Origin of the sequence: Micromonospora sp. MH99 (genome assembly GCF_021442385.1) — a bacterium.
In the GTDB taxonomy this organism is placed as follows: domain Bacteria; phylum Actinomycetota; class Actinomycetes; order Mycobacteriales; family Micromonosporaceae; genus Micromonospora.
The window spans coordinates 1-54,741 of record NZ_MUZA01000027.1 but is presented as its reverse complement, the minus strand read 5'-3'; the positions used below and the strand labels follow the sequence as shown (position 1 = coordinate 54,741).

Annotated in this window: 51 protein-coding genes, 2 tRNA genes and 2 pseudogenes (1 of these 55 only partly in view); 17 read left to right on the top strand and 38 right to left on the bottom strand. The window is 72.3% G+C overall.

The genetic code is table 11. From position 1 onward, the window contains the following. Positions 1–334, bottom strand: partial view of a type II toxin-antitoxin system VapC family toxin gene (locus B0E54_RS16490; protein ID WP_234584425.1) — the 5' portion only. 77 nt of this gene lie to the left of the window's left edge; only the first 334 of its 411 coding nucleotides appear in the window; the start codon lies at positions 332–334; its stop codon lies beyond the left edge, outside the window. Beyond that, on the bottom strand, positions 331–612 hold the full coding sequence (locus B0E54_RS16485) for a hypothetical protein (RefSeq protein WP_234584424.1): 282 nt from the start codon (positions 610–612) through the stop codon (positions 331–333). Before B0E54_RS16485 ends, B0E54_RS16490 begins: the two co-directional genes overlap by 4 nt. An 89-nt stretch (positions 613–701) precedes the next feature. On the opposite strand from B0E54_RS16485, the gene B0E54_RS16480 reads away from it, so the two are divergent. Then, positions 702–1,847: a site-2 protease family protein gene (locus B0E54_RS16480; protein WP_234584423.1), complete on the top strand. Its 1,146-nt coding sequence runs from the start codon at positions 702–704 to the stop codon at positions 1,845–1,847. Here B0E54_RS16480 and B0E54_RS16475 read toward each other — a convergent pair. Continuing rightward, positions 1,832–3,109: an FAD-binding protein gene (locus B0E54_RS16475; protein ID WP_234584422.1), complete on the bottom strand. Its 1,278-nt coding sequence runs from the start codon at positions 3,107–3,109 to the stop codon at positions 1,832–1,834. The genes B0E54_RS16480 and B0E54_RS16475 overlap by 16 nt on opposite strands. Further along, positions 3,106–3,876, bottom strand: coding sequence for a hypothetical protein (locus tag B0E54_RS16470; protein ID WP_234584421.1), 771 nt, complete (start codon positions 3,874–3,876; stop codon positions 3,106–3,108). Before B0E54_RS16470 ends, B0E54_RS16475 begins: the two co-directional genes overlap by 4 nt. Before the next feature lie 101 nt (positions 3,877–3,977). Here B0E54_RS16470 and B0E54_RS16465 point away from each other — a divergent pair, with 101 nt between their 5' ends. Further along, positions 3,978–4,400, top strand: a complete 423-nt coding sequence (locus tag B0E54_RS16465; protein WP_234584420.1) for a hypothetical protein — start codon at positions 3,978–3,980, stop codon at positions 4,398–4,400. 33 nt (positions 4,401–4,433) lie between these two features. On the opposite strand, the gene B0E54_RS16460 is transcribed toward B0E54_RS16465, so the two are convergent. After that, entirely contained in the window at positions 4,434–5,363 is a 930-nt protein-coding gene (locus tag B0E54_RS16460; protein WP_234584419.1) for an LLM class F420-dependent oxidoreductase, read from the bottom strand. Positions 5,364–5,461: 98 nt separating this feature from the next. Between B0E54_RS16460 and B0E54_RS16455 the strand changes: the two genes are divergently transcribed. After that, the gene (locus B0E54_RS16455; RefSeq protein ID WP_234584418.1) at positions 5,462–5,773 is read left to right on the top strand and encodes a helix-turn-helix transcriptional regulator; all 312 of its coding nucleotides are present in this window, start codon (positions 5,462–5,464) and stop codon (positions 5,771–5,773) included. Then, positions 5,774–6,304 carry an SRPBCC family protein gene (locus tag B0E54_RS16450; protein WP_234584417.1) on the top strand — a complete coding sequence of 177 codons (531 nt, stop codon included), beginning with the start codon at positions 5,774–5,776 and terminating at the stop codon, positions 6,302–6,304. 23 nt (positions 6,305–6,327) lie between these two features. Here the strand turns inward: B0E54_RS16450 and B0E54_RS16445 are convergent, their stop codons facing one another. Continuing rightward, positions 6,328–7,113, bottom strand: coding sequence for a helix-turn-helix domain-containing protein (locus tag B0E54_RS16445; RefSeq protein WP_234584416.1), 786 nt, complete (start codon positions 7,111–7,113; stop codon positions 6,328–6,330). A gap of 63 nt (positions 7,114–7,176) precedes the next feature. Here B0E54_RS16445 and B0E54_RS16440 point away from each other — a divergent pair, with 63 nt between their 5' ends. Then, positions 7,177–8,001 (top strand): SDR family oxidoreductase, encoded by an 825-nt coding sequence (locus tag B0E54_RS16440; RefSeq protein WP_234584415.1) that lies wholly within the window; start codon positions 7,177–7,179, stop codon positions 7,999–8,001. A gap of 82 nt (positions 8,002–8,083) precedes the next feature. On the opposite strand, the gene B0E54_RS16435 is transcribed toward B0E54_RS16440, so the two are convergent. The 3 genes from B0E54_RS16435 to B0E54_RS16425 all read right to left on the bottom strand — a co-directional run bounded on the left by B0E54_RS16435 (position 8,084) and on the right by B0E54_RS16425 (position 10,686). Then, positions 8,084–9,121 (bottom strand): hypothetical protein, encoded by a 1,038-nt coding sequence (locus B0E54_RS16435; RefSeq protein ID WP_234584414.1) that lies wholly within the window; start codon positions 9,119–9,121, stop codon positions 8,084–8,086. Continuing rightward, positions 9,121–9,390, bottom strand: coding sequence for a hypothetical protein (locus B0E54_RS16430; protein ID WP_234584413.1), 270 nt, complete (start codon positions 9,388–9,390; stop codon positions 9,121–9,123). The genes B0E54_RS16435 and B0E54_RS16430 overlap by 1 nt, the downstream gene beginning before the upstream one ends. A gap of 504 nt (positions 9,391–9,894) precedes the next feature. After that, on the bottom strand, positions 9,895–10,686 hold the full coding sequence (locus tag B0E54_RS16425; RefSeq protein ID WP_234584412.1) for a class I SAM-dependent methyltransferase: 792 nt from the start codon (positions 10,684–10,686) through the stop codon (positions 9,895–9,897). 74 nt (positions 10,687–10,760) lie between these two features. On the opposite strand from B0E54_RS16425, the gene B0E54_RS16420 reads away from it, so the two are divergent. The 3 genes from B0E54_RS16420 (at position 10,761) to B0E54_RS16410 (ending at position 13,721) form a co-directional block, all read left to right on the top strand. Continuing rightward, positions 10,761–11,429, top strand: a complete 669-nt coding sequence (locus tag B0E54_RS16420) for a hypothetical protein (protein ID WP_234584411.1) — start codon at positions 10,761–10,763, stop codon at positions 11,427–11,429. A gap of 77 nt (positions 11,430–11,506) precedes the next feature. Further along, positions 11,507–12,451 carry an RNA polymerase sigma-70 factor gene (locus tag B0E54_RS16415; protein ID WP_234584410.1) on the top strand — a complete coding sequence of 315 codons (945 nt, stop codon included), beginning with the start codon at positions 11,507–11,509 and terminating at the stop codon, positions 12,449–12,451. 82 nt (positions 12,452–12,533) lie between these two features. Then, a complete protein-coding gene (locus tag B0E54_RS16410) occupies positions 12,534–13,721 on the top strand; it encodes an NAD(P)/FAD-dependent oxidoreductase (protein WP_234584409.1) in 1,188 nt (395 codons plus the stop codon). Between the two features lie 110 nt (positions 13,722–13,831). Here B0E54_RS16410 and B0E54_RS16405 read toward each other — a convergent pair whose 3' ends face one another. The 4 genes from B0E54_RS16405 to B0E54_RS16390 form a co-directional block, all read right to left on the bottom strand. Continuing rightward, positions 13,832–15,022 (bottom strand): serine hydrolase, encoded by a 1,191-nt coding sequence (locus tag B0E54_RS16405; RefSeq protein ID WP_234584408.1) that lies wholly within the window; start codon positions 15,020–15,022, stop codon positions 13,832–13,834. Between the two features lie 127 nt (positions 15,023–15,149). Next, on the bottom strand, positions 15,150–15,674 hold the full coding sequence (pyrE, locus tag B0E54_RS16400; RefSeq protein WP_234584407.1) for an orotate phosphoribosyltransferase: 525 nt from the start codon (positions 15,672–15,674) through the stop codon (positions 15,150–15,152). A 51-nt stretch (positions 15,675–15,725) separates the two neighbouring features. Next, the gene (locus B0E54_RS16395; RefSeq protein ID WP_234584406.1) at positions 15,726–16,454 is read right to left on the bottom strand and encodes a PH domain-containing protein; all 729 of its coding nucleotides are present in this window, start codon (positions 16,452–16,454) and stop codon (positions 15,726–15,728) included. Positions 16,455–16,514: 60 nt separating this feature from the next. Then, positions 16,515–17,591 (bottom strand): aldo/keto reductase, encoded by a 1,077-nt coding sequence (locus B0E54_RS16390; protein ID WP_234584405.1) that lies wholly within the window; start codon positions 17,589–17,591, stop codon positions 16,515–16,517. Positions 17,592–17,681: 90 nt separating this feature from the next. On the opposite strand from B0E54_RS16390, the gene B0E54_RS16385 reads away from it, so the two are divergent. After that, positions 17,682–18,563 carry an AraC family transcriptional regulator gene (locus B0E54_RS16385; protein WP_234584404.1) on the top strand — a complete coding sequence of 294 codons (882 nt, stop codon included), beginning with the start codon at positions 17,682–17,684 and terminating at the stop codon, positions 18,561–18,563. An 82-nt stretch (positions 18,564–18,645) separates the two neighbouring features. After that, positions 18,646–19,467 carry an NAD(P)H-binding protein gene (locus tag B0E54_RS16380; RefSeq protein WP_234584403.1) on the top strand — a complete coding sequence of 274 codons (822 nt, stop codon included), beginning with the start codon at positions 18,646–18,648 and terminating at the stop codon, positions 19,465–19,467. Positions 19,468–19,549: 82 nt separating this feature from the next. Here the strand turns inward: B0E54_RS16380 and B0E54_RS16375 are convergent, their stop codons facing one another. The 4 genes from B0E54_RS16375 to B0E54_RS16360 form a co-directional block, all read right to left on the bottom strand. Next, a complete protein-coding gene (locus B0E54_RS16375) occupies positions 19,550–20,458 on the bottom strand; it encodes a hypothetical protein (RefSeq protein WP_234584402.1) in 909 nt (302 codons plus the stop codon). Next, the gene (locus B0E54_RS16370) at positions 20,446–21,168 is read right to left on the bottom strand and encodes a hypothetical protein (RefSeq protein WP_234584401.1); all 723 of its coding nucleotides are present in this window, start codon (positions 21,166–21,168) and stop codon (positions 20,446–20,448) included. Before B0E54_RS16370 ends, B0E54_RS16375 begins: the two co-directional genes overlap by 13 nt. A 92-nt stretch (positions 21,169–21,260) precedes the next feature. Further along, the gene (locus tag B0E54_RS16365; protein WP_234584445.1) at positions 21,261–24,053 is read right to left on the bottom strand and encodes a BTAD domain-containing putative transcriptional regulator; all 2,793 of its coding nucleotides are present in this window, start codon (positions 24,051–24,053) and stop codon (positions 21,261–21,263) included. Between the two features lie 83 nt (positions 24,054–24,136). After that, positions 24,137–24,931 carry a hypothetical protein gene (locus tag B0E54_RS16360; RefSeq protein WP_234584400.1) on the bottom strand — a complete coding sequence of 265 codons (795 nt, stop codon included), beginning with the start codon at positions 24,929–24,931 and terminating at the stop codon, positions 24,137–24,139. 218 nt (positions 24,932–25,149) lie between these two features. Between B0E54_RS16360 and B0E54_RS16355 the strand changes: the two genes are divergently transcribed. Further along, positions 25,150–28,251, top strand: a complete 3,102-nt coding sequence (locus tag B0E54_RS16355; RefSeq protein WP_234584399.1) for a BTAD domain-containing putative transcriptional regulator — start codon at positions 25,150–25,152, stop codon at positions 28,249–28,251. Between the two features lie 83 nt (positions 28,252–28,334). On the opposite strand, the gene B0E54_RS16350 is transcribed toward B0E54_RS16355, so the two are convergent. Then, positions 28,335–28,727, bottom strand: a complete 393-nt coding sequence (locus tag B0E54_RS16350; protein ID WP_234584398.1) for a YciI family protein — start codon at positions 28,725–28,727, stop codon at positions 28,335–28,337. Between the two features lie 247 nt (positions 28,728–28,974). Here B0E54_RS16350 and B0E54_RS16345 point away from each other — a divergent pair, with 247 nt between their 5' ends. The 5 genes from B0E54_RS16345 to B0E54_RS16325 all read left to right on the top strand — a co-directional run bounded on the left by B0E54_RS16345 (position 28,975) and on the right by B0E54_RS16325 (position 31,643). Beyond that, on the top strand, positions 28,975–29,262 hold the full coding sequence (locus B0E54_RS16345; RefSeq protein WP_234584397.1) for a helix-turn-helix domain-containing protein: 288 nt from the start codon (positions 28,975–28,977) through the stop codon (positions 29,260–29,262). 78 nt (positions 29,263–29,340) lie between these two features. Next, positions 29,341–29,904 carry a carboxymuconolactone decarboxylase family protein gene (locus B0E54_RS16340; RefSeq protein WP_234584396.1) on the top strand — a complete coding sequence of 188 codons (564 nt, stop codon included), beginning with the start codon at positions 29,341–29,343 and terminating at the stop codon, positions 29,902–29,904. After that, on the top strand, positions 29,904–30,776 hold the full coding sequence (locus B0E54_RS16335) for a PhzF family phenazine biosynthesis protein (protein WP_234584395.1): 873 nt from the start codon (positions 29,904–29,906) through the stop codon (positions 30,774–30,776). Before B0E54_RS16340 ends, B0E54_RS16335 begins: the two co-directional genes overlap by 1 nt. A gap of 232 nt (positions 30,777–31,008) precedes the next feature. After that, positions 31,009–31,461 (top strand): SUKH-3 domain-containing protein, encoded by a 453-nt coding sequence (locus B0E54_RS16330; RefSeq protein ID WP_255787109.1) that lies wholly within the window; start codon positions 31,009–31,011, stop codon positions 31,459–31,461. After that, complete coding sequence (locus tag B0E54_RS16325; RefSeq protein ID WP_234584393.1) at positions 31,458–31,643, top strand: hypothetical protein; 186 nt, start codon at positions 31,458–31,460, stop codon at positions 31,641–31,643. Before B0E54_RS16330 ends, B0E54_RS16325 begins: the two co-directional genes overlap by 4 nt. Here the strand turns inward: B0E54_RS16325 and B0E54_RS16320 are convergent. The 9 genes and pseudogenes from B0E54_RS16320 to B0E54_RS16285 form a co-directional block, all read right to left on the bottom strand. Further along, positions 31,627–32,181: a hypothetical protein gene (locus B0E54_RS16320; protein ID WP_234584392.1), complete on the bottom strand. Its 555-nt coding sequence runs from the start codon at positions 32,179–32,181 to the stop codon at positions 31,627–31,629. The genes B0E54_RS16325 and B0E54_RS16320 overlap by 17 nt on opposite strands. Positions 32,182–32,360: 179 nt before the next feature. Next, on the bottom strand, positions 32,361–33,098 hold the full coding sequence (locus B0E54_RS32475) for a low temperature requirement protein A (RefSeq protein ID WP_308195368.1): 738 nt from the start codon (positions 33,096–33,098) through the stop codon (positions 32,361–32,363). Continuing rightward, positions 33,025–33,576: a low temperature requirement protein A gene (locus B0E54_RS32470; RefSeq protein ID WP_308195367.1), complete on the bottom strand. Its 552-nt coding sequence runs from the start codon at positions 33,574–33,576 to the stop codon at positions 33,025–33,027. Before B0E54_RS32470 ends, B0E54_RS32475 begins: the two co-directional genes overlap by 74 nt. A gap of 155 nt (positions 33,577–33,731) precedes the next feature. Next, a tRNA-Ile gene (locus tag B0E54_RS16310) sits at positions 33,732–33,808 on the bottom strand. A 61-nt stretch (positions 33,809–33,869) separates the two neighbouring features. Beyond that, positions 33,870–35,558, bottom strand: coding sequence for an insulinase family protein (locus B0E54_RS16305; RefSeq protein ID WP_234584391.1), 1,689 nt, complete (start codon positions 35,556–35,558; stop codon positions 33,870–33,872). After that, the gene (locus B0E54_RS16300; protein WP_234584390.1) at positions 35,555–36,502 is read right to left on the bottom strand and encodes a hypothetical protein; all 948 of its coding nucleotides are present in this window, start codon (positions 36,500–36,502) and stop codon (positions 35,555–35,557) included. Before B0E54_RS16300 ends, B0E54_RS16305 begins: the two co-directional genes overlap by 4 nt. Positions 36,503–36,556: 54 nt before the next feature. Continuing rightward, complete coding sequence (locus B0E54_RS16295) at positions 36,557–37,744, bottom strand: NAD(P)/FAD-dependent oxidoreductase (RefSeq protein WP_234584389.1); 1,188 nt, start codon at positions 37,742–37,744, stop codon at positions 36,557–36,559. After that, positions 37,731–39,680: pseudogene (locus tag B0E54_RS16290) on the bottom strand (MMPL family transporter); the annotation flags it as partial. The gene B0E54_RS16295 and the pseudogene B0E54_RS16290, both read right to left, overlap by 14 nt. A gap of 404 nt (positions 39,681–40,084) precedes the next feature. Then, a tRNA-Asn gene (locus tag B0E54_RS16285) sits at positions 40,085–40,157 on the bottom strand. Between the two features lie 293 nt (positions 40,158–40,450). On the opposite strand from B0E54_RS16285, the gene B0E54_RS16280 reads away from it, so the two are divergent. Continuing rightward, the gene (locus B0E54_RS16280; RefSeq protein WP_234584388.1) at positions 40,451–40,855 is read left to right on the top strand and encodes a hypothetical protein; all 405 of its coding nucleotides are present in this window, start codon (positions 40,451–40,453) and stop codon (positions 40,853–40,855) included. A gap of 79 nt (positions 40,856–40,934) precedes the next feature. Here B0E54_RS16280 and B0E54_RS16275 read toward each other — a convergent pair whose 3' ends face one another. From B0E54_RS16275 to B0E54_RS16225, 11 genes and pseudogenes are all read right to left on the bottom strand, one after another. Beyond that, positions 40,935–41,942, bottom strand: coding sequence for a sugar phosphate isomerase/epimerase (locus B0E54_RS16275; protein WP_234584387.1), 1,008 nt, complete (start codon positions 41,940–41,942; stop codon positions 40,935–40,937). Positions 41,943–42,154: 212 nt separating this feature from the next. Further along, positions 42,155–42,658 carry a sensor histidine kinase gene (locus B0E54_RS16270; RefSeq protein WP_234584386.1) on the bottom strand — a complete coding sequence of 168 codons (504 nt, stop codon included), beginning with the start codon at positions 42,656–42,658 and terminating at the stop codon, positions 42,155–42,157. Between the two features lie 258 nt (positions 42,659–42,916). Then, on the bottom strand, positions 42,917–45,031 hold the full coding sequence (locus tag B0E54_RS16265) for a lectin (protein ID WP_234584385.1): 2,115 nt from the start codon (positions 45,029–45,031) through the stop codon (positions 42,917–42,919). A 60-nt stretch (positions 45,032–45,091) separates the two neighbouring features. Beyond that, positions 45,092–47,947 carry a PQQ-dependent sugar dehydrogenase gene (locus tag B0E54_RS16260; RefSeq protein ID WP_234584384.1) on the bottom strand — a complete coding sequence of 952 codons (2,856 nt, stop codon included), beginning with the start codon at positions 47,945–47,947 and terminating at the stop codon, positions 45,092–45,094. A gap of 289 nt (positions 47,948–48,236) precedes the next feature. Further along, positions 48,237–49,304: a polyprenyl synthetase family protein gene (locus B0E54_RS16255; RefSeq protein ID WP_234584383.1), complete on the bottom strand. Its 1,068-nt coding sequence runs from the start codon at positions 49,302–49,304 to the stop codon at positions 48,237–48,239. Further along, positions 49,301–50,716: an alkaline phosphatase family protein gene (locus tag B0E54_RS16250; RefSeq protein WP_234584382.1), complete on the bottom strand. Its 1,416-nt coding sequence runs from the start codon at positions 50,714–50,716 to the stop codon at positions 49,301–49,303. Before B0E54_RS16250 ends, B0E54_RS16255 begins: the two co-directional genes overlap by 4 nt. Then, complete coding sequence (gene eboE, locus B0E54_RS16245; RefSeq protein ID WP_234584381.1) at positions 50,713–51,912, bottom strand: metabolite traffic protein EboE; 1,200 nt, start codon at positions 51,910–51,912, stop codon at positions 50,713–50,715. Before eboE ends, B0E54_RS16250 begins: the two co-directional genes overlap by 4 nt. Beyond that, a complete protein-coding gene (locus B0E54_RS16240) occupies positions 51,912–52,766 on the bottom strand; it encodes a TatD family hydrolase (protein WP_234584380.1) in 855 nt (284 codons plus the stop codon). Before B0E54_RS16240 ends, eboE begins: the two co-directional genes overlap by 1 nt. Beyond that, a complete protein-coding gene (locus B0E54_RS16235) occupies positions 52,767–53,375 on the bottom strand; it encodes an EboA domain-containing protein (RefSeq protein ID WP_234584379.1) in 609 nt (202 codons plus the stop codon). It lies immediately after the preceding gene. 74 nt (positions 53,376–53,449) lie between these two features. After that, positions 53,450–54,499 carry a sugar phosphate isomerase/epimerase gene (locus tag B0E54_RS16230; protein ID WP_234584378.1) on the bottom strand — a complete coding sequence of 350 codons (1,050 nt, stop codon included), beginning with the start codon at positions 54,497–54,499 and terminating at the stop codon, positions 53,450–53,452. After that, positions 54,496–54,741, bottom strand: a pseudogene (locus B0E54_RS16225) (4-hydroxybenzoate polyprenyltransferase); the annotation flags it as partial. The pseudogene B0E54_RS16225 and the gene B0E54_RS16230, both read right to left, overlap by 4 nt.

The following is a 54,741-nucleotide window of genomic DNA, read 5'->3' as shown; positions in this document are numbered from 1 at the left end:
TCACCAGGTAACAGCGGTACAGCACGGCGGTCGCAACGGCGTGCGCGACGTCCAGCGGCACGTCGAACCGCGCTGCGATCCGGGCCACCCGGCGACTGGTCGGTGCGTCGTACACCGCGACTTTGATCTCCCGTTCCTCGCTCAGGAGCAGGTCGAGGAGGTGGACGGCGGGTGTGCCAGCCACCTCCAGCTGCGCCTGCCCCAGGCAGAGAGCCGGGATCCACACCTCCTGCGCCGGGTCCTCCTCGGCGAGAGTCAGGATCGCCCCCGGTTCGACGCTGTCGCCGGAGGCGTAGGCGAGCAGGGCGGACGTGTCCAGGACCAGACCGTTCACGCGGCGGCCGGCCCGTCCTGGTCGAACTGGCGGAGCCACTCGGCGTTGCGCGCGTGCTGCTCGTCGGTGATCGGTGCCAGGGCGGCAAGGTGGGACCGGGTCCGTTCGACGTCCTCGTCGGTAACCACGTAGCCGAGCTGCTCCCACCGGGCCCGCAGGTTGTCGGCGCGCATTTTCCGGCGCAGGATCCCGGCGATGAAACCCGACGTGTTGCCCTGCGTGCGCTCCACGTACGCGGCCACGTCGTCGGGCAGGCTGATGGTGATCCGGCGAGTCATACTCTGACCCTACCCGCTGCATACCCCGGACCAACGCTCCTTAGCGCGGCATGTCGCATGGCTCGCCCAACCGGGGGTAACGGACAGGGATGAGGGCAAGTTTCCGGCTCGGACGGATCGCGGGGGTGCCGGTCGGGGTCAACTGGAGCGTTCTGGTCATCTTCGCGCTGATCGCGTGGGGGCTGGCCGCGAACCAGTTTCCCCGCTCGTACCCGGACCGCTCGCCGGTGGCGTACACCCTCGCCGGTCTGGCCGCGGCGGTGGTCTTCTTCGTCGGCCTGCTCGCCCACGAGGTGTCGCACGCAGTGGTCGCCAAACGCAACGGGCTGACCGTCGACGGCATCACGCTCTGGCTGTTCGGCGGGGTGGCGGAGCTGAAGGGCGAGCCGCGCGACCCCGGCGCGGAGCTGCGGATCGCGGGCGTCGGCCCGCTGGTCAGCCTGCTGCTCGGGGCGTTCTTCGGTGTCATCGCGCTGCTGTTCGCGCTGGCCGGGCAGGGTGGACTGCTCTTCGGCGCGATCGCGTGGCTGGCCGGCATCAACGTGCTCCTGGCGATCTTCAACGTGCTGCCGGCCGCACCGCTGGACGGTGGCCGGCTGCTGCGCGCGGCGGTGTGGAAGGCCACCGGCGATCGGAGCCGAGCGTCCGTGGTGGCCGCCCGGGCCGGCTGGGTGCTGGGTGTGCTGCTGATCGGCCTCGGGCTGTGGCAGTTCCTGTCCGGTATCGGCTTCGGTGGGCTCTGGCTGGCGCTGATCGGCTGGTTCCTGATCGGCGCAGCCGGGGTGGAGGAGCGGCAGGCCCGCGCCGGAAGCGCACTCCGCGGCATCCGGGTCGCCGACGTGATGACGCCGCAGCCGCAGACCGCCTCGGCGGACATGACGGTCGCCGACTTCGTGGACCACTACCTCTTCGCGTACCGGCACTCGGCGCTGCCGCTGACCGAGGACGGCCGACCGACCGGCCTCGTCACCCTGGACCGGGTGCGGGGCGTACCCGCCGACCGGCGGATGTCGACCACGCTGGCCGAGGTGGCCTGCCGGGCCGACCAGCTGGTCCTCGCGCAGCCGGGGGAAGAGCTCAACGACCTGCTCCCCCGGCTCAGCGAGTGCGCCGACGGCCGCGCCCTGGTGGTGAGCGACGACGGCCTGCTCACCGGCATCGTCTCCCCCAGCGACATCAGCCGCGCCGTTCAGCGCGGCAGCCTGCGCACCCCGGTCGGTCAGCGGGGGAAGTAGCGGTCCAGCAGGTCGGTGCGGAACGTGCCGGTCGGGTCCAGGCGGGTCAGCAGGGCGGCGAAGTCGGCGTGGCGGGGGTAGCGGGCGGCCAGCTCGGTGGGGGCGGTGACGAAGACCTTGCCCCAGTGCGGGCGGGGCGCGAACGGCGCCAGCCGGTCCTCCACCTCGGCCAGCACCGGCAGCACCGCGTCGGCGTCGTCGACCCAGGTGAAGTGGACCACGAAGCTGTCCCGCCGGTGGTTCGGGCTGAGCCACAGCTCGTCGGCCGCCACCGTCCGCAGCTCGCACACCTGCAACACGGGGGCGATCAGGTGCGCCACCTCGGCCAGCGCGGCGAGCGCCCCGGCCGCCGCCGTACGCGGCAGGTGGTACTCGGACTGGAGTTCGTCACCGCTGCTCGGGGTGAAGCCGAGCTTGAAGTGCGGCAACCGCTCGTGCCACGGGCCCGGCACGCCGAGCTGTGGGGTGCAGTTCTCGGCCGGCATGCCGAGCACCGGGTGTCGCGGCTGGTCGGCGGCCGTGGTGCCGAGCCAGTCCGTCTCCGGCGGCGGCTGGTCCGCGAGCTGCTTGCGCCACACCTCCCGCAGACGCGGGGTACGCCAGTCGGTGAACACGCTCACGCTGTACGCCGAGTCGAACGCCTCGTCCAGCGCCTCGACGGGTAGGTCGAGGCGCACGTACTGGCGCAGCTCGAACGTCGGCACCAGATCCAGGGTTACCCGGGTGACCAGGCCGAACGCGCCGAGCCCGACCACCATGCCGGCGAACGTGTCGCCGTCGGTGTCGCGGTCCACGTGCGTCAGGTCCCCGTCGGCGTTGACCAGCTCCAGGGCGGCTACCGAGGTGGCCAGGTTGCCGTGGGCGGGGCCGGAGCCGTGGGTGGCGGTGGCCACCGCGCCGGCGACCGAGATGTGCGGCAGTGAGGCGAGGTTGGCCAGCGCGTACCCCTGGCCGTGCAGGTGCCGGGCGACGTCGCCGTAGCGCAGCGCGCCGGCGACGGTGACCTGCCCGCGCTCGCGGTCGATCTCGATCGTCGGGGGCAGGCCGGCGAGCGAGACCAGGTCCCCGGTGGTGTCGCCGAGGCGGTTGAAGGAGTGCCCGGTGCCCACCGCGCGGATCCGGGAGCTGCCGGCGACCAGCCGGCGCACCTCGTCGACGGTGGTGGGGCGGTGGAACTCCCGCGCGGCGTAGCGCACGTTGCCGGCCCAGTTGCGGCGTGGCACGTCGGTGCTGGCCGTCTGATGCTGTCCCTGCGCGGTCATGGGGCGGTCTCCCGATCGGTGGACTGGTGGTCGGCCAACGCGGCGACGAGGGCTTCCAGAACCGCATCCGCCTGGTACGTGGGGTAGCCGCGTTGGGCGATCGGCAGACCGGCGGCGGTGGCGCGTTCGATCTCGCCCCGGGCCGCCTGCCGGGTCGCCGCATCCCCGGAGATCAGGGCGTCCTGGCCGCGTCGGATCAACCTGTCGACCCGATCCATCTGGTAGCCACGCAGGCCGACCGGGAGGTCCGGGGCGGCGAAGGCGGCGCGGCGCAGAGCGAGCAGGTCGACGAACCGGTCCCCGGCGCAGCGCGCGAGCGCCTCGGCCACCTGCTCGGGTTGCTCCCGGACCTGGTCGAAGACCAGCAGCTCGACGGCCGGCCGGCCGTCGATCGGGTGGCGGGCGGTGACCGGTTCGAATGCCGCAGCCGGTGCGGGCACCAGCAGCAGGCGCGGCGGCGTCGAGTAGCCGTCGCGGCGGGGCGGCTCGTCGAGGACCAGCGCGTCGACCTCGGCCCACCGGATCTCCCGGCGCAGGCCGGGCCGCCGGATGCTGAGCCCTTCCGGGGTGATCCCGAAGCGGAACGGCCGCAGCGCGCTGACCAGCACCACCGCGCCGAGCGCGATCGCACCCACGGCGACGATCGTCCGTAGCAGGGCGCCGTCGCTGGGGTAGACCAACAAGAGCACCCCACCGAGTACGCACACCAGGGCGAGCACCCGGGCCCCCCGGCTCCGGCGCAGCTCCACGCTCGGACCCCCGTTCATGACCGTGGCGTCGGTCCTCGCATCCTCCGACAGACCGGGCGCCACGGACACCGGACGATCGGGCACGGTTGTTCTCGCCATCGTCGGGGAACCCTACGCCCATGAGCAGCTACCGTGATCCGGCCCCGCGGGGCGATGTCTTCCCCTCGGAGGAGGAGCTGGACCCGACCGGCAGCGCGGTCGAGCCGGCCAGCGCCCCGCCGGGCGCCCGGTTGTCGAGCCACCCGGCGCCCACGCCCGGCCCCCGTCCGACACCCGCCCCCGCGCCCGCGCCGACGCCCGTACCGTCGCCCGGTCCGCCGCCGCGCGAGCCTGGCGGCGAGTCACGGTCGATCGTGACGCGCCACCTGGACGGGTCGGTCGAGGTGGTCACCGACCTCGACGGCGACGGCCTCGCCGACGTCGTCCAGATCGACGTGGACGGTGACGGCGTACCGGACATCACCTATGTGGACAGCGACCGCGACGGCCGGCTGGACACCGTGCTGCGCGACCCGGGCCGCCCGGCCCACCACCGCGCCTGACGCGACGGCCGGCCGGCGGTCGGGTTGCCGGGCTCAGAGGTTCGCCATCACCTCGGTGGCGACCAGGTCGAGGTGGTCCAGGTCGGTCAGGTCGAGCACCTGGAGATAGAGCCGCTGGCTGCCGATCTTCGCGTACCGGCCGATGGTGTCCAGGACCTCGTCGGGCGTGCCGGCGAGACCGTTGGCCCGCAGCTCGTCCGGCTCGCGGCCGATGGCGGCGGCCCGGCGGGCCACCTCGGCGTCGTCGCGCCCGCAGCACAGCACCAGGGCGTTGGACCAGACCAGGTCGCCCGGGTCCCGACCGATCTCGGCGCACGCCGCGCGCACCCGCTCGAACTGCGCCGCCGAGTCCGCCGTCGAGGCGAACGGCAGGTTGAACTCGTCGGCGTAGCGGGCGGCCAGCCGGGGTGTGCGCTTCGGACCCATCCCGCCGAGCAGGATCGGCGGGCGGGGCTGCTGCACCGGCTTGGGCAGGGCCGGGGAGTCGCTGACCGGGTAGTACCGGCCGTCGTGGCTGAACCGCTGCCCGTCCGGGGTGGACCACAAACCGGTGATGACCGCGAGCTGCTCCTCGAGCCGGTCGAACCGCTCGCTCAGGGCCGGGAACGGAATGCCGTACGCGGTGTGTTCGTCGGCGTACCAGCCGGTGCCGATGCCCAGCTCCACCCGGCCGCCGCTCATCTGGTCGACCTGCGCCACGGTGATCGCCAGCGGGCCGGGGAGCCGGAAGGTCGCTGCGGTCATCAGCGTGCCGAGCCGGATGCGGCTGGTGTCCCGGGCCAGGCCGGCGAGGGTGGTCCACGCGTCGGTGGGGCCGGGATCGCCGCTCACCCCGCCCATCTTGAGGTAGTGGTCGGACCGGAAGAACGCGCCGAAACCGGCGTCCTCGGCGCGGCGGGCCACCGCGAGCAACTGGTCGTAGGTGGCACCCTGCTGGGGCTCGGTGAAGATCCGCAGTTCCATGCGTCCGAGCATAGGGAGCCGATCGGCGGACCGCGTCCGGACGGGCGGCCCGGTCATATTCCTTGACCGTCATATAACGCTTGAGGCATATTGGTCTGGTGGCCACCGACGCCTTCACCGTCCTCGCCGAGCCCACCCGACGCCGGATCCTGGACGCGCTCCGCGACACCGACCGCAGTGTCGGCGAGCTGGTCGACGGGCTCGGGGTCAGCCAGCCGGCCGTTTCCAAGCACCTGCGGGTGCTGCGCGAGGCCGGCTTCGTCTCCTGCCGCACGGCCGCCCGGCAACGGATCTACCGCCTCGAGCCGGGCCCGCTGCGGGCGGTGGACGGCTGGCTCGACCCGTACCGCCGGCTCTGGACGCGGCACCTGGACGCCCTCGAACGACACCTCGACAGTCAGGAGCAGTAAATGAACCGCGACGCGTTCCGTCCGAGCCCACCCGCCGAGGTGCGCGCCGAGCCCACCGACGGCGGCGCCGTCCTGGTCTTCGTCCGTGACCTGCGGCACCCGCCGGCCACCGTGTGGGCGGCGCTGACCGATCCGACACAGCTCGCCCAGTGGGCCCCGTTCCTCGCCGACCGGGACCTCGGTGACCCCGGTGCCGCCGTGCTCACCCTCGTCGACGGCGAGACCACCGCGGAGCAACCGGCGACGGTACGCCGGGCCGAGCCGCCCCACCTGCTCGAATACACCTGGGGTGACGACCTGCTGCGCTGGGAGCTGACCCCCGTGGGCGCCGGCACCCGGCTCACCCTGCGGCACACCGTCGCCGACCGGGGCATGCTGCCGATGGTCGCGGCCGGCTGGCACCTCTGCCTCGACGTGGCCGAGAAGCTGCTCGACGGCGACCCGGTAGGCCCGATCCGGGGCGCCGAGGCCAAGGACTTCGGCTGGGCCGAGCTGCGCGACACGTACGCCGAGCGGTTCGGCCAGGGCTGAGGCGCGGCCCGACGCCCCGGACCTCAGAGCAGCCTGGCCAGGGCGTACGCCGAGGGTGTCTCCGGCGCCGCCTGGTAGGCGATGATCACCTGACCGTCGGCGCCGGCGACCGCAAGCGTCTCCCGCCGGAGGGTGAGCGGCCCGACGACGGGGTGGTGGAATCGCTTGACCTCGTCGCGTGTCGGCCGGACGTCGTGCGCGGTCCAGACGTCGCGGAAACGGCCGTCAGCCAGCAGCTCGGCGATGAGGTCGGTCGTCGCGGGGTCGCGCGGGTCGGCTTCGGCCCGGAGCGCGGCGACGCTCTGCGCGGCGATCTGGGCCCAGTCGGGGAACAGCGTGCGCACCGTGGGGTCGCGGAACATGCCGCGGACCAGGTTCTGACCTGGTGTGTAGAGCGGGGACAGCGCCATGGCGAGCTTGTTGGCCGCCAACACGTCGAAGCGGCGGTCGCGGACGTACGCGGGCGTCTGGCCGAACGAGTCGATGAGCTGCTGCACGGCGTCGGACGCCGCGGCGTGCTCGCGCGCCGGCGGCGCGGGGGTGGCCAGCGCGGTGAGATGTGCCCGCTCGTCCTCGTTCAACCGCAACGCGCTCGCCAGGGCGTTCAGCACCTGCGGCGACGGGTTGCGGTCCGTGCCCTGTTCCAGGCGGGTCAGATAATGCTGGCTGACGCCCGCGAGACGAGCCAGTTCGTCACGGCGTAGTCCTGGTACGCGTCGGCGCCCGAACGAGGTCACCCCCGCCTCGCCCGGCCGGACCCGCCCGCGACGCGCCTTCAGGAAGTCACCCAGCGCGTTCTCGCCGTTCATTCCCGCCAGCCTAGCCCCGTCAGGGTGCTGGCAGGCCGGCGTCCGCCGGCGCAGGGTCGAGTCATGAAGACATGGTTCATCACCGGCGCGTCCCGCGGTTTCGGCCGCATCTGGGCCGAGGCCGCACTCGAACGCGGCGATCAGGTCGCCGCCACGGCACGGGACCGCCGGACGCTTGAGGATCTGACCGGGGCGTACGGGGACCGGGTCCTGCCGCTGACCCTCGACGTGACCGACCGCCCGGCCGTGTTCGACGCGGTGTCCCGTGCCGCGGCGGCGTTCGGCCGGCTCGACGTCGTCGTCAACAACGCGGGTTACGGGCTGTTCGGCATGGTCGAGGAGACGACCGAGGAACAGGCCCGCGCGCAACTGGAGACGAACTTCTTCGGCGCGCTCTGGGTGACCCAGGCCGCCCTGCCGGTGCTGCGGGCGCAGGGCACCGGCCACCTCCTCCAGGTTTCCAGCATCGGGGGCATCGGCGCCTTCCCCACCCTGGGGCTCTACAACGCGTCGAAGTGGGCACTGGAAGGGCTCAGCGAGGCCCTGTCGGCCGAACTCGCCCCGCTCGGAGTGACGGTGACGATCGTGGAGCCGGGCCCGTACGGCACCGACTGGTCCGGGGACTCGGCCGCGCACACCGAGCCGATCGAGGCGTACGAGCCGGTACGACAGGCACGCCGCGCCGGGGCGTCCACGCGTACGCCCGACGATCCGGCGCTGACCGCCGGCGTCATCCTGCAACTCGTCGACTCCGCCGAGCCGCCGTTGCGCCTGTTCCTCGGGCCGTACCCGTACCGTCTCGCCGAGACGTTGTACGCGAACCGGCTCGCCACCTGGCACGACTGGCGCTGGCTGGCGGAGCAGGCCGGCCCGCCGCAGGGGGCGTGAGCGCTGGCCGGCGGACGGCGTGCCGGGCCCACTGTGAACGGTGGACGGCCGGGTCGACCGTACCGCCGGCTCCGGGCCCGCGTCAGACGTACGGCCGGGTGGCGTACGCGGTGCGCAGCGCGGCCAACCCGGCCGACTTCGGCGACAGCGTTCCCCACCCGGAGTTGAAGTAGTTGGTCCGCGCGATACGGGGTCCACGCTCGGCGTTGAGCTGGGCGATCGCCGCGGGAACTGTAGCGATCCAGGCCGCCTGGTCCGGGATCTCGGCCGATCGCACCCCGTACTCCGCGATGATCACCGGTCGGGACAGCGCCACCGGGCCGAGATCCGCGACCGCCCAGTCCTTCGTCCGGCGGAAGCGGGCCAGCGCGGTCTGGCCGACAGCTGTCGCGTAGGCGTTCCACTGCAGGTAGTCCAGCCGCGACATCAGCGACTCCGGGTGGGTGCGCTGGAAACACGCCCGGTCGAAGCCGCCCAACCCGACCGAGAAGGTCGTCCCGGCGGGCAACGTGCGGGCCTTGAACCAGGTGACGATGTAGGTCATGGCCTGCACCGCCCGCGCGTCGGACTCGGCCCAGGTGTACGCCTTGCCCGCCTCGGTCGTGCCGAACTCGTGGTCCGTGTCCAACTCGGACGCGAGCTGGATGTTCACCCCGAAGCCGAACGTCCGGTACTGGGACAGGGCGCGGGCGAACAGACCGTCGCACTGGCCGTTGAGCACCTGGGTGTACCCGTACGCCTTCGGCCAGGTGGTGCCGGGTCGCTGCTGGATCGTCATCGACGGCGCCGGCACGGTGTAGCTGACGCCGTCCACCGTGAAGGTCTGCGGCCCGGCGTCGCCAGCGCCGTAGTGCTTCAACTCCAGGACCATGTTGATCTGCACCCCGGCCTTGCCCAGGTTGATGAGCCACGGCCGGTTGTAGCCGGGAAAGACGTACCCGTCGGCGAAGCTGCGGTACTGGGTCAGCGAGCGGAAGTTGCCGCCGGCCATGTCGGCCGTCGGGTCGGCGCCGCCGGACAGGTAGTAGCCGCCGAGGACCGGTTGGCGCAGGCTGTAGTCGACGCCTGCCGTCGCGGTGTTGCCGGCCGCGTCGCGGACCTGGACGGTGACCCGGGGCATCACGCCACCGCCCGGTACACGGCGACCGAGCCGTTGTCGGAGACCCGGGACCAGGTACGCCCGGAGTTGTCGCTGACGGTCACGGTCAGCGGGTCGATGACCGCGGTGACCTTGACCGGCGCGCTGCTGTTGCCCTGCGCGTCGGTGACCACGATGGTGACGGTCAGTGGTTTGGTGTCGGCGTCGGAGTACGTGACGGTCAGCAGCATCTGGTCGCCCGGTGCGAAGACGGACGCGTTCAGGGCTGCGGTCGCGGTAGGAGCCGCCATGTCACTGCCTCTCTGATGAGGTCGCCGGGGCGGACGCGCGGGTGAGCGACGCCGGACCAGGCGAGATCCACGATGCGGGAAGGCTGGTGGAGCACGGGAGCGGCGGCGCGGCCGGTGGACGGCGGCGCCGGCGGTGGGCGATGGCCACCGCCGCGGGCATCCGCGGCGGTGTGGGCGACCGCGCCTTACGTGTGGTCGGGCCGGCGGCTGTGCCGTGCCCGCCGTGGCGGGGTCGGGCTGGGCGAGGGCGGCACCGACGTGGACGATGCTGTCCGCGATGGGCCGGAGGACTGGGATGTGGCCCGACATCCGTCCGCCTCCTCGCCTGCCCTAAGCGTGCTCTACCAGGGGCTTTACCGTCTTGTCCGGTTAGCGACAATCGCCCTGGTGTCGGGCCATGCGTCCGGCGCGCGGTGCTGGGCTACCGGCGTGCCGCAAGCGGACGACAGGTGGTGTCCGTCGCCTGTCGCGCCGGCCTCCGGCAACCGGCCCGAGCCGTCCCTGCTACGGCGCCGTGCCCGCCACGGCCCAGGCCCGCGCGGTGAGCCGGATCGAGCCGTCCGGCTCGATCGGCAGCCGGCCCGCCAACAGGTCCCGCAACGCCGCCCGTTGCGGCTCACCCAGCGAGGTGACGTACGACGGGGCGCTGCCCTGCCCGCCGAGGAACGGCCGCCAGTAGTCGTCGAAGTCGGCGAACACCGTCGGCACGTCCACCGGCCGGACCGACACGTCCCGCAGGCCGGCGTCCACCCACAGGTCCCGCAACGGTTCCGGCCGGCACATGCTGAACCGGCTCGCCTCGTCCCGCCCCGCCGCACCCGGGTCGAGGTGGGCGACGGCGGCCCAGAAGTGCCGCATCATCGCCATGCCCTCCGTGTAGTCCCACACGTACGCGGACACCGCCCCCGCCGGCCGGACGACCCGGGCGAACTCGGCGACCGCCCGCGCCGGCTCGGGCACGAAGTTGAGCGTCAGCCCGCTGACCACCACGTCGACGGTGCGGTCGGGCACCGGCAGCGCGCGGGCGTCCCCGACGTGGAAGCTCGCCCGCGCGTCCTGGACGCGGGCACGCGCCTGGGCGACGAAACCCGCCGAGGGGTCGATGCCGGTGATCCGGGCGGGATCGGCCTCGGCGAGGACCGTCGCGGTCAACGCGCCGGTGCCGCAGCCCACGTCGAGCCAGTGCCGCCCGGGTGCCACGGCCAGTCCGCGTACGAAGTCGGCCGCGACCAGGCGGCTCCACCGACCCACGTACGCCTCGTACGCGTCGGCGTCCGCCCACACCGGGTGTGTCATGTCCGCACGATACGACAGCGTCCGTGGGCGCAAGGGCGAAGCGCCTCGTTGCCCCGGGCTGGCACACTGCCGCCGTGACGATGACCCAGACGTCGGCGGTGCACCGGGTGCACGCGTGGCAGCGCCTCCTGGTGGTGGCCGCGCTGGTGGCTTCCGTGGTCCTGCTCGGCTGGGCGTACCAGACCGGGGGCGACACCCTGCGTTTCCGGTTCGGGTGGGTCGCGGTCGTGCTGACCGCGGTCCCGTTGTTCGTCATGCGGGGGCGGCAGTTCACGTACGCCTGCCTGGCTGTGGGTGTCTCGTTGCTCGTCCTGGCCTGCGGGCCGGCGCCGGCCGGGCTCCTACCGGCGATGCTGGTCCTGCTGGCCACCACCGCGGACCCGCGGCGGTCGCCGTGGCGGGCCCGGCTGTCGGTGCTCGTCGGCGCGGCGCTGGTGGTCGTCCCGGTCGTGGCGTCAGCGGGAGCGGTGCGCGACTCGCTGACGTCCCCGCCGGTCGGCTTCGTCGTCCACACCGACGCGGATACCGAGGTGACCGACCTCGTCGGGCCGGGAGACGTGAGCGTGGTCGGCGTGCACACCCGGTACGACGACGGCGACGGGGGGCCGATCAGCTTCGTCGAGTTCACCCCCGGTCTGTCGGCCGACGGGCAGGATCAACTGCGCCGCCAGCTGGCGCAGAAGCCAGGCGTGTCGAAGATCTGCTCGTGGTACCGGAACAATCACCTGCGGTCCGCCTGCTGAGCGGCCGGTTCCGACCGCCCGCCGCGCCTCGCCCACTGCTCGGCAGGCCGCGCGACGGACGCGGCTACTGTCGAGCCATGCCGCTGCGTCCGGATGAGGTCGAGGTGTTCGAGCGCTCCAGGGGCCGCCTGGAGGCGATCGCCTACCGGCTGCTGGGCTCGGCCAGCGACGCCGAGGACGCGGTCCAGGACACGTTCCTGCGCTGGCAGTCCGCCGACCGGGAGCACGTCGAGACGCCCGAGGCGTGGCTGACGAGGGTGCTCACCAACCTGTGCCTCAACCAGCTCACCTCGGCGCGCGCCCGGCGGGAGACCTATGTGGGGACGTGGCTTCCCGAGCCGGTGCTCGCCGGGGACCGGATGCTCGGCCCGGTCGACACCGTCGAGCAGCGCGAATCGGTCTCCATGGCGGTGCTCACCCTGCTGGAGCGGCTGTCGCCCAACGAGCGCGCGGTGTACGTGCTGCGCGAGGCGTTCGGCTACCCGCACGGTGAGATCGCCGAGATCCTCGGCGTCAGCGAGTCGAACTGCCAGCAGATCTACCGGCGTGCCCGGCAGCACGTCACCGCCGACCGGGCCCGCGCGGAGGTCGACAGCGCCGCCGCCCGCAAGATCGTCACCGAGTTCCTCATGGCGGCCAACAACGGCGAGGTCCAGCGGCTGGTGGCGCTGCTCACCGACGACGCGACAAGCGTCGGCGACGGCGGCGGCAAGATCCCGGCCCGGACCACGCCGATCAGCGGCGCGCTGGCGGTGGCGAAGTTCCTGCGGGGCCTGTTCCGGCCCAGCGACGCCAAGCGGAACCTGGTCAGCGGCAGCCCGGCCCTCTACGCCGAGGTCGTCAACGGCGGCCCGGCGGTGGTCGTGGTGACCGGCGACCAGGTCGTCGGCGTCATGTCCCTGGAGGTGACACCCGACGGTGTCGCGGCCATCCGCATCCAGGTGAACCCCGACAAGCTCGAACGCGTCACGCGCCAGTGGTCCACCACCGAGCACTCGGAACCGCTCCTGCACGTCTGGTGACCCAGGTCATAGCCACCTCCTGTCAGCAATCGCGTCGCCGTCCGGTTCAGGAAGCGACCATCACCGAGACAGGAGTGCCGCCATGAAGCACCGCATCGTCGTCCTCGGAGCCGGATACGCCGGAGCGATCGCCGCCGGGCGTCTCGCCCGGCGACTGCACCCCGACGACATCGAGATCACCGTCGTCAACGCCGAGGCCGACTTCGTCGAGCGGGTCCGCATGCACCAGCTCGCCACCGGCCAGGACCTCAAGCGCCGCGAGCTGAGCCAGGTGTACGCGGGCACCGGCGTGCGGGTGCGACGGGCCCGGGTCACCGCCGTCGACGTCGACCGCAGGACTGTCGCGCTGACCGACGAGAGCGGCGCCGACGAGATCGCCTACGACACCCTCGTGTACGCCCTCGGCAGCGCCGCCGCCGACCACGGCGTGCCCGGTGTCGCCGAGCACGCGTACGACGTCGCCGGCCGGCCGTCGGCGCTGCGGTTGCGTGACCGCCTCGGCCAGCTCGCGGCCGGCGCGACGGTGCTCGTCGTCGGCGGGGGCCTCACCGGCCTCGAAGCGGCCACCGAGATCGCCGAGGCCCGGCCCGACCTCGACGTCGCGCTCGCCGCCCGCGGCGGCCTCGGTGACTGGCTCACCGGAAAGGCACGACAGCACCTGCGGGGCGTCACGGCCCGGCTCGGCATCACCGTCCACGAGCACACCGACGTCGCCCGGGTGGAGGCGACCGGCGTCGTCACCGCCGACGGTCGGACCATTCCGGCCCAGGTGACCGTGTGGACGGCCGGCTTCGCCGTCCACCCCGTCGCCGCCGCCACGACCCTGACGGTCGCGGCCACCGGGCAGATCGTCGTCGACGACACCATGCGCTCCCTCTCGCACCCCGACGTGTACGCCGTCGGCGACGCCGCACTCGCCGCCGGGCCGGGCGGCAAGCCCCTGCGGATGTCCTGCGCCTCGGGAGGCCCGATGGCCTGGCAGGCCGCCGACGCCATCGCCGCGCGCCTGACCGGTCAGGTGAAGATCCCGAAGGCCCCGCTGGGCTACTTCAACCAGTGCATCAGCCTCGGCCGCCGCGACGGCATCATCCAGTACGTGACCGCCGACGACCGGGCAAAGCCGTCCCTGCTCACCGGACGGCTGGCGGCCCGCTACAAGGAGGTCGTGTGCCGGGGCGCCGCGTGGAGCATCACCCACCCCATCCCGTACCCGGTGCGCCGCCGCCACGTCACCGCCACCCGGACGGAGACCGCCGCGACGGTGTCGTGACCGGGTGGCTGTGAGAACGGGTCGGTCCCCGAACCCACGCGTCACACGGGCAGCGCCCCGCAGACCGGTGATCCGGTCCGCGGGGCGCGGTTGGAGCAACAGCTGCCGCCTCAGTGGACGGTGCACAGCGCCGCGTCGACGCTGCCGTTCACGTCGGCGAGCATCTGCTCACCGGTCGGCAGACCGGTCACGGCGACGACGGCGCCGCGGCCGTCCTCGGTGACGAGGTTGCGGGTCTCGAAGCCCTGGATGTCACCGCCGTGGCCCCAGGCATCGCCGCCGCAGGGCAGCTCGTGCCGGGCGATGCCCAGCCCGTACTCGTACTCGCCGGACGGCTCGAAGCCGGGCGCGGGCACTGTCGTCATCATGGCCGCCTGCTGCGCGGGCTTGAGCAGCCGGCCGCCGACGAGCGCCTCGAAGAAGGTCCGCAGCTCGTCCGGGGTCGAGACCAGTTGGCCGGCGGCCCAGCCCAGGGACGGGTCCATGTCGGTGACGTCCACCCACGCAGCGCCCGGGGCCACCGCGACGTAGCCGTGGGGGTGCGTGCCCCGAAGGCGCTGCTCCCCCACGCCCGGCCAGTACGTGTCGCGCAGACCGAGCGGCCTGATGACACGGTCGGTGATCTCCTCCCCGATGGGGCGTTCGGTGACCTGCTCGACGATGAGCCCCGCGAGGACGTAGTTGGTGTTGCTGTACCTCCACTTCGCCCCGGGCGCGAAGTGCGGGGCGTTCGTGAGCGCGGCGTCCACCAGCCGGCGCGGCTGGTAGTACGAGTGACTCTTGTCGATCAGGTCTTGCGGCTGCGTGAACAGCACGTCGTCGTAGTCGGGCAGGCCGCTCGTCTGCTGCAGCAGCTGGCGTACGGTGATCGCTCCGCCGTCGTTGCCGTTGCCCCGTACGACGCCGGGCAGATAGTGCTCGACAGTGGCGTCCAGGTCGATGCGGCCCTCCCCCACCAGTTGCAGGACGACCACGGCGGTGAAGGTCTTGGTGTTGCTGCCGATGCGGACCTGGCCGTCGCGGGGAACCGGAGCGTGCGAGCGGAGGTCGCGCACGCCGGCGGTGTAGTCGTGGACGCGTCCGTCGGCTCCCCGCACCGAGGCGAGCACGCCGGGAAAGCCGTCCTCGCTGACCAGCCGGTCCAGGTGCCGCTGCACGGCGTCGCGTGGGCCGGCGGGCCGACCGGATTCGGCCGCGGCGAACGCCGGAGGGCCGGTCAGGACGGCGACGGCGGCCAGCGTCCCGGCGGCCGCCCGCAGGGTCCGGCGGCGGCGGGCGGACGTGCGCTCTTGCAGGGGCATGACGGGCTCCTCGGTATCGGACTCGCTTGACCCCATCAATGGTTCAAGGATTCCGATTCCGGGACGATCCCTCCTGCTGCCCTCCTGCGGTACAGCCTGCGCTACCCAGTAGCGGAGCGGGAGGCGGTCAGGCCGACGCGGAACGTTCCAGATCGTGTCGACTGAGGGCGGCGCGCAACCCCAGCCCCTCGGCGGCGAGGTTCTGCCGCCCGCCCTGCTCACGGTCGATCGCGCACACCACGGTGTCGATCACCGCGCCGCTGGCGCGCAGTTGCCGGCACGACGCCAGTAGCGCCCCGCCCGTCGTGACCACGTCCTCGATCACCACGACGCGCCTACCGTCCACCGGGCCACCCTCGGCCGCCTTGCGGGTGCCGTACTCCTTGGCCTGCTTGCGAACGAAGACAGTCGGCAGCCCGGTCACCTGTGACATGACCGTGGCGATCGGTATGCCGCCCATCTCCATCCCGGCCAGCACGTCGCACCCGGGCAGCAGGGCGACCATCGCCTCGGCCACGTCGCGCAACAGATCGGGCTGCCCCTCGAACAGATACTTGTCGAAGTACTCGGGGCTCACCTGACCGGATCGCAGCCGGAACGACCCGGTCAGGTGACAGGCTTCGTACACGCGACGCGCGAGTAGGGACGGCACACCCGTCAGCCTCGCATCCCGGCTGGCGCGGTCATTGGCCAGGCTCACCCGCTAGCCGGCGTCGGGGCCCTGAATCCTGGCCACCGCGGCGGCGAACTCGGCGTCGGTGAGCGCGCCCCGCTGGTGCTGCCGGGTCAGCGCGTGGACGTCCCGTCGCTGGTTAGCCGTCGGGCCGCCACGGTTGGTCACGGACCGGCCAACTCCCGCGGACCGGCGTCTTGTGGCGGCACCGGCGGTGGACGGCCGCGCCGGCCCATCGGCCTGCGCGGCATCTCGGGGCTGCGCGTCGCGCTGGTGTGCCCGCAGTGTCGTCAGGATCTCGTCGTAGTGCTCCGGCCAGGTGGCCAGCCGTCCCAGTTCGGGCCGGAACGTGAACGGCCGCAGCAGGTCACCGCGCTGGAGCGCGGTCTGGACCGCGACCCCGTCGGTTCGCTCGATGATGATCGCGGAGCGACCCATGTCCAGTCCCGCGATGGTGGCGATGCCGCTGTGGATGGACGCCACCGATGCCCAGGGAACCGTTGTCGTGCGCAGTAGCGTCCGGGACCGGACGCCGGCCGCGCTGACGTAGACCCCGAGCATCGCCTGCCGTACGGCGACGGCGAGGCAGATGGCCATCCACGCCCCGAAAAGGATCGCGACCGGGGTCGGCACCGGCATCGGCCACCCGCGCACGTACGCGATCACGAGTAACGAGACGGCGGCGGCCACCCCCACCAGCCCCAGCATCGCGAAGCCGGTCGTGGCGTCGAGAGAGTACGGGCGTTGCCACTTACCCATGCCGTCATGGTGACCGGTGGCGTCCACCCGCCGGATGTCCTGGACCGCGCGTGCGGGTGCTCAGTACCGGACGCCGTTGCCGAGGAAGGGCGACGTGGGACTGGGCTGGCCGTCGACAGTCGCGCCGGCGAAGGCGAGCCGCGGCGCGAGGTACCGGTTGTTGTCGGCCGGGAAGTTGAGAGCAGGTGCTGACACCTCGTCGAGCCGTGCGGTCTGCTCCGGCGACAACCGCACGTCCACGGCGGCCAGGTTCGCCTTCAGTTGGTCGAGACGCCGCGCCCCGATCAGCACCGACGACACACCCGGTCGGGCGCCGACCCAGGCCAGCGCCACCGCCGCCGGTGTCACGCCGGCGTCGGCCGCGACCTCGTGCAACACGTCGATCACCTGCCAGTCGCGCTCGCTCGGGCCGCCCACCAGTGCGGCGCGGGTCGTGTCGATGTCGCTGGCGCCGCGCACGTACTTCCCGGAGAGCCAACCGCTCTTGAGCGGACTCCACGGCAGGACGCCGAGACCGTGCTCGCCCGCCATCGGGATGAGCTCCCCCTCGACCGTCCGTTCGAGCAACGAGTACTCCAACTGCATCCCGATCGCCGGCGTCCAACCGCGGAAGTGCGCGACGACCTGCGCCTCGGCGGCCTTCCACGCGGGCAGGTCGGACAGGCCCACGTAGCGGATCTTGCCGGCCGTGACGAGGTCGTCGAGGGCGCGCAGCGTCTCCTCGACCGGTACGCCACGGTCCCAGTTGTGCAGCCAGTAGATGTCCAGGTGGTCGGTGCGCAGCCGGCGCAGCGACTCCTCGGCCTGGGCGACCACCGCCTTGCGCCCGGCGCCGCCGCCGTTGGGGTCGCCGGGGAAGAGGTTGCCGAAGAACTTCGAGCCGAGAATGATCCGGTCACGCAGGCCGGGCCGGGCGGCCAGGTAGTCACCGATGATCTTCTCGGAGTGACCGTTGGTGTAGATGTTTGCGGTGTCGATGGAGTTGCCGCCACGTTCCAGGTACTCGCTGATCATCGCCTCGGACTCGTCGACCGGGGCGCCCCAGCCGTGGTCCTCGCCGAAGGTCATGGCACCCAGGGTGTACGGGCTGATACGCAGGCCGGAGCGGCCCAGCGTGACAAAGTGATCGAGTGGCATGCGCCCAGTACACACCCGGAAACCGCCGACCCCGTAGGTCGATACTGCCAGCGCATTGCCTGATCCTGCCATTCTCGGCAGTATGGGCCCATGACCACTCTGCCGGAGATCCGCGACCTGGTGCTGCGCCACGCCGGCCGGCCCACGCCCGGCGGTCTCGTCCTGCACCGCACCGACACGCCCACCGAGCCGATGCCGGCCCAGACCGCGCCGCTCTTCGCGCTCGTCGCGCAGGGCGCGAAGTACGCGGTGCTGGGCGACGGTGTCTTCTCGTACGGCGTCGGGCAGTTCATCGTCGCCTCCATGGAGCTGCCGGTGATCAGCCACGTCAGCCAGGCCAGCCGCGCCGAGCCGTACCTGGTGCTGGGCCTCGCGCTGCGGCCGTCGCTGATCGCGGACCTGCTGTTGGACGCGCCCCCGGCCACCGGCGAGCCGGCGGCCGGCATCGCGGTCAGCACCGCCGACGACGACCTGCTCGACGCGGTGGTGCGGCTGCTGCGGCTGCTCGACCGCCCCGACGACCAACGCGTGCTCTGGGCGGGTGTGGAGCGCGAACTCGTCTGGCGGTTGCTGACCAGCGAACAGGGCGGGACGGTCCGCCAGATCGGGGTGGGCGACGGCAACGTCGTCCAGATCGAGCGGGCGATCCGGTGGATCCGCGAGCACCACGCCGACCTGTTCCGCGTCGAGGACGTGGCGCGCGTGGCCGGGATGAGCGTGACCTCGCTGCACCGCCACTTCCGGGCGATCACGACGATGACGCCGATCCAGTTCCAGAAGATGGTGCGCCTGCAGGAGGCGCGGGCCCGGCTGCTGGCCGATCCCGGTGACGTGGCGGCCGTCGGGTTCGCGGTCGGCTACGAGAGCGCGTCGCAGTTCAGCCGCGAGTACCGACGACTGTTCGGGCTGCCGCCGGGCCGGGACGCGGCCCGCCTCGCCCAGCTCGACCCGGCGCGGCTGGCGACTGTGTGAGGCCTCGAAATTGGTGGCACGATCCGGCAGCGGGGTGTTTCCTGACACCGGCCTGATCAACACCAGGGTGGGAAGGAACCACGTGATCGTCGTCTCCGCTGCCTCCGGAGCACTCGGCCGGCTCGTCGTCCGGCAACTCCTGACGCGGGTCCCCGCCGATCGGGTCGTCGCGGTGGTACGCCAACCCGCGCGCGCCGCCGAGCTGGCCGCGCTCGGCGTTGCCGTGCGGCACGGCGACTACGACGATCCCGCCAGCCTCCGCTCGGCGTTTCGCGACGCGGAGCGGCTGCTGCTGATCTCCTCGCCCGAGCTGGCTCCGGACCGCCGGATCGGGCACCATCTGGCCGCGCTGGAGGCGGCCACCGCCAACGGCGTACGCGCGATCGCCTACACCAGTTTCCTGGGCGCCGACCGCGACGGCTCGGGAATGAACGCCGCCCACCACGTCACCGAACGGGCGATCATCGAGAGCGGGATCGCGTACGCGATGCTGCGGAACCCGTTCTACAGCGAGGCGTTCCTCAACGCCGGCCTGCGTGCCGCCGCCGCGTCCGGGACGCTCACCAGTGGCACCGGCGGGCGTGGGCTCAACACCGCACTCCGCGCGGACCTCGCCGCGGCGGCGGTGCGCGTGCTGACCGACGACGCGTACCTGGGTCGTGGCTACAACCTGACCGGCCCCTTGTGGACGTACCCACAGCTCGCCGAGGTCCTGAGCGACGCCACCGGGAAGAGGATCGACTATCACGAGGCCACCGACGAGACGCCGGGGCCGATGGGCTTCCTGATGGGCCTGGCCCGGTCCGGGGCACTGGAACGGCAGACCGAGGACCTGACCCGGCTGCTCGGCCGCCCACCGGCGACCCTCCGGCAGGCCGTGGCCGGCGCGTTGAGCGAGACCTGAGCCGCAACCTCTACCGCGCCGTGACGCGCCGATCCCGCTCCGCCTCGACCGACCGGTCGACGCGGAGCGGACTCATCGACCGCTAGAACCCACCCCACGGGCGGGCCGAGCACTTCCAGGTCTTCCCGTCGTTGTGCGAGACGCAGACCACGAGGACCTTCCCGACGAGTGGCAGCCCGAAAGTGAAGATGTGGATCCTCGTCTTCACATAGGGAACGCCCGACTTCTCGGCGACGTCGCCGAGCGCCCACCCGGCGTCCGGCCCCGACACGCTCGCCACCCGGCGCAGCGAGTCGACGTCCCTCCCGGCGAGCAGCGTCTCGATCTCCTGCGCCGACGGCTCGCCGTCGCCGGTCAACGTGTCGACGGCGTACGGCCCCTCGGCGGCGACGCCGTTGGCCTTCTCGAAGGCGGCCTTCATCCCGCCCACAGTGGTGTCGCCGCCGAGGTCGAGGGTGAGCGTCTGGTCGCCGCGACGCGACAGGACGCATTCCCAGAAGGACTTGCCCGAGGCCATGCACATGGTCAGGCACCACTCCCGGCCCTCCGGCGTGGACGAGGCGAAGAGCAGGGAGGACGTCGCCGTCCCACTGTCACCCCTGCCGTCGTACACGCCGTCCGCGAGGTCGGCCATGGTCGTGTCGAGGACGTCCCGGCCGCCGGACATCGTCCCCAGGACCGTGACGCCGTCGACCTCTTTGCCGGCGACGAGCGCTTCGAGTTGGTCGGCGGTGAGGGTCCGGCCTCCGGTGTCGACGGCCAGCACCGTGTCCAGGTCGCCGACGGGTTGGCCGGTCATCTCCTCGAACCGTTGAAACATGATTCCGGGAGCGCCGGGCTGGTCGGTGACCGTCTGCCGGGCAGCGTCGTCGGCGGCGTGCGAGGGAGCGTACGAGGCCACCAGCGCGACGACCAGTGCCGCGGTGACGATGGTGACGCGCCTGATGACGTCCCGCAGAGCTGTCGGGGTCGTACGAGCTACCAGCGACATGTGACCACCACGCCCAGGCCGCTGGGAGAGGGCCCCCAGTCACAGTGCTCGCCGATCCACTCACCGATGTCGCTGATCGTGTCCGCGACCCACGCGAACGCCGACTTGATCGCGCCCCAGATGCTGAAGTAGACGACCGTGGACTCGGGTGTGCCGCCGGCCTCGTCGATGATGTCCTTCGTCGACGCGGCGGGATCCGGCTTGTCGATGGTCTTCAGCACGCGTACGCCTGTGGTGTCCTTGCCGGCCAGCAGCGCCTCGACCTGCCCCGGGGTGCGTTCCTTGCCGTCGTCGACCGCCACGATCGCGCGGTCGATCAGCACCTCGCCGCTGCCGGTGACGGCCTGGGCGATGGCGGTGATCTCGCGCAGTGTGAGGTCGTTGCCGAGCGCGGGACCGGTGAACCGCCGGACCGAGACGGTGCCGGACGGGTCGATCCAGAGCTCGTCGGCCACGATCATGTCGTCCGCCTCGTACGGGGCCCAGGCGAACGTCCACTGCCCGGCGACGCAGCGGAACTGACCGTGCTCCCGACCCTCGGGTTCGGTCTCGGTGCGGACGCTCCCGCCGCGGTCGTCGAGGTACTGGACCAGACAGTCGGTGCCTCTGGTCGGCGGCTTGTCGGTCCGGGCCACGGCTGGGGAGGCCGTGGCCAGCGCCATCGCGCCGACCACCCCCACCACCGCGAGGTTACGTGCCGAGCGACTCATCGGATGCTCCATTCCTGGCGAGGGAAACTGGTGCCCGAAGAGTGCCGGGCCGGGCTGAAACGGCCCGGAAACCGCGCTGAAAGCGCGGGGCGTCAGGACAGCCGGGTGCCGTCGAGCTGTTCGAGGTCGGCACGCAGCGAGTCGGCGTCGGCGTCGCCGAGGTCGTCGAGGATGCTCAGGGCGCGGCGCCACGCGACACGGGCGGCGCCCAGGTCGGCGAGCGCCCGGTGGCTGCCGCCCAGATTGACGTACGTGCTCGCTACCGCGTACCGGTCGTGGACCTGCGCGAAGAGTTCGAGTGCGTGCTCGTAGCAGGCGACCGCCCGCCGGTCGTCGCCGAGCTGGTGATGGGCGTGGCCGAGGCTGTCCCACGTGTCGGCCTGTCCCTGCACGTCGTCCACCTCCTGCAACACCCGCAGCGCCTCGCCGCACGACGTGAGGGCCCGGTGGTGGTTGCCGAGCAGCCCTTCCTGCCAACCCACCGCGTTGAGGGTGTACCCCTGCCCGGCCCGGTTCCCGGCCCGCCGGAACAGCGTCAGCGCCCGCCGGGAGTGGCTGAGCGCCTGCTGGTGCCGCCCCTGCCGCTCGGCCAGCTGGCCGAGGTTGAGGCAGGTGTGTGCCCGCCCGGCGTCGTCACCGACAGCGGTGAACAGGTCGAGCGCCCGCCGCAGGTGGTCGTCGGCCTCGTCGTACCGCCGGAGCCGGGAGCAGGCGAGGCCGAGGCTGCGGTGGGCGTGGCCCTGCCCGGCCCGGTCGCCGATGCGGGACGCGGCGGCGAGAGCGATCCGCTGCGTACCGAGCCAGTCCTGCCAGTGCCCCTGCCGGTGCAGGAAGCCGGCCATGGCCCAGGCGAGCCGCCAGGCGTGCCCTTCGAACCCGGACCGCGCCGCGAGCGGGACGGCGGCGAGCAGGACGGGGACCTCGGCGGTGAACCACGCCGTGGCCGCCGACCTGCTCCTGGGGTTCTCCGGCGTCACGTCGGGCCGTGGCGGCGGGAGACTGATCTCGCTGAAGTGCGGGTGCAGTGCGAGGTCCGCGGCGTGTGCCGCGCGCAGGCAGTGGTCCAGCAACCGGTGCACGGCGTCGCGCCGGTCGGCAGGTGACTCCGCGTCGTCGGCGAGGCTGGCCGCGTACGCGCGCAGCAGGTCGTGGAACGCGTACCGCCCGTAGGTGTGCTCGGTGAGGAGGTTCGCCCTGGTCAGTTCGGTGAGCAGCGGACCTGTCGCCGCCGGGGCGACGCCGGCGAGGCTGGCCACGGCCGGGGCGCAGATGTCCGGGCCGGGATGCAGGCTCAGCAGCCGGAACAGCCGGACCGCTTGCGGGCTGAGCGTTCGGCACGACCAGGAGAACACCGCCCGGACGTCGGTGGTCTCGTCGCCTCCGTGAAAGGCGTTCAGGTCGCCCAGCTCACCGGCCACGGCGGCCAGGGAGAGACGCCTGTTGGTGGCGGCTCGGGCCGCGACGATGGCCAGCGCGAGGGGCAGCCCCGCGCAACGGTGGGCGATGTCGTCGGCAGCGGCGGGTTCGGCGGCGACCTGGTGCGCCCCGAGCCGGCGGACCAGCAGGTGGCGGGCTTCGTCGGGGCTCAGCAGGTCCAGGATCACCGGCTGGGCGCTCTCGGTGACGACCAGCGGGGTGAGCTGGTCCCGGCTGGTGATGACCGCCAGGCAGTCGGGTGAGCCGGGCAGCAGCGGTCGGACCTGTTCCGCGTCGCGCGCGTTGTCCAACACCACCAGCAGGCGCTTGCCGGCCACCGCCGTGCGGTACGCGCTCACCATCAGGTCCTCGTCGCTGGGCATCCGCGCCGCCGGAACGCCGAGCGCCTCCAGGAATCCGTGCAGCGCTCGCGCCGGTTCGGTAGGGGTGGCCGCCGGATCGAAGCCGCGCAGGTTGACGTAGAGCTGGCCGTCGGGGAAGCGCCCGGCCGCGCGGTGCGCCCAGTGCACGGCGAGCGCGGTCTTGCCGACGCCCGCGGTGCCGGACACCACCACGGCGCCACCGGAGTCGACGAGCGCGTCCAGGGTGGCGAGTTCCGCGTCGCGCCCGGTGAACGTCGGTACTCCGGGAGGCAACTGCGCCGCCACCGCCACCGGCCGAGCCGTCGCCGCTGGCGCGGGCGCGGGCGCGGGCGCGGCGATCGCGGTGTCCTGGCGCAGGATGGCGCGTTCCAGATCCCGTAGCCGCGGACTGGGGTCGATGCCGAGGTTGTCCCGCAGGGCGGCGCGCAACCGCCGGTACGTGGTGACCGCCTCGCCCTGCCGGCCGTCCCGGTACAGGGCGAGCATCAGCTGTGCGTGCAGGTGCTCGTCGAAGGGATGCTGCCGGACGAGGCGTTCCAACCCGGGGACGAGCCGGGCGTGCTCGCCGACCGACAGCCGGGCCTCGGCGAGCGCGCGTTCGGCCTCCAACCGCAGGCGTGCCAGGTGCTCGGCCTGCTCCTCGAGCCAGGCGGACCCGGCCACGTCGGCCAGCGGCGGGCCGCGCCACAGTGCTACCGCCTCCGTCAGGTGGGTCACCTGCTCGGCCCGGTCCGTCGCGCGGCGGGCCAGTTCCAGGAGGTGCTCGGCGACCTGGACGTCCGTGGACTCCGGCCCGGTGTTGAGCACGTAACCGGGCCGACGCGCCACTATCGATCCGGGCTCGCCGAGCACCCCACGCAGGTAGGAGACGTGGCGCTGGAGCGTGTTCTCCGCGGTGGCCGGCATCCGCTCGCCCCAGACCACGTCGATGAGCCGGTCGACGCTCACGACCCGGCCCGCGTGCAGCGCCAACGTCGCCAGTACCGCCTTGCGGCGCAACCCGTTCACCGCCTGCGGGCCGTCGGCGGCAACCACCTCCACCGGGCCGAGCAGCCGGACGCGTACGCCCGCGCCAGCCATCGACATCACCGAATCAGGCTAAATCCGCAGGCCGCGGGCTCGATCCGTTCGTCGCGCAATGGACACGACGCCTGATCCGTCCGGTGTCGTCAGCCGGTGTACTTGCCGTTGCGGGTGTCGCCCCACGTGCCGTCGTAGAGCACCTTGCGGTAGCGGTGCACCGAACCCTTCTTGACCGCCTGCCAGTGGAAGGACGCCACCTCGTAGTCGTGGTGCTTGTAGTAGTCACCTGCCGACTTGTAGTAGATCCGGTGCCGGGCGTACCCGCCGCAGTTGGCGAGGTAGCTGTAGGAGTACATCTTCATCCCGCCGAAGTCGGACGAGTAGTACGTCTTCGTCGGGTGCCACACCGACGAAGGGTTCGGGTAGCCGGGCAGCTCGGCCCAGTTGTACGAGTTCCAGTACAGGTCCCAGCAGCTCATCACCGCCGTGGCGGACATCGCGCTCGACGTCGGCACGGCGAGGTTGTCCGCGACGACCAGGGTGGCGGCGATGGTCCGGTACGCCAGCTCCGGCGGGGTCGGCGTGCCGGCCGGCGGCTCCGACAGCAGCGCCCGAGGGACCGGCACGGTCCGGGGCGTGAGCGTCAGGTACGCCTGCAACATGCTCTGCTTCTCGTCGTACGCCAGGGGCGCGTTGCGGCCCATCTCTCCGTCCTGGCGAAGACCCCAGTCGCCGGACACCTCGTCGCGGGAGAACACCACCCGCACACCGTTCTGGTAACCCAGCCGCGCCACCTCGATGTCGCGGTCCACGGGTTCGTCGTCGTACACCCCCGGGCTGGACTGACCAGCCGCGCTGGCCGGCGTGGCAGTCCACGCGGTCAGCGTCGGCAGGACGACCAGCACCGCGAGCAGCGCGCGTCCCGACAGCACTCTTGCCATCATCACTCCTCAATCCGATCGATCACGGGACGCCGACCGGGACGGTCCGCGCCTCTACGTGCCTGTGCGAGCCATCGTTCGGGGCGAGGCTCCGAGCGGCGTCAAGGTGGCGTCAAAGGCGTGGAGAATCCGGTGTCGTAACGGCGACGTTCCCGTACGCGCAGCCGTCGGCACGCCGCCAATTGAAGGATGGACCAGCTTCGACGTACGGGCAGCCGATGAACGCGCCGGTCGATCAGGGGGTGGGTCAGCGGTTCACCCTCGTGGTCGCGGCGGCGGGATACGGCAAGACCTCCGCCGTACGCGGCTGGCTGGGCGACCTCCCGGCGCGCTGGCGCGACGGCTCGGACGTGGCGGCGCTGGAGACCGCCGGCCCGGAATGGTTGGCCGTCCTGGACGCCCGATCCGCGCGGGACCTGGCCGCCGACGAACCGGGCTGGCTCGTCCTCGACGACGTGCCGCGACTGTCCCGCCGGCGACTGACGGCACTGCTGGACACCCTGCGACGGCTCCCTGCGCAGCTCAGGATCGTGCTGGTGACCCGCCACCCGCTGGCGCTCTCCCGGCGGCAGGCGGGGCTGTTCGCCGAGCGCGGCCCGACGGATCTCCGGCTCTCGCGCGACCAGGTGGCGTCGATCCTTGCCGCCGGCCACGGCCTGACCGATCCGGCACTCGCGGGCCAGGTACACGCCGCGACCGGTGGCTGGCCGGCGCTGGTCGGCCTGGCCGGGCGGACCGCCGCCGCCGGCACCGACTGGAACGACCCGGGGACCCCGTTGGAGTCCTATCTGGTGCGGGAGGTGTTCGCGGAGCTGCCGCCGGAGGCTCACCGGCTGCTGCGGGACGCCGCGCATCTCGACCCGCTGCACAGCGACCTGTGCCGCCTCCTCGGGCACCGACACGGCGGCCACTGGCTGAACCACCTGACCCGCGCCGGCCTTCTCGTCGCCACCTCGCCGGACGGGCAGGCGTACCGGATGGTGCCGGTCGTCGCCGACGTCGCCCGCCGCCGTCTCCCGTTGGTCCCGGCCGCCCAGCGACGCCTGCACGCGAAAGCGGCAGCGTGGTACGCCGAGCGCGGCCACCTCGTCCCGGCCCTCCGGTCGTACGGGAAATCCGGTGTCCTCGCCGCGACGGCGCGGATCCTCACCGACCACGGCGCGCAGCTGCTCGCCTCGGGTGACGCCGAGGCCGTCGTCGACGCCTTCCGGTCCCTGCCCGAGCATGCCCGTTCCGACGGCCTGCGGCTGCTGCACGGGGAGGCGTTGGAGATGCGCGGCGACGTCGAGGCGGCGCTCGCCGTGTACGCCGCGCTGGCCGATGGTCCGGAACCCCTCGGCGCCGGGCTCGCCTGGCGGTACGGCCTCGTGCACTACCTGCGCGGTGAGCCGCAGGCAGCTCTGGAGGTCCTCCGGCGCGGCGCGCTCGACCCGCACCCGTCCACCGACAACGTCCGACTGCTCGCCTGGACCGCCGCGGCGCAGTGGACGACCGGGGACGCCGAGGCGTGCCGGCGCCACGCCGAACGCGCCCTCGCGGCAGCGACAGCCGTCGGCGGCGACGCCGCGCTCGCCGCCGCGCACACCGCGCTCGCCCTGGACGCCAAGCTGCGCGGTGATCGACCGGCAGCCGACGAGCATCACGAGAAGGCGCTGCGGGCCGCCGAGGCGGCACGCGACACGGTCCAGGTGGTCCGCATCCGCGCCAACCGCGCGTCCGCCCTGGTCGGCGAGGGTCGATATGCCGACGCCCTGGCCGAGGTGCGACCCGCGGTGGAGTTGGCCGAGGCCAACGGGCACGCCGCGATGCTGGCGCTGGCGCTGTGCAACGAGGGCGCGGCCCACTTCCACCTCGGTCAGCTCGCCGAGGCCACCGCCTGTTACGAGCGTGCCGTGCCGCTGCTGCAACGGATGGGGTCCCGCAAGGTGGCGTACCCGCTGGTGGGGATCGGCGACGTCCACGCGTTGCGGGGCCGGGCCAACCTGGCCCGCGCGGCGTACGAGGAGGCGCTGCGCGCCAGCGAGCCCGTCAACGACCATCAGATCCAGGTGACGGCGCTCGCCGGACTGGCCCGCGTGCTCGCCGCCGAGGACGGCCCCACGGCGTTCGCCCTGGCACAACGCGCGGTCGAGCTGGAACGTGGCCCGGACTCGGCGACGGCCCGGCTCGCGCTGGGGTGGGTGGCGCTGGAGATCGGCGATCACCAGCGGGCCGCCGAGGTGGCGCTGCTGGCGTCCACCGCCGCCCGGCTGCACCGTGACCGTGCGGCGCTCGCGGGTGCTCTGGAGCTTCGCGGCGCCGCCGCCGTCGACGCCCACGACACCCGTCACGCCTGGCGGGAGGCGGCGGCGACCCTGCGCGACATCAGGTCGACAGTCGCCGCGGACCGCCTCGCGGTGCTGCTCAGCCTGCTGCCCGGAGCGGATCCCCGGGAGCGCGTCGACGCCCGGCTGGCGGCCGAGCGGCTGACGGTCGCCGGGGTGCCGCCGCCCACGCTCGGCCGGCAGGGCCCGCTCTGCGTCACCCGGGTCGCCGTCCGCACCCTCGGGCGCTTCGAGGTGTACGTCGACGGTTCGCAGGTGCTGGCCGCGGCGTGGCAGTCACGCAAGGCCCGGGATCTGCTCCGGATCCTCGCCGCCCGGCGAGGTCGCGCCGTGCCCCGCGAGCAGCTCGGCGAGATCCTCTGGCCCGCCCAGGACCCCGGCCGGGTCAGCCACCGGCTGTCCGTGGCCCTGTCCACCCTGCGCGGCGTCCTCGACCCCGAGCGCCGTACGCCGACGGACCACTTCATCATCGCCGCGCACCCGAGTCTGGCTCTCGACGTCGGCCACCTTGAGCTGGACGTCGAGGAGTTCCTCGCCGAGTCGGCACACGGGCTCCGGCTGGCCGGGCACGGTGCCAACGAGGATGCGCGGGCGACGCTCCTTCTCGCCGAACAGCGCTACCGGGGCGACTTCCTGGAGGACGAGCCGTACGACGACTGGTCCCGACCCACCCGCGAGGAGGCCCGCCGGGTCTACCTGCGCGTGGTCCGCACGCTTGCCTCGCTGGCGCACCACGCGCACGACATCGACGAGACCGTCCGGCACCTCGGCCGTGCGCTGGAGCTGGAGCCCTACGACGAGGGCGTACACGGCGAGTTCGTCCGGACCCTGACGGCCGCCGGCCGGCACGGCGAGGCGGCGCAGGCGTACCGGCGCTACGTGGAGGCGATGTCCGCCATCGGCGTACCGGCCCGGCCGCGCGACGAACTGTGCGACACCGAGCGTGTCGCGGCCGGCGGCGGGACGGACCGGCAACGGCTCACGTCGAGCAGTTGACCTACCGCGTGCGGCAGGCCCGGGACCGGGCTGCGGACCAGCCCGGGCCCCGCGCGCTGGTCCGCACCAGCGGGTCTGTGCGATCAGACCCCGTCGGGCCGGCGTAGCCGGCTGTCGGCCTCGCGGATCATCGCGTCCGTCTCGGGATCGGGCATGAGCTCCCGGACGTCCTGCGCACACCGGCACGAGGCGGCGATCCTGGCAGCCCACGCCAGCGCGTCCTCGCGGGTGGGCACGTCGACGACCGAGAACCCGCCGACGACCTCCCTGGTCTCCGGGTACGGACCGTCGGTGACCGATCCGTCAGTGGCCACGATGCTGGCCTGCTGCCTCTCCAGTCCGCCGCCGAACACCCACACGCCGGCGTTCACTGCCTCCTCGATCACCGCGTGCGAGGCCTTGCCGACGTCGGGCCAGTCCTCGGCGGGGATGTGGTCCATCGCGCCCTCGTTGAACGAGATCAGGTACCGCGGCATGACATGACTCCCTCGTCCCGGCGGTCTCCTCCGACCGCCTCCTGTGTGTACTACGAACGGCTCGGCACGGATTCGACGCTACGCCGGGCCGCCGGATCGAAGGGCCCCACCGGGATGGTCGCGGCCGCCACTGTCACGCCGCGTGGTTACTGTGTCGGAAATCGAAGCATCGAGAGGGGCGGCACAGGCGATGACGACGCCCAGGCCGGGACGGCGGGTACGAGGATCGAGCACCGGGCGCCCACTGATGGCAGCCCTCGACCTGTTCGGGCGGCGCTGGAACCTGCGGATCGTCTGGGAGCTGCGCCATGGGCCGGTCGGGTTCCGTGCGCTGCGGGAGCGCTGCGACGACATGTCCTCCAGCGTTCTGCGGCAACGGCTCACCGAACTGCTCGACGCCCGTCTCGTCGCGCAGCAACCGGACACGACCTACGCCCTCACCGAGCTCGGCCACGGCGCCCATCAGGCCCTGCGCCCACTCGTCCGCTGGTCCGACCAGTGGGCCTCCGCCATGACCGAGGACGGCGCGCTCTAGCGCACCACAGCGCGACCCTGGCGCTTCTAAAATCGAATCGCTATGGTGCGGTGGAACCCGTAGTCGCGGGAGGTGACCATGGCTCGCATCGCTCCGCTCGACGCGCCGTTCACGGCCGACGTGGCAGCCCAGCTCGCCACCATGATGCCGACCGGCATGCCACCGATCGCCCTGTTCCGCACGTACGCCAAGAACCTGCCGATGACCGTCGCGATGAGTCAGTGGGGCCGATACGAACTCGGTCGGCACCTGTCCCTGACGCTTCGCGAGCGGGAGATCGTCATCCTTCGCACCTGCGCGCGCTGCCGCTGCGAGTACGAGTGGGGCGTCCACCTGATGGTCTTCGCCCACCGCGCCGGGCTCACCCGCCCCGAGATCGCCTCGCTCACCGACGGCGTGCCGGACGACGCGTGCTGGACCACCGGACGCGAACGGGCGCTCATCCAGGTGGTGGACGCCCTGCACGACTCGTCGGACATCGACGACAGCCTGTGGCAGTCCGCCCGCGAGGTGCTGGACGAGCCGCAGGTGCTCGACCTGCTGCTGCTCTGCGGCTGGTACCACGCGATCTGCTTCGCCGCCCGCGCCGCCCGGGTCGACCTTGAGCCGGGTGCCCCTCGCTTCACCGACGTCGTGGCCTGATGCCCGGCCCACGGGTGATCGTGGTGGACGCCTGCACCCGCGACGGGCGCGGCGGCAGCCCCACCGCGGTCGTGCTCGACGATGCCAGCCGCACCGACGAGGAACGGCGCGCTGTCGCATCGACGGTCGGCGCGTCCCACACCGCGTTCGTCGACAGCAGCGGCGTGGGCCCGCCCCGCGTACGGTTCTTCACGGGCGAGGAAGAACTCCGCAACTGCGGCCACGGCACCATCGCCGCGCAGGCCGTCCTGCTGCACCGCGCCAGCGCCACCGAGCACCACGGCCACCAGAGCACCGGCGGCCGAACCGTCGCCGTGACCGCCACCCGCCGCCGCGACGGCATCGAAGTCTGGTTCGAGCAGGGCGTCATCGCGCTGTCGGACCGCGCCGAACCGGCCGACAGCGCCGTCATCGCGGCCCTCCGTCTGACGCCTGGCGACATCGTCGCCGACGACCTGCGGGTCGCCTCACCGGGCACGCCCCGGCTCCTCGTCCGGGTCCGGGAACGCCGGACGCTGTCAGCGCTGCGGCCCGACGTCGCCCGGCTGGCAGCCGAGTGTCGCCGGCTCGGCTATCTCGGCTGCTTCGCCTACGTGCTCGCGCCGACCGCGGAACCAGCCACCGCCCGCATGTTCGCCCCCGCGATAGGCGTGGACGAGGACATCGTCAACGCCAACAGCGTCGGCTGCCTCGCCGCCCACCTGCTCGACACGTCCCGCGACAGCGGCATCGCCGTTCACCAGGGTGACACGCTCGGTCGTCCGTCAGCCGTCCTCGCCACGGCGACACGGACCCCGGACGGCATCGTCGCCAGAATCGGCGGCCTGGTGCACCACCCGAGGGCACAGCCGACCGTCTCGCGGACCACCTGAGTCGCCGCCGTCCCCTGTCGACACGGCAAAGAATCTTCGTGCGCCGTGGCACGGAAACTGTGCGCTACCGCAGTCGTTGTCGAAGCTGCTGGACCGTGGCGTCGACCCGCGCGGTGGAGCGATCGGCGCCGCGCGGATCCGCGCACCGGGCAACCCCGGCCACGGCGCACAACCCGTGCTGCAACAGTTGTAAGGCGTTGCGCAACGAGTTCGACCTGAGGGAGGTGCTGTGATGCGGGGAGACGACCGCGCACTGCCGGACCGTGCGGCCCAGACACTCAGGATGGCAGGTTGGACGCCGCGCCGACGGGTGGATGTCGGCGAATGGGAGTCGGGGCTCGCCCCGGAGGGCTTTGCCATGCACGCTCCCGCTCGTGCCTTCCTGACCGAGTTCGGTGGTCTGGTCGTGCCGGTGAGCGGTCCCGGTCGGGACTCCGCCCGCATCGGAGTACGCCTCGACCCGCTGCTGTGCCTCGGCCAGAAGGGCTGGTTCGACAGCCTCTCCGGATCCACGGCCGGTCAGCTCTACCCGGTCGGCGAGGAGCACGACGGGCACGCCAGCCTGGCGATGGACGCCGACGGCACGATCCATCTGCTCTTCAACGACCAGATCAAGAGGATCGGCCCCGGCCTGACCGGCCTGGCCCGACTGCTCGAAGGCGAAGAGGCCCCGGCCGGGCAGTGACGGGGCCGGCCCCGTCCCCGCACACCTCGGCCGCGATGGCCCTGGACGTGTACGCGAACCTGTTCGACGACGACGTGGGCAAGGTGGACCGCCTGGAACGGGCGCCGCCGCCCACGAATACCACCCGGGCCACCCAACCCGTCATCGTCGGCACGCTGCGCCGGCTCAGCCGTCCATCTTGACGATGTAGCCCTCATCCGCGCACGCCGTCTGCAACCCCGACACGTGAGTGCCCATCGGCCCCACAAACGCCAACGCCCCACCGTTGTCCTCGGGCAGCTGCTGCACCTGCCACAGCAGGTCCATCAACGCCGTCCCGTGCTCGCGGATCTTGTCGTACCGGGAGTCCTCGAAGATCTTCCGCGCCTCCCGATACTCGGCCTCCGTCAGCTTGTCGTCGCCCGCGTCGGAATCCTTCGGGCTGCCGTCGATCTGCTTGTCCTCCGCCATCGCCTTGCAAGCCGCGATTCCCGGGTCTTCACGGATGAACCGGTCGTACACGGCGTACCCGCCGAGGGACAGCACGAGCACGACAAGGAACGCGGCGGCGGCAACGATCAGCGGCGTCCGCGACGACTTCACCGGAGGTGGCGGCGGTGCATCAGGTCCGGGGCCGGCGTAAGGCTGACCGGGCCACTGCTGCGATGCCGGGTAGACAGGGCCGCCCTGAGCGTACGGCTGGGCGGGCTGCTGCGGGTACGGCTGCTGCTGGTCGGTCACGGTGTGCTCCCCACGTTTCGGACGACGACCGCTCATGCTGGCCGCAACCGGTTCAACGGCACGACGGTCTGTCGGGTTGGCGACTGCCGGTGTGACTGTTCAGCGGCAGCGGAGGCCCATGCGGTGACCCCACGCCCGACACACAGAGCAGCACGCCTACTGTGTTCGGACTGTCCCTGCTACATCGACGGGGAGGGGGGCTCCGGTGGGCGGCCCACGCGACGTCGTGCGTCGGCGAGGGCGACCCCGAGCAGGACGACGGCAGCGGCGATGGCGGCGAACAGTGGCGGCGCGAAGGACAGTGGCGGTGCCAGCAGGACCAGGGCGGCGATGCCGACGAGCCGGCGGGTGGCGATCCGGTTGAAGACGACCTGCTCCAGCCGGATGCGGCCGATCAGGAAGAGCGCCGGCCCGCCGAGGATGACCGCGAGCCAGGCCGGGTGGGATCGCCCGTCGGGACGCGCCAGCACGACTTCCGAGCCGGCTGCGGCGGCGATGATGCCGAGCACCAGGAGCAGATGGGCCGCGCCGGCCACGCGGCCGGCGGCCGCCCGGTTCGACGACATCGCGACGGCGTCGGCCAGCAGCTGGCCGGCCCGATAGTAGTAGATCTTCCACATCAGCACGGCTGACAGGAACGTGATCGTCAGCGCCGTGGTCGCGGGGAGCGTGGCGGGGTGGTGGGCGTAGGTGAGGCCAATTGACACCACCGTCTCCCCGAGCGCGATCAGCAACAGTTGCTCGTGGCGCTCGGGGAGATGTCTGCTGTTGGCCATTCCCCATGGGCTGATGGATGGTCGGCGCATGCCGGGCACCGGCCAGTTCCGCCGCGACACAACCAGGTCAACCGTGATGGCGATCAACCACAGAACGCCCCGGGCGTTTCCGTGCGTCACCGCGCCGGCGAGCCAGATCACTCCGGAGACACCGAAACCAGATGGCCATGCGGGTGTAGAGCGCCTGTATCTCCTCGTACCCCCGCAACAGGGGCCGAAGCAGCAAGGGGCGCCCGACGTGCAGCAACACGTACACGACGGCGAAGGTGGCGCCCCGTGCGTGGGACGCGCGCGGCAGGGCTGTCGCCATGAGGAGCAAGCCGAACGCGCTGACCAGGACCAGCAGCTGAATCCAACGGTTACTGCAGTCGAACCGGCTGGTGATGTAGGCGGTGGTCGCCCACAGGTAGAGCAGCGGTAGGGCCAGAACGCCGGTGAACACCAGCGAGCGCCAGTCCACCTCGTCGGCGAGAAGCTCCGGCACCAGCCGGCTGACGACCCCGATCAGAGCGAAGACCAGCACCAGGTCGAAGAACAACTCCAGGAAGCTGGCCTGCCGGGCGTCCTCCTCGCTGCGCAGGATGCTCCCAGCCTGCGCCGGCGCCGATGTTTGCTCCACCCGCCCATGGTCTCGTGCTGATCATCTTGCGCGCGGAGATTTGGCCGGCTCCCTCGACCGTCACGGCAGGCGTGCGGATGCCTCGGGTCGGGCGGGCGGTGCTGAGCCGATCGCCGCGCTGATCGTCGGCAGCGCGGCTGACCAGGCGAGACGGCTGGTGGGGCGGGCGGGACTCGAACCCGCGACCGAGGGATTATGAGTCCCCTGCTCTAACCGGCTGAGCTACCGCCCCGACACCGCGCGGATCTTATCCCGCTCGGTGGATCACGGGCCAGCACCGGTGTGGCCCCGCCTCATCCCCGCCGCCGTCGCCACAGCAGCACGATGGGCAACGCGAGGATAACAGTGAGCAGCCAGGCCGCCACGATGACGCCCCAGAACCATTCCTCGCCCGGCTCGGTGCCAGCGGCGACCATGACGTACGTCAGCAGCAGGCTCACCGCGCCCACCACCAGGACGGCCACGCCGCTGACCACGATCGCCGCGATCTCCCACCAGGGGCGGTCGGCGGGCGTCGCGGCCGGCTGTTCGGCCGCCGACGGCTGCGGGATGGCGTCCGGTGAGCGGGCCGGCATGGCGATGTGCCGGTCGGCCGGCACCTGGGCGTCGATGACCGGAAGCGCCGCCGGGTGCAGGTTGAACATCGTCGGCTCGACGTGCAGCACGATGGCGTCCGCGCCGATCAGTTGCCGCGCGCCGTCGGGCCAGGCGAGCATCGCGGAGCAGTCGACGTACCTGACGGTCAGCGGCCCGTCGGTGCCCAGGTAGGTCACCCCGTCCACGCCGATGCGGAGCGCGCCAGCGCCCTGCTTCGCCGCGTACGTGGTGCCGTCGACGGTGTCGCTGGAGTGGGTGGGGGCCGCGACGAAGCCGGCCCAGTCGGCGCGGAGCCCGCCCGGCACCATGAGCAGCGCGGACGACGTCACCTCGCCGGCCACCTGGTGCAGGTCGGCGAGGCTGACGGCCTTCAGCTCGGCCCGGTGCTCGTCGATGCTGAGGTTCGGCTCGCCGGTCAACACGTTGAGGGCGTACCCCGGCAGGCGCGCGGCGTCGACCTCGGCGGTGCCGAGCACGTCCTGCCGCTTGGCGACTGTGGCGTCCAGGTCGGCCTGCTCGATCCGCCCGACCCGCAGCTTGGCCAGCACGTCGACGAAGCCGCCCAGCACGGCGTCCTGCTTCTCCGCCAGCGCGTCGGCGAGCGCCCGCAGCGTGGCGTACCCGTCACCGCGCGGTTCGTACCCCGTGGTGGTGGTGTAGGAGAGCCCCGACTCCTGGCGCAGCGACCGGTACAGCTCCCGCTCCAGCACGCCGGAGAAGACGGTCGCGGCGGTGCTGCGCCGCACCACCGAGTCGAGCACCACGGCGCGGGCGCCGCTGACGAAGTACGCCGGGGTCTGCGGCAGCGCCGACGAGACCGCCGGCACCGGCTGCCGGACCCCACTGGGCAGCGCGAGGCGCAGCCCGGCGGGCACCCGTTCGCCGGCGATCCAGAGCACCGCGTTCTCCCGGGTGAACGAGCGGGCCGCCCACTCGCGCAGGTGGTCGGCGGTGAGCGCGCCCAGGCCCCACTCCGGGTAGCTGCTGAGCCCGAAGTCCCGCGCGCCGTGTCGCCACAGTGGGATGTCGTCGATCGCGGCGGCGCCCCGGCTGCTCCACTCGGTGCGCAGGATGTCCTTCTCGACGTCCAGCCGCGCCACCGGCAGGTCGGCCAGGTGCCCGCAGACGGCGGTCAGGAACGCCGCGATGTCCGCCTCGGAGCCCTGGGTGTGGAACATGGTGAACGCCGGGGCGGTCACGCCGTTGACGTGGTAGTCGGCCAGGCCGAGCGGTGCGAGCGCGAGGTGCTCGATGAGGTGGGTGATGCCGGCGCGGCTGAGCGTCTCGTCGGCGGTGCCGACCCGGAAGGTCAGCCCGGCGCGCATCGGCCCACCGGTGGGGGCGAGCAGCGTGGGCACCCCGTCCACGTCCAGGTGCTGGATCATGACTGGCCACCCTTCGCGTACGCCTTGGCGCGGTACTTCGTGAAGCCCTCGGCGTCGTCGACGTAGGCCCAGGGGTATTCGGTGCCCAGGTTGCCCAGGGCGGTGAACTGGCTGGCGGCGGCGGGCCACTGCTCGGTGAGGCTGAACATCAGCGCGAACGTCGAGCGGACCCAGACCCAACCCGGCCGGTCGACGAAGTCCGGGTGCAGCACGGATCGCTGCCCGGCCTGCATCACCTCGTCCACGACGGGCGCGCTGCGCACGTACGCGGTGCGCTCCCGGTCGGTGTCGAAGTCCAGCCAGCGTTCCAGGTGCGCCTCGGCGACCAACACGGCGTTGGGCGCCCCGGCGGGCGCGGCCTGCGCGCACTCGCGGGCGAACGCGAAGGCCCGGTCCCAGTCGCCGCTCCACTTCGGGCAGAGCTGCTGGAGCAGGGCCGCCTGTGCGGGGGCGTGGTGGGGGTGCTGCTGGGCGAGCCGGTCGTAGCGGCGACGTGCCTCGTTCTGGCCCAGTTGCAGACCCCGGGCGATGGTGATCCGCTGCGTCCAGGCGGCCGCGTCGTCGGGGTACCGGGCGGTGACGTCGATGAGCACCTGCTCGGCGCGACGCAGGTGTTCGTGGAACTGCTCGAACTGCGAACGGCTGACGTGTTGGGCCCGGTAGGAGCTGCGGATCCGCCAGCCGTCGCAGATGAGGTGAGTGCCGTGCAGGGTGCCCGCCAGCCGGTCGGTGGTGTCGTCGTCGTACACGCGGTGCAGGAACGCCGCGGACGCGGCGTGGTCGCCGGCCTCCCTGACGAGCAGGGTGTGAAAGGCGGGGTCCCGGTCGGCGAACACGGCCCGGACGGCGGGCCAGTCGGCGGCGTCGAGCGCCTTGCGCAGGTCGTTGACCTCGGGGTACGCGGCAGCGGCATCGAAGGTGGGTGCCGGGAGGGGGGCGGGCATGGCGGCGATCATAGGTGATCAACTACGGCTGCGGTGCCCTCGTTCGAGGCGGGCTCAGCCGGCGCGCAACTCCTTGAGCACCGCCCCGGCGGCACGCCAGCCGCTGGCGAGAGCGCCCTGGGTCGATGGACTGTCGCGGTGGTCACCGGCCACGAACAGCCCCTCCCCCATCGAGACGGGCTTGCGCAGCCGACCCTGCGGCGGCGGCGCGGCGGGCAGCGCGTCCGGAACGACCACTGTGGTGAGGTGGGTCCAGTCGGTGGTGGATCGACCGTACAGCCGGGTCAACTCGGCCCGGATGGTCGACTCGGGCGGGGCCGTGGGACCCACCACCGACGTGGCCACGAGGTGCCGTCCGGCGGGCGCGTAGGTACGGACGGCGTTGCTGAGCACCACGGTGTTCGCGACGATCTCCCGCCGGTCGCCGTCGACGAGCAGGATCGGCTCGGCGAGCGGCGGCTCGGGCGCGCTGTGGTAGTACGTGGTGTAGCTGTGCATGCGTACCGTCGCCAGAGCCGGCAGCAGCGCGGGCGCGGCGGGCGGGTCGACGGCGACCACGACGGCCCGGCAGCGGATGTCGCCGGCCTGGGTGCGGACCAGGCCGGGCGCGACCCGCGCGACAGGGGTGTCCAGGTCGAGCAGGTCGGTGGGCAGTGGGTCGGCGATGGCCCGGGGCAGCGCGGCCATCCCCTCGGCGGGCAGGCCGATCCGACCACGGGCGAACGAGCGCAGCACCAGCGCGAGCACGTGGCTGGACGTGGCCAGCTCCCGGTCGATGAACACGCCGGACAGGAACGGCCGCAGCAGCTCCTCGATGATCGCGTCGGAGAGACCGGCGCGGCGCAACGCCGTCTCGGCGCTGGTCTCCGGCGCGGTGAGCAGCCGGGACACCGGCAGCGTGGCGCAGCCGGTGGCGAGCGCGGCGAAGCGCAGCCGGTCGAGCAGCGAGCCCACGCCGGCCAGCGCGGTACGCGGCCCGCCGGCCGGCTCCCGCAACGGGTTGACCAGCCGCAGCAGGTCGTCGCCCCGGCGCACCAGCACCCCGGACGTGAAGTAGCCGAGGTTGAGCCGGTCGGCCTCCAGCAGCGTGCCGAGCCGCGGGTAGGCCGTGTTGAGCACCTGGAAACCCCGGTCGATCAGGTAGCCGTCTACGACGTCGGTGGCGACCCGGCCGCCCAGCCGGCCGCCGGCCTCCAGCAGCCGCCAGGGCACGCCGGCGCGGTGCAGCCGGCGGGACGGCAAGGGCGGAGAAGGTCGCGGCGAGCACGATGCCGGCGGAAGTGATCACCCCGCCGGTGACGGCGAGCCCGGCGAGCACACCGGCGCGGGTGCCCCGCTTGACCGACTCCTCGCGGACCCGGCTCATCAGGAAGATGTTGTAGTCGATCCCGAGGGCGACCAGGAAGACGAACGCGAACAGCGGAAACGACGAGTCCACGCCGGGGAAGTCGAAGACGTGGCGGAACAGCAGCGCGCAGAGACCGAGGGTCGCCGCGAAGCTGAGCAGCACCGTGCCGATGAGCAGCACGGGAGCGAGGAGGGCCCGCAGCAGCAGGGCCAGGATCACCGCGATGACCACCAGCACCACCGGGATGATGACGTTCTGGTCGCGTTTCGCGGCGTCGGAGGTGTCCACGTTGATGGCGGTGAAGCCGCCGACGACGGCGTCCGCGCCGGGCACCTGGTGTACGGCCACCCGCAGGTCGCGGATGGTCCGCTCGGCCCCGTCGCTGTCGGGCGGGTCGGCGAGCGTCGCCTCCAGCTGCACCCGCCCGTCGACGACCTTCGGCGGGGCATTCTGCTCGGGTGGGCCGGTCTGCGGGCCGTTGGAGAGTGGACGGACGTCCGCTACGCCGCGTACGCCCTGGGCCACCTGCGCCACCTGCCGCGCGCTCTGCTCGGTGGCGAAGATGGTTGCCGGGCTGCCGGTGCCGGCCGGGTAGTGCCGGGCGATGACATCCTGACCGTCCACCGAGTCGGTGCGCTGCGTGAACAGGTCGGACTGGCCGAGGGTCGTGGCGCCGAGCTGCGTCAGGCCGAGCGTGAGGAGAGCCAGGACGACCGCGGTGCTCAGCCAGATCGGTCGGGCGTGCCGGGCCACGAAACCGGCGATGCGACTCCAGATGCCGTGCTCGGCCCGCAGGTCGGCCTGGTCGACGTGGGGCCGTCGGGGCCAGAACGCCCACCGGCCGCCGAGCACCAGCAGCGCCGGCAGGAAGGTGAGCATCACCAGCAGGGTGGCGGCGATGCCGATGGCGGCGACCGGGCCGAGCGCCCGGTTCGAGTTGAGGCTGGACAGCAGCAGGCAGAGCAGACTGACGATGACCGTGCCGCCGGACGCGATGATGGCCGGAGCGGCACCCCTCCACGCGGCACGCATCGCGTCCCACGGGCGGTCGTGGCGGTGCAGCTCCTCGCGGTAGCGGGCGATCAGCAGCAGCGCGTAATCGGTGCCGGCGCCGAAGACCAGCACGGTGAGGATGCCCTGCGCCTGGCCGTTGAGCTTGACGATGTCCGCGTCCGCGAGCAGGTAGACGAAGACCGAGGCCAGCGCGTACGACATTCCGGCGGCCAGCAACGGAAAGATCCACAAGACGGGGCTGCGGTAGACGATCAGCAGGATGATCAGCACCACCACGAGCGTGACCAGCAGCAGTGGCCCGTCGATGGCGGAGAAGACCTCGATCAGGTCGGCGAGCAGACCGGCCGGGCCGGCGACGTCCACGGTGAGCCCGTCCCGGTCGCCGCCGGCGATGTCGCGCAACTGTTCGACGACCGAGCCGATCTCCTCGCCCTCGGCGTCGTCCACCGGCACGACGACCTGGAGTGCCTGGCCATCCTGGCTGGGAATCGGCGGGGGCAGCGGGTTGACCACGCCCGGCACCTGGGCGAAGCGGGCGGCGTCGGCGCTCACCCGCTGCCGGTCCGCGTCGGTGATCCCCGCCGACCGCTCGTAGACGACAAGCGCCGGCACGGTCTCCCGGTCGACGAACCCACCGGCGAGGTCCTGGGCACGGGTCGCCTCGGCGTCGGTGGGCAGGAAGGCGGCGTTGTCGTTGGTGGCGACCTCGCTGAGACGTCCGGCGTACGGGCCGGCCACACCGCCGATCACCAGCCAGGCCAGCACGACCGCCACCGCGACCAGCGTGGCCCGGCCGAAGCCGCCTCGTCCCGACATTGCGCTCACCCCAAGAATCGACGCATCAATCGACGCAGCTGGAGTCTAGGTCGACATCGACCATCCTGCCGGGCACGCGACCCACAAGCGACCCAAACCCCCCCATTCCGCCCACACCCCGCCGCCACCCCAAGATCGTCACAACCTTGGGGATGTTGCTGCCTCAGGCACGCGGGAGACAGCAACATCCCCGAAGTTGCTGCCACGAACGCCGGCCCCACCCCGCCAGCACAGTCGCGGCCTCAGAACCCGCGCCGATCTTGCAGTTTCGGTCGTGGATATGCGCAGAGCGCCCCTTATGCCGGGACAGTAAGTGCAAGATCGCGAAGGCAGGGGGCGGGGGCGCGGAGGGGGGACAGCAGAAACGCCCGTCGGCGTGTTGCCGACGGGCGTTGGTGGAGAAGCTCCCCCGATTGGACTCGAACCAATAACCTGCCGGTTAACAGCCGGCTGCTCTGCCAATTGAGCTACAGGGGATCGTGCACCGCCTGGAACCGGATCTCGCCGGTGCCGTGCGACGGGACAAGAGTACAGGACATTCCCCGGTGGTGGTCCAGTGGGTTCCACAGGCATCCGCCCTTGATCCAGATTTGCAGGTCAGCGCCACGGCCGGATCGCAATCGGGGCAAATCGCCATCCCGGCACAAGCAGGCTTGAGCGGGGAGCAGGATGGGTAGTTAGCTGCGGACAGAGGACGCAGGCGCGAATTTGTCGCGCCCGACGGGGCAACCCGCCGGCGCGACGGCGCGTCAGGTACGGAAGGAGCCGCCATGCGCGGAAAGATCATGTTTCTTGGCGGGCTGGCTGCGGGATTCGTCCTGGGCGCCCGTGCCGGCCGGGAGAAGTACGAAGAGCTCGTGGTCCGGGGCCGCAAGGTGCTCGACCACCCGACCGTCCAGGAGGCGGCCGGGGTCGCGCAGGCCCAGGCCAACAAGCTCTACAGCGAGGGCAAGGACAAGCTCGGCCAGACCAAGCTGGGCGAGAAGCTGGGCACCGGCAACGGGAGCACCGGCAAGCAGGAGCTGACCGCCGCCGACGACGCGTTCGCCGGCACGCCCGCCACCGTGGGCGCCAAGGCGGGCAGCAGCTCGGTCGGCACGACCTCCGGGTCGCCGTCGGCCACCAACCCCCGCACCAAGCCGTCCGGCTCGGGCACCAACGCCAGCACGCTCTGATCCATCGCACGCAGACCCATCGCACGTCGACGGGCCGGTCGCCGAGAGGCGACCGGCCCGTGGTCTGTCCGAGCCGTGGTCAGTCCTTGCTGCTGAACGCCGCGTCGAAGGCGGCGCTCGGGGCGTCGAAGGCGAGCCGGCGGACGAACTGCAGCGCCTCCGGGGCGCCGACCAGGCGGTCCATCCCAGCGTCCTCCCACTCGACGGAGATCGGGCCGGTGTAGCCGATCGCGTTCAACGCCCGGAAGCAGTCCTCCCAGGGCACGTCGCCGTGCCCGGTGGAGACGAAGTCCCAGCCGCGGCGCAGGTCGGCCCAGGGCAGGTGCGAGGCGAGCCGGCCGCGCCGGCCGTCACCGGTCCGCACCTTCGCGTCCTTGCAGTCGACGTGGTAGATCCGGTCGGCGAAGTCGAAGATGAAGTTCACCGGGTCCAGCTCCTGCCAGACGAAGTGCGACGGGTCCCAGTTCAGCCCGAACGCGGGCCGGTTGCCGATCGCCTCCAGCGTCCGCTTGGTCGTCCAGTAGTCGTACGCGATCTCGCTGGGGTGCACCTCGTGCGCGAACCGCACCCCGACCTCGTCGAACACGTCGAGGATCGGGTTCCACCGATCCGCGAAGTCCTGGTAGCCGCGCTCGATCATCGACGGCGGCACCGGCGGGAACATCGCCAGGGTGTGCCAGATCGACGACCCGGTGAACCCGACGACGGTCTTCACCCCGAGCTTCGCCGCGGCCCGCGCGGTGTCCTTGATCTCCTCGGCGGCCCGCTGGCGGACCCCCTCGGGCTCCCCGTCGCCCCAGATCCGGGCGGGCAGGATGTCCTGGTGCCGCTCGTCGATCGGATGGTCGCAGACCGCCTGACCGACGAGGTGGTTGGAGATCGTGAAGACCTGAAGGTTGTGCTTCGCCAGCGTCTCCCGCTTGCGGTCGACGTACGAGTCGTCGGCGAGCGCCTTGTCGACCTCGAAGTGGTCGCCCCAGCAGGCGATCTCCAGACCGTCGTAGCCCCACTCGGAGGCGAGCCGGCAGACCTCCTCGAACGGAAGGTCGGCCCACTGGCCGGTGAAGAGCGTGATGGGTCGCGCCATTGTCCTTCTCCCCTGATGTGATGGGGATTCCGTTGTGCGGACCGGGGCGAGGGTGACCGGTCAGACCGGTGCGTGGCACCGAGGCGGAACACCGGTGGGTGCCGAGCGCACCTGAGCCCGACGGGTTGCGCCTCCCACCGGGCCACCGGCCACCGTCACGGTCGCCGCCCCCACCCTATTTCCGCCGGGGTCATCGCGAAAGCCCCGCAGCGTCACTCGGCCGCTTCTTCGGGCGCGGGCAGGACCGCCCGGACGGTGAACCCGCCGCCGGGATTCGGCCCGGCCGAGAAGGTGCCGCCGGCCCGCTCGGTGCGCCCGCGCACCGCGGCCAGCCCCCGCCCGACGCCCCGGGTCTCCCCGGCCGGCATTGCGGCACCGGCGCCGTCGTCGCGTACCTCGATGGTGATGCCCTCGGCGTCGTAGCGCAGCCGGACCGCGACCGCCGCGCCGGGGGCGTGTCGGCGCACGTCGGCCAGCGACTCCTCGATGATCCGGTACGCCGCCACGTCGACCGCGCCGGGCAGCGGCCGGGGTGCCCCGCCGAGGCTCCAGCGCACGGGCTGGCCCGCGGCGAAGCCCTCCGCCAGCGCGTCGAGACGGTTCAGGCTGGGAGCCGGCCCGGTCAACGGGTCGGGCTCCTCGGCCCGGTGCAGCGCTGCGCGCAGGCGGTGCCCCTGGGTCCGCGCCATCCGGCGCCATCGCGCGAAACGCCCCATGCTGGTCAAGGTACGGCAGGCTCCTGAGAGCGAGCCCGCGGCGTCCAGGCAACGCGCCCAACGGCGATGCCGACCCCGCCGCGAATCCATCCCGCGCGACAGGGCCGGCCCCACCGAGCGGGGCCGGCCCTGTCGGGGTGGGGACGCGCCCGGTGAGGCGAAGCGCGTCCGGTGCGGCTGCGATCGACACCAACGCCGGTGGCGGATGGCTCGCAGGGGCCGTCGGCCGTGACCGGCGACCCCTGCGTGCTCAGTCGGTCAGGGCAGGGTCCACTTCTGGTTGGCCGCGCCGTTGCAGGTCCAGAGGTGCACGACGGTGCTGTCGGCCGAGTTGTTGCCGGAGACGTCCAGGCACTTGCCCGAGGCCGTGTTGCGCAGGCTGCCGTCGGACTGGGCCGCCCAGTTCTGCGCGCCGGTGCCGTTGCAGGTCCAGAGCTGGATCTTGGTGCCGTCGGCGGTGCCGCCGCCGGACACGTCGAGACACTTGCCGAGCGCCTTGATCGTCGAGTTCGGCGTCACGGTCCAGGTCTGCGCCGTACTGCCGTTGCAGGTGTAGATCTGGATCTGGGTGCCGTCGGCCGTGGCGCCGCTGCGCACGTCCAGGCACTTGCCGCCCAGGCCCTTGACCGGGCCGACCCCGGTGCTGCCGCCGGTCCCCTTGACCAGGGTGAAGTCGTCCACGTCGAAGAGCCCGGTGCCGCTGCCGCCGAACGTGAGGTAGAGGTTCTGGGTGCCGGACGGGACGTTGGACAACGCCGCGGTGACGTTGGCGAACGTCGTCCAGCTGCCGGTGTTGGGCACCGTGACCGTGCCGAGCACCGGACCGGTAGCCGAGCCGGTGCGGACTGCGATGGTGCCGCCCGCGCCGCCGGAGACGACCCGGGCGGTGAACGAGGTGACGCCGGTCAGGTCCACGCCGTTGTACGCCGCCCAGTCACCCGGGTCGATGTAGCCGACGGTCTGGCCACCGTTGGCGCCCGCCTTGGTGAACGCGGAGACGCCGTTGGCGGAGCTGAACGCCTCGGCCTGGACTGTGGTGTTCCCGCTCGGCGGAGGCGTGGTGCCCAGTTCCTTGATCCGGATGTTGCGGAACGAGGCGTCGTCGCCGGTGCCGTGATTCTGGATGCCGATGTGGCCGGCCAGCGACCGTACCGGATTGGTGTTGGTGAAGTCGTTGATCTTCACCCCGTTGAGGAAGATCTGGAGCCGCTCGCCCTCGACCAGCAGCTCGTAGGTGTTCCACTCCCCCGGCGCGTTGAGCGCCGCGTCGCGGGCCGCGAGGTCCGCGGACTTGAAGGTGTAGACCGAGCCGGTGGTACGGTCCGCCGCGTCGGTGGCGTCGATCTGGATCTCGTAGCCGTTGTCCACCGCCGACCACGGGTCGCTCGACGGCGGGAAGCCGATGAACACGCCCGAGTTGTCGTCGCCGGCGAGCTTCCAGTCCAGCTTCAGCGAGTAGTTGGTGAACTGCTTCGCGCTGTACCAGTACAGGCCCATGCCACCCACCGAGGTGAGGGTGGCGTCGGAGTTGGTGAAGTTGCCCGGCCCGGCCTGCGACCAGCCGGTGGTGGAGCCGTTGTAGAGCGGGGTGTAGCCGGTCTCGGGCCGGCAGTCGGCCTTGCTCCGACCGGAGGCGTACCGGATGCCGCCGAGCAGGTGGTTCCGGAAGTTCGGCTCCGCGTACGACGCCTGGGTGTGCCCCGCGCCGGTGTAGAAGGAGCGGCCACCGTTGTAGCTCTTGCACCAGCTCAGCGGGTGGTCGGCGCCCATGCCGCCGCCGGAGTACGACGACTCGTCCAGGGTGGCCAGCACGTGCGCGGTGGACCGGGCGTTGGTGCGGTAGTTGTACCACTCGTCGGTGCGGGTCCAGGTCTGCGGCAGGTGACCGGTGGCGGCGTGGCCCCGGTCCTCCACCTTCATGTTGGCCTGCTGGATGGCCGGATGCGAGGCGAACCACGCGCCGACCAGGTTGCCGTAGAACGGCCAGTCGTACTCGGTGTCGGCGGCGGCGTGCACACCCACGTACCCGCGACCGGAGGCGATGTACGACTCGAAGGCGGTCTGCTGGCTGGCGTTGAGCACGTCGCCTGTGGTGTTGAGGAAGACGACCGCCTCGTACTGGGCGAGGTTGCTCGTGGTGAACGCGGCGGCGTCCTCGGTGGCGGTGACGGTGAAGTTGTTCGCGGCGCCCAGGTCACGGATGGTCTGGATGCCGACCGGGATCGCGTCGTGCCGGAAGCCGGCGGTCTTGGAGAAGACCAGCACGTCGTACGGGGCGTCGGCGGCGCTGGCCGGGGTGGCGGGGGTGGTGCAGGCGATGACGGCGAGGACGGCGGTGGTGGCGCCGAGGACGGTTCGCAGGAGTCTGCGCATGTCGCTCTCCTATCGACGGTGGGAAGGGGCCCCCGCGCGACGGGGGCCCCTTCGCTCAGCTCAGGGCAGGGTCCACTTTTGGTTCGCGGCGGCGGTGCAGGTCCAGAGGTGCACCACGGTGCTGTCCGCCGAGCTGTTGCCGGAGACGTCCAGGCACTTGCCGGACGCCACGTTGCGGAGCGTGCCGTCGGCCTGCGCGGACCAGTTCTGCGCCCCGGTGCCGTTGCAGGTGTAGAGCTGGATCTTGGTGCCGTCGGCGGTGCCGGCACCGGCGACGTCGAGGCACTTGCCCAACGACTTGATTGTGGAGTTCGGCGTGACCGCCCAGGTCTGGGCCGCGCTGGCGTTACAGGTGTAGATCTGGATCTGCGTACCGTCGGCGGTGGCGGCGTTGCGCACGTCCAGGCACTTGCCGCCCAGACCCTTGATCGGACCGGTCCCGCCGGTGGGGGCCGAGCCGGTGGTGAAGGTGAACGCGTCCAGGTCGTAGAGCGCGCCGGTGCCCGTACCCGCGAACGTCAGGTAGAGCGTGGTGGTGCCGGTCGGCGGGTTGGTGATGGCTCCCGTGACGGTGGTGAAGGTTTCCCAGCCGCCGGTCACCGGGACCGTGGCGGAGCCGAGCACCGTGCCGGTGGCCGAGCCGGCCCGCACCTGGAGGGTGCCGCCGGAGCCCGCCGACGAGACCCGGGCGGTGAACGAGGTGACGTTGCCCAGCCGGTACGGCTGGAACGCGATCCAGTCGCCGTTGTTGATGTCGCCGACGGTCTTGCCGCCCTCGGCCGGGGTCTTGCTGAACACGTTGATCCCGGACGAGCTGCCGAAGAACTCGGCCTGACGGTGACGCGGCGGCAGCGTGTGCTGGGTGTGCGTGGTCAGCCCACCGGCGTCGGTGTACTCGGCGTCGAAGATGGCGAAGATGTTCGCCGCGTCGTCGTGCTCACCGTCGACCGGGATGGTGATCGAGCCGGAGCAGCCGGTCTTCGAGGTGATCTGGTGCCCGTGCTGGTCGTGCCCGAGCACGTAGGTCATCTTGACCTTCGTGCAGTCGATCGTGCCGTCCTCCGGGTCGGTCACCGTGATGCTGTACGGCACGGTGTCACCGAAGCTGAACAACTGCCCGTTGCCCGGGTTGTTGATGGTCACCGTGGGCGCGGTGTTGCCGACGTTGATCTGCACGCTGGCGCTGCCGGTGGCACCCTGCGGGTCCCGTACGGTCAGCGTCGCCGTGTAGGTGCCGTTGGTGCTGTACGTCTTCGTCGGGTTCGCCGCCGTGGAGGTGGTGCCGTCGCCGAAGTTCCACGAGTAGGTCAGCGCCCCACCCTCGGGGTCGGACGAGCCGGCCGAGGAGAACGTCACGGCCAGTGGGGCCGCGCCGGAGGTCTTGTTGGCGCTCGCGGCGGCGTTGGGCGCCCGGTTGCCGCCGGCGACGTAGTCGAAGCGGTAGAGCGCCGAGTTGGCGTCGCCGTTGAAGTAGCCGGTGCCGTAGTCGAGCACGTAGTAGGCGCCGTCCGGGCCGAAGGCCGAGTCCATCACCTGCTTGCCGACCCACGGGAAGGTGTCGATGGTGCCCCGGGAGCCGTCGGAGTTGACGTGGATGGGCTTGATCCAGCCCCGGCCGAACTCGGTGGCGAAGAACTGGCCGTCGAACGACTGCGGGAACTTGGTGGTGGAGGTCGACGAGGCGTTGTACCGGTAGACCGGGCCGCCCATCGGCGACTCGGAGCCGCCGCCGAACTCGGTGGGGGTGCCGGCGTCGCCGGCGTACCGGATCCAGGCCGGCTGGGCCGGCGGCAGGGTGGTCAGGCCGGTGTTGCGGAACGAGTTGTTGGTCGGCCCGCCGGTGCAGTTGTACTTCGCCCCGCTGGCGTTGGTGGCGAAGTCCCACTCGTTGTACGTCTCGGTGGTGGTGTTGGTGCCGGTGCAGTACGGCCAGCCGTAGTTGCCCGGCGCGGCGACCCGGTTGAACTCGACCTGGCCGGACGGCCCGCGGGTGGAGCTGGTGCTGCCGGCGTCCGGCCCGTAGTCACCGACGTAGACGACGCCGGTGCCCTTGTCCACGCTGATCCGGAACGGGTTGCGGAAACCCATGGCGTAGATCTCCGGCCGGGTCTTGGCCGTGCCGGGGGCGAACAGGTTGCCCGACGGGATGGAGTACGTGCCGTTGGCGTTCACCTTGATCCGCAGGATCTTGCCCCGCAGGTCGTTGGTGTTGCCGGCGCTGCGCTGCGCGTCGTACGCCGGGTTGCGGTTGGTCCGCTCGTCCAGGGGCGAGTAGCCGGCCGACTCGAAGGGGTTGGTGTCGTCGCCGGTGGACAGGTAGAGGTTGCCGGCGGCGTCGAAGTCGATGTCCCCGCCGACGTGGCAGCACAGTCCGCGGTCGGCCGGTACGTCGAGGACGTCGACCTTGCTGGCCTGGTTGACGGTGAAGTCGCTGTTGAGGGTGAACCGGGAGAGGCGGTTCACTCCCTGCCAGGCCGAGAAGTCGGTGCCGGTCGCTGGCGCGTCCCCGGTGGGGGTGGACAGCGGCGGCGCGTAGTAGAGGAAGATCTGCCGGTTGCTGGCGAAGTTCGGGTCGACACCGACGCCCTGCAATCCCTCCTCGTCGTGGTTGTAGACCGACAGGGTGCCGATCACCGACGTGGTGCCGTTCGCGTCGGTGCGGCGCAGCGTGCCGTTGCGGGCGGTGTGCAGGACCGAGCGGTCCGGCAGCACGGCCAGCGACATCGGCTCACCCATGTCGGACACGCCCCGGGCGAGTTCGACCTGCTGGAAGTCGGTGGCGTTGATCGTGTGCGCCTGGGCCGGTGTCGAGCTGGCCGCCAGGGTGACCGTGCCGGCCGCGGCCACGAGGAGCAGGGCCGATCCGGCGGAGAGCCATCGTCGGGATCGACGAGGGGGTGCGTCCTTGTTGGACATCTGTGCTGTCCCTTCCTGACGAGTGAGGCCAGGCCGGGCGCGCGCCGTCGCGCCGGATGCCGTAGCGGTGGTGGGGGTCGATGGGTTACCGCGCCGCCGGTTCACCTCGACGAAACAATGTCGTGTTGGCCCCGACACTAAGTCGCGCATGTCGATGTGTCCATACCTTCCGACGATCCAGCATCAACTTTCGTCGATTTGATCGAAAGTTGCCGGGTCGGGGCCGTACGGAAGGGTCCGGGGCGTCGCGTGCCGCACGCACCGAGGGGCGGCACGCGACGCCGACACGTCAGGACTGCCGACCGGTCACCTGACTGGCCAACCCCACCAACGCCGCCCGTACCGAATCCGGGAGCGGGACCGCCGCCAGCGCTCCCGTCGCGGCTTCCTTGCGAATCCTGATCATCTGCTCGATCCGGTCCCGTGCGCCGGTGGCCTCGATGATCTCGCGCAGCTCGACCGCGCCGTCCGCGTCCAACTTCGGATTGCCGAACAGCTCGCGCAGCCGGACGGTCTGCGACCGGTCGGCGGCGCTGCGGGCCAGCGCCATCATCACCGTGGGCTTGCCCTCGCGCAGGTCGTCCAGGACCGACTTGCCGGTGACCGCCGGATCACCGAAGACGCCCAACACGTCGTCGCGGAGCTGGAACGCGTCGCCCAACGGATCACCGAACTCGCCGAGAGCCGCGATCAGCTCCGGCCCCGCCCCGGCCAGCGCCGCGCCGATCTGCAACGGCCGGGTGACCGTATACCGGGCCGCCTTCATCCGGATCACGGTGAGCGCGCTGGCCACCGAACCGTCACCCACCCCGGAGACCAGGTCGAGGTACTCCCCCGCGATCACCTCGGTACGCATCAGCGCGAACACGGCGTAGCCCCGGTGCACCTGCTCGGTCGGCAGCCCGCACTCGTGGAACATCTGATCCGACCAGGCCGCACAGAGGTCCCCGCAGAGCAGGGCGGTGTTGCGCCCGTACGCCTCGGGGTCGCCACGCCACGACGAGCGGGCGTGCAGGTCGGCGAAGAGGCGGTGCACCGACGGTTCGCCCCGGCGGCGGTCGCTGCCGTCCAGGATGTCGTCGTGGATCAACGCGAACGCGTGGAACAGCTCCAGCGCCGCCGCGGCCACCACGATCGGGCGGCCGTCGGCGGCCCCGGCAGCGCGCCAGCCCCAGTAGCAGAACAGCGGACGCAGCCGCTTCCCGCCGGCCAGCACGAACCGTTGCAGCGCGGTGAACACCCCGCGCGGCGCTCCGTCGGGCCAGTCGGGGCCCTGCCGTTCGAGGAAGGCGGCCAGCTCCGCGTCGAAGCGCGCCCGCAGCCTGCTCGCGTCCGCCGGAGCGACGGTGGCCGTCACGATCCCACCCCGGACCGGCCACCGTCACCGTTGGCCAACCCGGCCAACTCCAGCAGCAGCGCCTTCACCTCGGTGGCCGCCACCCGGTCCCGGGCAGCGGACCTGTCGGAACAGAGCAGCACCGGGGCGTCGGCCGGGTCGCTGGGCAGCCGCCCGTGCGAGCCGCGCACCGCCCGGGCGCCGGCGTCCAGGCCGACGGCGCTCATCAGGTAACGCATGCCGAGCTTCTTGCGGGCCAGCGCCACCCCGGCCCGAGCCTTCGCGGCGCCGGGGTTGGCCGGGTCGAAGAACAGCTCGGCGGGGTCGTACCCCGGCTTGCGGTGGATCTCGACCAGCCGGGCGAAGTCCGGCGCGCGGGCGTCGTCGAGCCAGTAGTAGTAGGTGAACCAGGAGTCCGGCTCGGCCACCAGCACCAGCTCACCGGCGCGCGGGTGGTCCAGCCCGTACGCGGCCTTGCCGTCGGCGTCCAGCACCTCGGCCACCCCGGGCAGCCCGGCGCAGAGCTTCGCCACCGCCGGCACGTCGGCCGGGTCCTTGACGTAGACGTGCGCGACCTGGTGGTCGGCGACCGCGAACGCCTTCGACGTCCACGGGTCGAGGTACTCCATGCCGGCCTGGGTGTGCACCCGCAGCAGCCCTTCGGCACGCAGCAGCCGGTTGACGTCCACCGGCCGGGACACGTCGGTGATGCCGTACTCCGAGAGCACCACAACTGTCGCGTCGCGGGCCCGCGCGGCGTCCAGCAGCGGGCCGAGCACCGCGTCCAGCTCGGCCGCGGCGGCGGCCGCCTGGGCCGACGAGGGGCCGAAGCGTTGCAGGTCGTAGTCCAGGTGGGGGACGTAGACCAGGGTCAGGTCGGGTGACACGTCGGCCAGGATCTGCTCGGCCGCCTGGCAGATCCACTTCGACGACGGCAGCCCGGCGGTCGGCCCCCAGTAGGTGAACAGCGGGAAGGTGCCCAGCCGCCCGGTGAGCGCGTCGTGCAGCTCCGGCGGGTCGGTGTAGCAGTCCGGCTCCTTGCGACCGTCGGCGTAGTACACCGGTCGCGGCGTGACGGTCCAGTCGACGTCCGCGCCCATCGCGTACCACCAGCAGACGTTGGCCACCGTGTAGCCCGGTTCGGCCCGCCGCGCCGCCTGCCAGAGCTTGTCCCCGCCGACCAGCGCGTTGTGCTGGCGCCACAGGAACACCTCGCCCAGCTCCCGGAAGTACCAGCCGTTGCCGACGATCCCGTGCCCGCTGGGCTGTTCGCCGGTGAGGAAGGTGGACTGCACCGAGCAGGTCACCGCGGGCAGCACGGTGCCCAGTTCGGCCCGGAAGCCGCCGTCGGCGACACCGCGCAGCCGAGGCATGTGCGCCAGCAGGCGGGGGGTCAGCCCCACCACGTCGAGTACCACCAGTCGTCGGCTCATCGCGTCTCTCCCGCGCTCACTGTGCGTTCCGGGGTCAGCCCGAGGCCGACCAGTTCGTCTCGGGCGAAGGCCAGCTCGGCGGCGATGCCGGCGGCCAGCTCCGCGTCGGTGCCCGGCCGCCGCGCGGCCGGTAGAACCCCCCAGGTGTACGTCTCGACGTCGAGGTGGTCGCACCCGGCGGTCGGCCCGCTGTAGAGCGCTCTCAGCGCGGCGCGCAGGACGGGCAGGGTCGAGCCGAGCGGTTCCTCCGGCGGGGCGTGCAGCGGCACGTGGTAGTGCACCCGCCACGGGCCGGGCAGCGCCCGGTCCAGCGCCTCGTCCAGGTCGTCGGCCGCGTACGCCGGGTCGGCCGGGTCGGCCAGACCGGCGCAACCGGCGCTCCGGGTCTGGTGCAGGAAGCGCGGCTCCACCCAGCGGCGCAGCGCGTCCGCGCCGCCGGCCGGGTCGGCCGCCTCGACGGCGGCGGAGACCTGCACCTTCACCACGGGCAGTCCGGCCGTCCGCAGTCGTTCCAACGCTTCGGCCGGCTCCTCCCAGGCGCACGCCAGGTGGGCCAGGTCGACGCAGACACCCAGCCGGTCGGTGTCGATGCCGTCCAACAGCGCGGCCGCCTGCCCGGTGCTCTCCACCACACAGCCGGGCTCCGGCTCGAAGGCGACCCGCACCTCGCGGCCGGTGTCGCGCTGCACGGCGGCCAGACCGGCGGCGAGCTGGTCCAGCCGACGGCGGGCGGCGTCGGCCCGCCCGGTGTCCCAGGGCCGCCGCCAGGCCAGCGGCAGGGTGGAGATCGAGCCCCGGGCCGCGTCGTCGGGCAGCAGGTCGGCGAGCACCCGGGCCAGATCCAGCGTGTACGCCAGCCGCTGCTCGGTGGTCCAGTCCGGGTGGTACACGTCCTGCTTGACCACCGGGGCCTGGAAGGCCGCGTACGGGAAGCCGTTGAGGGTCACCACCTCCAGACCGCGCGCGTCCAGCTCGGCGCGCAGCCGCAGGCGCAGCGCCGCGTCGGCGGCCAGCTCGGCCGCGACCGGGGCGGCCAGCCACAGGCCCAGGCCGAGCAGGTCGCTGCCGAGCGCCTCCCGCACCGGCACGGCGTACGTGTCCAGTTGACCGAGGATCCCGGCGAGGTCCTCGGCGGGGTGCACGTTGGTGCAGTAGCCGAGATGGACGGTGTCGCCGCCGGAATGTCGCAGCCGCATCAGCTGCCGCCGCGCAGGATCGAGTTGCCGGTCTGCGGGTCCACGGCGGTGACGTCGAGGTCGCTCAGGTCGAGCCGACCCGACTGGCCGTAGAACTCCACGGGGTTGCGCCACAGCACCCGGTCGACGTCGTCGTCGCTGAACCCGGCGAGCAGCATCGCCTCGCCGGTTGCCCGGGTCAACAGCGGATCGGAGCGACCCCAGTCGGCTGCCGAGTTGACCAGCATCCGTTCGGTGCCGTACTCGCGCAGCAACTCGACCATCCGCTGCGGCGTCATCTTCGTGTCCGGGTAGATGGAGAAACCCAGCCAGCAGCCGCTGTCCCGCACGAGCTTGACGGTCACCTCGTTGAGGTGGTCGACGACCACGCGCCCGGCGTCGATGCCGGATTCGGCGACCACGGCGAGGGTGCGCTCGCAGCCGCGCGCCTTGTCCCGGTGCGGGGTGTGCACCAGCGCCGGCAGGTCGTACGCCACGGCCAGGGCGAGCTGCGCGGCGAACGCCTCGTCCTCCTCCGGGGTCATCGAGTCGTACCCGATCTCGCCGACCGCCACGACCGCGTCCTTGTCCAGGTAGCGGGGCAGCAGGTCGAGGACCGGGCGGCAGCGCGGGTCGTTGGCCTCCTTGGGGTTGAGCGCGATGGTGGCGTGGTGCCGCACCCCGAACTGCCCGGCCCGAAAGGGCTCCCAGCCGATGAGCGAGTCGAAGTAGTCGACGAACGAGGCGGCGCTGGTGCGCGGCTGGCCCAGCCAGAACGCCGGTTCCACCACCGCGCGGACCCCGGCGGCGGCCATCCGTTCGTAGTCGTCGGTGGTGCGTGAGGTCATGTGGATGTGGGGGTCGAAGATGCGCATTCACGCCTCCCGGGGCAGTGCGGCGGTGAGCCGGTCGAGCAGGTCGGTGGCGTCGGCGGGCATCTCCCGGCCGGCGGCGTGCCGCTCGGCGGTGAGCGCGGCCAGCATCGCGGCCAGCTCCCCGTCGGCGCGGGTCTCCAGGTCGGCGACCACTGCCAACGGCACGCCGCTGAACACGCACTTGAGCACCGCCTGCCGCCAGGCGGCGTCATCGAGGTGCCGGGCGTACGGGCCGAGGGCGGCGGCGACCAACCGGGTGTCGTTGGTCCGAATCGCGTCGTGCAGCAGCGGCACGCCGGCGGCGCCGATCGGCAGCAGCGGCAGGGCCCGCAGCACGGCCCGCCGCTCGGCCGCGTCACCGTGCTGGTAGAGGCTCTCGGCGTACGAGGCGTGCTCGCCGGGCAGGGCGGTGAGCAGCAGCACCCGGGCCGCGTCGTCGGCGGTCCAGCCGGGGGCGTCGGGCAACGCGGCCCGACCGCACCGCCGACCGACGGCGGGAAAGAGCCGGGCGATCGCGGTGGGCTCGGCCGCGACCTGCCGCAGCGCCTCGTCCAGCCAGTCGGGATCGGGTACGCCCCGCAGCGCGGCCCGTAGTGAATCCGGTGTCATCCCGTCTCCTCCCCTTGTGCTGCTGGTCCCCTTGTGTGGCTGACGGGCACCCCTGGCACACCCTTTGCTCTGCTTCACTCCACGCGACGGTCGCTGTCCGGATATCGGACGCCCGCTGTCGCCTCCGTTGAAGCAGAGCAAAGGGCGTCGGCGGGTACCTCGTCCTCGACGCGCCGCGCGCCGGCCTTTGCCGCGGCGGTGGCGGCGGCGCGCAGGAACTCGATCGACCGGGCGGCGACCGCCGGTGCGGCGTGCGAGTCGCGGGGCAACTCGACGGCGACCAGCCCGCGGTAGCCGGCCTCGGCCAGGGCCGCCAGCACCGGTGGGAAGTCGATCTCACCGGTGCCGAACTCCAGATGCTCGTGCACGCCCCGGCGCATGTCGTCGATCTGCACGTTGACCAGGTGGTCGGCCACCTCGGCGACGCACCGCGGCACCGGCCACGGCTCCAGGCACCGGCAGTGGCCGATGTCGAGGGTGATGCCGAAGCGGGTCGGCGCGTCGAGCGCCGCGTGCAGTCGACGCCAGTCGGTGATGCTCTCGACCAGCATGCCCGGCTCCGGCTCGAAGCCGAGGGTGACGCCCGCGCTGTCGGCGGCGTCGACCACGCTGGCGCAGCCGGCGACCAGCCGGTCCCAGGCGCACTGCTGTGACACCGTCTCGGGCCGCACACCGGCCCAGAACGAAACCGCCTCGGCTCCCAGGTCGGCGCCGATCCGCACCGCCCGGCGCAGGAACTCGATCCGCCGGGTGGGGTCGTCGTGCAGCAGCGTCGGTGCGTGCTTGTGCCACGGGTCGAGCAGATAGCGGGCGCCGGTCTCGATCACCACCCCCAGACCCAGCGCGTCCAGCCGCCGGGCGACCGCCGCGATCCGGCGGGTGAGCCCGGGTACGAACGGATCCAGGTGGTCGTGGTCCAGGGTGAGCGCCACGCCGTCGTAGCCGAGGTCGGCGAGGACGGCGAGCGCGTCGTCGAGCCGGTGGTTGGCGAAGCCGTTCGTGCCGTACCCGAGGCGCAGCGCCGTCGCGTCGGCGCTCGACGGCTCGACAGTCCCGTTGCCGGACTGCTCGGGTCGAGGCTGCGCGGTTCCGGGCTGCGCGGCTCGGGGCCGGGGCACGGTCATGTCGGGGAGACCTTCCGGGCCAGCCGATGGCCCAGCGGCGCCGCCGCCGCGACGGCCAGCCCGAGCAGACCGGCGCCGCCACGTGCGGTAAGCGCCCCCTGCAGGGCGGGCAGGCCGGTGATCCCCGCGCCGACGGCCGCGCGGACCTTCCCGGCCGAGGGATCCCGGACGACCTGGGCCTGGGCGGCGCCGTAGCGGGCGGCGTACCACCCGGCCAGCAGCGCGGGCAGCGCGGCGGCGAC

What these genes read in the sequence shown, in the direction of transcription:
- eboE (WP_234584381.1), bottom strand. Translation starts at nt 51,912, where the DNA reads ATGCGGCTGCGACATTCCGGCGGCGACACCGTCCATCTCGGCTACTGC.
- B0E54_RS16335 (WP_234584395.1), top strand. Translation starts at nt 29,904, where the DNA reads ATGCCCGGCCCACGGGTGATCGTGGTGGACGCCTGCACCCGCGACGGG.
- B0E54_RS16405 (WP_234584408.1), bottom strand. Translation starts at nt 15,022, where the DNA reads ATGCCCCTGCAAGAGCGCACGTCCGCCCGCCGCCGCCGGACCCTGCGG.
- B0E54_RS16370 (WP_234584401.1), bottom strand. Translation starts at nt 21,168, where the DNA reads ATGAGTCGCTCGGCACGTAACCTCGCGGTGGTGGGGGTGGTCGGCGCG.
- B0E54_RS16230 (WP_234584378.1), bottom strand. Translation starts at nt 54,499, where the DNA reads ATGACCGTGCCCCGGCCCCGAGCCGCGCAGCCCGGAACCGCGCAGCCT.
- B0E54_RS16385 (WP_234584404.1), top strand. Translation starts at nt 17,682, where the DNA reads ATGACCACTCTGCCGGAGATCCGCGACCTGGTGCTGCGCCACGCCGGC.
- B0E54_RS16240 (WP_234584380.1), bottom strand. Translation starts at nt 52,766, where the DNA reads ATGCGCATCTTCGACCCCCACATCCACATGACCTCACGCACCACCGAC.
- B0E54_RS16475 (WP_234584422.1), bottom strand. Translation starts at nt 3,109, where the DNA reads ATGACCGCGCAGGGACAGCATCAGACGGCCAGCACCGACGTGCCACGC.
- B0E54_RS16485 (WP_234584424.1), bottom strand. Translation starts at nt 612, where the DNA reads ATGACTCGCCGGATCACCATCAGCCTGCCCGACGACGTGGCCGCGTAC.
- B0E54_RS16480 (WP_234584423.1), top strand. Translation starts at nt 702, where the DNA reads ATGAGGGCAAGTTTCCGGCTCGGACGGATCGCGGGGGTGCCGGTCGGG.
- B0E54_RS16375 (WP_234584402.1), bottom strand. Translation starts at nt 20,458, where the DNA reads ATGTCGCTGGTAGCTCGTACGACCCCGACAGCTCTGCGGGACGTCATC.
- B0E54_RS16350 (WP_234584398.1), bottom strand. Translation starts at nt 28,727, where the DNA reads ATGCCGCGGTACCTGATCTCGTTCAACGAGGGCGCGATGGACCACATC.
- B0E54_RS16345 (WP_234584397.1), top strand. Translation starts at nt 28,975, where the DNA reads ATGGCAGCCCTCGACCTGTTCGGGCGGCGCTGGAACCTGCGGATCGTC.
- B0E54_RS16425 (WP_234584412.1), bottom strand. Translation starts at nt 10,686, where the DNA reads ATGACACACCCGGTGTGGGCGGACGCCGACGCGTACGAGGCGTACGTG.
- B0E54_RS16435 (WP_234584414.1), bottom strand. Translation starts at nt 9,121, where the DNA reads ATGCCCCGGGTCACCGTCCAGGTCCGCGACGCGGCCGGCAACACCGCG.
- B0E54_RS16365 (WP_234584445.1), bottom strand. Translation starts at nt 24,053, where the DNA reads ATGTCGATGGCTGGCGCGGGCGTACGCGTCCGGCTGCTCGGCCCGGTG.
- B0E54_RS16330 (WP_255787109.1), top strand. Translation starts at nt 31,009, where the DNA reads ATGCGGGGAGACGACCGCGCACTGCCGGACCGTGCGGCCCAGACACTC.
- B0E54_RS16395 (WP_234584406.1), bottom strand. Translation starts at nt 16,454, where the DNA reads ATGGGTAAGTGGCAACGCCCGTACTCTCTCGACGCCACGACCGGCTTC.
- B0E54_RS16460 (WP_234584419.1), bottom strand. Translation starts at nt 5,363, where the DNA reads ATGGAACTGCGGATCTTCACCGAGCCCCAGCAGGGTGCCACCTACGAC.
- B0E54_RS16430 (WP_234584413.1), bottom strand. Translation starts at nt 9,390, where the DNA reads ATGGCGGCTCCTACCGCGACCGCAGCCCTGAACGCGTCCGTCTTCGCA.
- B0E54_RS16465 (WP_234584420.1), top strand. Translation starts at nt 3,978, where the DNA reads ATGAGCAGCTACCGTGATCCGGCCCCGCGGGGCGATGTCTTCCCCTCG.
- B0E54_RS16410 (WP_234584409.1), top strand. Translation starts at nt 12,534, where the DNA reads ATGAAGCACCGCATCGTCGTCCTCGGAGCCGGATACGCCGGAGCGATC.
- B0E54_RS16260 (WP_234584384.1), bottom strand. Translation starts at nt 47,947, where the DNA reads ATGTCCAACAAGGACGCACCCCCTCGTCGATCCCGACGATGGCTCTCC.
- B0E54_RS16440 (WP_234584415.1), top strand. Translation starts at nt 7,177, where the DNA reads ATGAAGACATGGTTCATCACCGGCGCGTCCCGCGGTTTCGGCCGCATC.
- B0E54_RS16390 (WP_234584405.1), bottom strand. Translation starts at nt 17,591, where the DNA reads ATGCCACTCGATCACTTTGTCACGCTGGGCCGCTCCGGCCTGCGTATC.
- B0E54_RS16470 (WP_234584421.1), bottom strand. Translation starts at nt 3,876, where the DNA reads ATGAACGGGGGTCCGAGCGTGGAGCTGCGCCGGAGCCGGGGGGCCCGG.
- B0E54_RS16265 (WP_234584385.1), bottom strand. Translation starts at nt 45,031, where the DNA reads ATGCGCAGACTCCTGCGAACCGTCCTCGGCGCCACCACCGCCGTCCTC.
- B0E54_RS16275 (WP_234584387.1), bottom strand. Translation starts at nt 41,942, where the DNA reads ATGGCGCGACCCATCACGCTCTTCACCGGCCAGTGGGCCGACCTTCCG.
- B0E54_RS16235 (WP_234584379.1), bottom strand. Translation starts at nt 53,375, where the DNA reads ATGACACCGGATTCACTACGGGCCGCGCTGCGGGGCGTACCCGATCCC.
- B0E54_RS16280 (WP_234584388.1), top strand. Translation starts at nt 40,451, where the DNA reads ATGCGCGGAAAGATCATGTTTCTTGGCGGGCTGGCTGCGGGATTCGTC.
- B0E54_RS16340 (WP_234584396.1), top strand. Translation starts at nt 29,341, where the DNA reads ATGGCTCGCATCGCTCCGCTCGACGCGCCGTTCACGGCCGACGTGGCA.
- B0E54_RS16445 (WP_234584416.1), bottom strand. Translation starts at nt 7,113, where the DNA reads ATGAACGGCGAGAACGCGCTGGGTGACTTCCTGAAGGCGCGTCGCGGG.
- B0E54_RS16355 (WP_234584399.1), top strand. Translation starts at nt 25,150, where the DNA reads ATGAACGCGCCGGTCGATCAGGGGGTGGGTCAGCGGTTCACCCTCGTG.
- B0E54_RS16270 (WP_234584386.1), bottom strand. Translation starts at nt 42,658, where the DNA reads ATGGGGCGTTTCGCGCGATGGCGCCGGATGGCGCGGACCCAGGGGCAC.
- B0E54_RS16450 (WP_234584417.1), top strand. Translation starts at nt 5,774, where the DNA reads ATGAACCGCGACGCGTTCCGTCCGAGCCCACCCGCCGAGGTGCGCGCC.
- B0E54_RS16415 (WP_234584410.1), top strand. Translation starts at nt 11,507, where the DNA reads ATGCCGCTGCGTCCGGATGAGGTCGAGGTGTTCGAGCGCTCCAGGGGC.
- B0E54_RS16360 (WP_234584400.1), bottom strand. Translation starts at nt 24,931, where the DNA reads ATGGCAAGAGTGCTGTCGGGACGCGCGCTGCTCGCGGTGCTGGTCGTC.
- B0E54_RS16300 (WP_234584390.1), bottom strand. Translation starts at nt 36,502, where the DNA reads ATGCCCGCCCCCCTCCCGGCACCCACCTTCGATGCCGCTGCCGCGTAC.
- B0E54_RS16250 (WP_234584382.1), bottom strand. Translation starts at nt 50,716, where the DNA reads ATGAGCCGACGACTGGTGGTACTCGACGTGGTGGGGCTGACCCCCCGC.
- B0E54_RS16305 (WP_234584391.1), bottom strand. Translation starts at nt 35,558, where the DNA reads ATGATCCAGCACCTGGACGTGGACGGGGTGCCCACGCTGCTCGCCCCC.